Annotated in this window: 50 protein-coding genes (1 of these 50 running past the window's edge); 26 read left to right on the top strand and 24 right to left on the bottom strand. The window is 49.3% G+C overall.

What is annotated here, in order from left to right; all coding sequences use genetic code 11:
- Window positions 1-660: the 5' portion of a hypothetical protein gene (locus EL628_RS08255; RefSeq protein ID WP_126579478.1), read on the bottom strand. Its footprint begins 279 nt before the window's first position; the window shows 660 of its 939 coding nt (coding positions 1-660); the start codon lies at window positions 658-660; the stop codon falls past the left edge of the window.
- Window positions 657-1,289 (bottom strand): RNA polymerase sigma factor, encoded by a 633-nt coding sequence (locus tag EL628_RS08250; protein ID WP_126579477.1) that lies wholly within the window; start codon window positions 1,287-1,289, stop codon window positions 657-659. The genes EL628_RS08255 and EL628_RS08250 overlap by 4 nt, the downstream gene beginning before the upstream one ends.
- Window positions 1,290-1,597: 308 nt before the next feature.
- Between EL628_RS08250 and EL628_RS08245 the strand changes: the two genes are divergently transcribed.
- Window positions 1,598-2,512, top strand: a complete 915-nt coding sequence (locus tag EL628_RS08245; RefSeq protein ID WP_126579476.1) for a hypothetical protein — start codon at window positions 1,598-1,600, stop codon at window positions 2,510-2,512.
- Window positions 2,513-2,768: 256 nt separating this feature from the next.
- Here EL628_RS08245 and EL628_RS08240 read toward each other — a convergent pair whose 3' ends face one another.
- Entirely contained in the window at window positions 2,769-3,599 is an 831-nt protein-coding gene (locus tag EL628_RS08240) for a DedA family protein (RefSeq protein ID WP_245994030.1), read from the bottom strand.
- A gap of 100 nt (window positions 3,600-3,699) precedes the next feature.
- Entirely contained in the window at window positions 3,700-4,791 is a 1,092-nt protein-coding gene (locus EL628_RS08235) for a hypothetical protein (protein WP_161975350.1), read from the bottom strand.
- 103 nt (window positions 4,792-4,894) lie between these two features.
- Between EL628_RS08235 and EL628_RS29745 the strand changes: the two genes are divergently transcribed.
- Window positions 4,895-5,041, top strand: a complete 147-nt coding sequence (locus tag EL628_RS29745) for a hypothetical protein (RefSeq protein ID WP_161975349.1) — start codon at window positions 4,895-4,897, stop codon at window positions 5,039-5,041.
- Between the two features lie 58 nt (window positions 5,042-5,099).
- Here EL628_RS29745 and lexA read toward each other — a convergent pair whose 3' ends face one another.
- Window positions 5,100-5,741, bottom strand: a complete 642-nt coding sequence (gene lexA / locus EL628_RS08230) for a transcriptional repressor LexA (protein ID WP_161975348.1) — start codon at window positions 5,739-5,741, stop codon at window positions 5,100-5,102.
- A gap of 305 nt (window positions 5,742-6,046) precedes the next feature.
- On the opposite strand from lexA, the gene EL628_RS08225 reads away from it, so the two are divergent.
- Window positions 6,047-6,583, top strand: coding sequence for a bifunctional nuclease family protein (locus EL628_RS08225; RefSeq protein ID WP_126579473.1), 537 nt, complete (start codon window positions 6,047-6,049; stop codon window positions 6,581-6,583).
- A gap of 48 nt (window positions 6,584-6,631) precedes the next feature.
- Here the strand turns inward: EL628_RS08225 and EL628_RS08220 are convergent, their stop codons facing one another.
- Window positions 6,632-7,267 carry a hypothetical protein gene (locus EL628_RS08220; protein WP_126579472.1) on the bottom strand — a complete coding sequence of 212 codons (636 nt, stop codon included), beginning with the start codon at window positions 7,265-7,267 and terminating at the stop codon, window positions 6,632-6,634.
- A 224-nt stretch (window positions 7,268-7,491) separates the two neighbouring features.
- On the opposite strand from EL628_RS08220, the gene EL628_RS08215 reads away from it, so the two are divergent.
- From EL628_RS08215 to EL628_RS08180, 8 genes are all read left to right on the top strand, one after another.
- On the top strand, window positions 7,492-8,145 hold the full coding sequence (locus EL628_RS08215; RefSeq protein ID WP_126579471.1) for a DUF6483 family protein: 654 nt from the start codon (window positions 7,492-7,494) through the stop codon (window positions 8,143-8,145).
- Between the two features lie 312 nt (window positions 8,146-8,457).
- Window positions 8,458-9,093 (top strand): CPBP family intramembrane glutamic endopeptidase, encoded by a 636-nt coding sequence (locus EL628_RS08210; protein ID WP_161975347.1) that lies wholly within the window; start codon window positions 8,458-8,460, stop codon window positions 9,091-9,093.
- A 432-nt stretch (window positions 9,094-9,525) separates the two neighbouring features.
- Complete coding sequence (locus EL628_RS08205) at window positions 9,526-10,473, top strand: UDP-glucuronic acid decarboxylase family protein (protein ID WP_126579469.1); 948 nt, start codon at window positions 9,526-9,528, stop codon at window positions 10,471-10,473.
- 56 nt (window positions 10,474-10,529) lie between these two features.
- Window positions 10,530-12,122 (top strand): O-antigen ligase family protein, encoded by a 1,593-nt coding sequence (locus EL628_RS08200; protein ID WP_126579468.1) that lies wholly within the window; start codon window positions 10,530-10,532, stop codon window positions 12,120-12,122.
- A 19-nt stretch (window positions 12,123-12,141) separates the two neighbouring features.
- Window positions 12,142-13,305 (top strand): lysylphosphatidylglycerol synthase transmembrane domain-containing protein, encoded by a 1,164-nt coding sequence (locus EL628_RS08195; RefSeq protein ID WP_126579467.1) that lies wholly within the window; start codon window positions 12,142-12,144, stop codon window positions 13,303-13,305.
- 199 nt (window positions 13,306-13,504) lie between these two features.
- Window positions 13,505-13,687 (top strand): 30S ribosomal protein S21, encoded by a 183-nt coding sequence (gene rpsU, locus EL628_RS08190; RefSeq protein WP_126579466.1) that lies wholly within the window; start codon window positions 13,505-13,507, stop codon window positions 13,685-13,687.
- 135 nt (window positions 13,688-13,822) lie between these two features.
- Window positions 13,823-14,392, top strand: coding sequence for an rRNA maturation RNase YbeY (gene ybeY, locus EL628_RS08185; RefSeq protein ID WP_126579465.1), 570 nt, complete (start codon window positions 13,823-13,825; stop codon window positions 14,390-14,392).
- A 20-nt stretch (window positions 14,393-14,412) separates the two neighbouring features.
- Window positions 14,413-14,823 carry a diacylglycerol kinase family protein gene (locus EL628_RS08180; protein ID WP_126581903.1) on the top strand — a complete coding sequence of 137 codons (411 nt, stop codon included), beginning with the start codon at window positions 14,413-14,415 and terminating at the stop codon, window positions 14,821-14,823.
- 89 nt (window positions 14,824-14,912) lie between these two features.
- On the opposite strand, the gene efp is transcribed toward EL628_RS08180, so the two are convergent.
- The 5 genes from efp to EL628_RS08155 all read right to left on the bottom strand — a co-directional run bounded on the left by efp (window position 14,913) and on the right by EL628_RS08155 (window position 19,782).
- Window positions 14,913-15,479 carry an elongation factor P gene (efp, locus tag EL628_RS08175; protein ID WP_126579464.1) on the bottom strand — a complete coding sequence of 189 codons (567 nt, stop codon included), beginning with the start codon at window positions 15,477-15,479 and terminating at the stop codon, window positions 14,913-14,915.
- Between the two features lie 117 nt (window positions 15,480-15,596).
- A complete protein-coding gene (locus tag EL628_RS08170; protein ID WP_126579463.1) occupies window positions 15,597-16,676 on the bottom strand; it encodes a THUMP domain-containing class I SAM-dependent methyltransferase in 1,080 nt (359 codons plus the stop codon).
- 369 nt (window positions 16,677-17,045) lie between these two features.
- The gene (locus EL628_RS08165) at window positions 17,046-17,843 is read right to left on the bottom strand and encodes a hypothetical protein (RefSeq protein ID WP_126579462.1); all 798 of its coding nucleotides are present in this window, start codon (window positions 17,841-17,843) and stop codon (window positions 17,046-17,048) included.
- 196 nt (window positions 17,844-18,039) lie between these two features.
- Window positions 18,040-18,741 carry a cation efflux transmembrane domain-containing protein gene (locus EL628_RS08160; protein ID WP_126579461.1) on the bottom strand — a complete coding sequence of 234 codons (702 nt, stop codon included), beginning with the start codon at window positions 18,739-18,741 and terminating at the stop codon, window positions 18,040-18,042.
- 195 nt (window positions 18,742-18,936) lie between these two features.
- Complete coding sequence (locus tag EL628_RS08155; protein ID WP_161975346.1) at window positions 18,937-19,782, bottom strand: sugar nucleotide-binding protein; 846 nt, start codon at window positions 19,780-19,782, stop codon at window positions 18,937-18,939.
- A gap of 207 nt (window positions 19,783-19,989) precedes the next feature.
- Here EL628_RS08155 and EL628_RS08150 point away from each other — a divergent pair, with 207 nt between their 5' ends.
- From EL628_RS08150 to EL628_RS08135, 4 genes are all read left to right on the top strand, one after another.
- Complete coding sequence (locus EL628_RS08150; RefSeq protein WP_161975345.1) at window positions 19,990-20,466, top strand: MerR family transcriptional regulator; 477 nt, start codon at window positions 19,990-19,992, stop codon at window positions 20,464-20,466.
- A gap of 94 nt (window positions 20,467-20,560) precedes the next feature.
- The gene (locus EL628_RS08145; RefSeq protein ID WP_245994028.1) at window positions 20,561-21,880 is read left to right on the top strand and encodes an MFS transporter; all 1,320 of its coding nucleotides are present in this window, start codon (window positions 20,561-20,563) and stop codon (window positions 21,878-21,880) included.
- Window positions 21,870-22,640, top strand: a complete 771-nt coding sequence (locus EL628_RS08140; protein WP_126579457.1) for a lipoyl protein ligase domain-containing protein — start codon at window positions 21,870-21,872, stop codon at window positions 22,638-22,640. Before EL628_RS08145 ends, EL628_RS08140 begins: the two co-directional genes overlap by 11 nt.
- A gap of 59 nt (window positions 22,641-22,699) precedes the next feature.
- A complete protein-coding gene (locus EL628_RS08135; protein WP_126579456.1) occupies window positions 22,700-23,542 on the top strand; it encodes a PIG-L deacetylase family protein in 843 nt (280 codons plus the stop codon).
- Window positions 23,543-23,616: 74 nt separating this feature from the next.
- Here EL628_RS08135 and EL628_RS08130 read toward each other — a convergent pair whose 3' ends face one another.
- Entirely contained in the window at window positions 23,617-24,618 is a 1,002-nt protein-coding gene (locus EL628_RS08130) for a C39 family peptidase (RefSeq protein ID WP_126579455.1), read from the bottom strand.
- 368 nt (window positions 24,619-24,986) lie between these two features.
- Between EL628_RS08130 and EL628_RS08125 the strand changes: the two genes are divergently transcribed.
- Window positions 24,987-26,564: an asparagine synthase-related protein gene (locus EL628_RS08125; RefSeq protein WP_126579454.1), complete on the top strand. Its 1,578-nt coding sequence runs from the start codon at window positions 24,987-24,989 to the stop codon at window positions 26,562-26,564.
- Between the two features lie 76 nt (window positions 26,565-26,640).
- Here the strand turns inward: EL628_RS08125 and EL628_RS08120 are convergent, their stop codons facing one another.
- Both EL628_RS08120 and folP read right to left on the bottom strand, forming a co-directional pair.
- On the bottom strand, window positions 26,641-28,062 hold the full coding sequence (locus tag EL628_RS08120) for a bifunctional folylpolyglutamate synthase/dihydrofolate synthase (RefSeq protein ID WP_126579453.1): 1,422 nt from the start codon (window positions 28,060-28,062) through the stop codon (window positions 26,641-26,643).
- A 66-nt stretch (window positions 28,063-28,128) separates the two neighbouring features.
- Entirely contained in the window at window positions 28,129-29,007 is an 879-nt protein-coding gene (folP, locus tag EL628_RS08115; protein WP_126579452.1) for a dihydropteroate synthase, read from the bottom strand.
- A gap of 191 nt (window positions 29,008-29,198) precedes the next feature.
- Between folP and EL628_RS29740 the strand changes: the two genes are divergently transcribed.
- Window positions 29,199-29,693: a hypothetical protein gene (locus tag EL628_RS29740; protein WP_161975344.1), complete on the top strand. Its 495-nt coding sequence runs from the start codon at window positions 29,199-29,201 to the stop codon at window positions 29,691-29,693.
- An 88-nt stretch (window positions 29,694-29,781) separates the two neighbouring features.
- A complete protein-coding gene (locus tag EL628_RS08110) occupies window positions 29,782-30,897 on the top strand; it encodes a polyprenyl synthetase family protein (protein ID WP_161975343.1) in 1,116 nt (371 codons plus the stop codon).
- Window positions 30,898-30,952: 55 nt separating this feature from the next.
- Here EL628_RS08110 and EL628_RS08105 read toward each other — a convergent pair whose 3' ends face one another.
- Window positions 30,953-32,479 carry a WD40 domain-containing protein gene (locus tag EL628_RS08105; RefSeq protein ID WP_126579450.1) on the bottom strand — a complete coding sequence of 509 codons (1,527 nt, stop codon included), beginning with the start codon at window positions 32,477-32,479 and terminating at the stop codon, window positions 30,953-30,955.
- A 206-nt stretch (window positions 32,480-32,685) separates the two neighbouring features.
- On the opposite strand from EL628_RS08105, the gene EL628_RS08100 reads away from it, so the two are divergent.
- The 3 genes from EL628_RS08100 (at window position 32,686) to EL628_RS08090 (ending at window position 37,807) form a co-directional block, all read left to right on the top strand.
- Entirely contained in the window at window positions 32,686-34,521 is a 1,836-nt protein-coding gene (locus tag EL628_RS08100; RefSeq protein WP_161975342.1) for a M28 family peptidase, read from the top strand.
- Window positions 34,522-34,643: 122 nt separating this feature from the next.
- Complete coding sequence (locus EL628_RS08095) at window positions 34,644-36,296, top strand: putative manganese-dependent inorganic diphosphatase (protein WP_161975341.1); 1,653 nt, start codon at window positions 34,644-34,646, stop codon at window positions 36,294-36,296.
- A gap of 494 nt (window positions 36,297-36,790) precedes the next feature.
- Complete coding sequence (locus EL628_RS08090) at window positions 36,791-37,807, top strand: RNA polymerase subunit sigma-70 (protein ID WP_126579447.1); 1,017 nt, start codon at window positions 36,791-36,793, stop codon at window positions 37,805-37,807.
- Window positions 37,808-38,057: 250 nt separating this feature from the next.
- On the opposite strand, the gene EL628_RS08085 is transcribed toward EL628_RS08090, so the two are convergent.
- Entirely contained in the window at window positions 38,058-38,549 is a 492-nt protein-coding gene (locus tag EL628_RS08085) for a PNPOx family protein (protein ID WP_126579446.1), read from the bottom strand.
- A 435-nt stretch (window positions 38,550-38,984) separates the two neighbouring features.
- Between EL628_RS08085 and EL628_RS08080 the strand changes: the two genes are divergently transcribed.
- The 4 genes from EL628_RS08080 to fusA all read left to right on the top strand — a co-directional run bounded on the left by EL628_RS08080 (window position 38,985) and on the right by fusA (window position 45,016).
- Window positions 38,985-40,052, top strand: coding sequence for a phospholipase D-like domain-containing protein (locus EL628_RS08080; protein WP_126579445.1), 1,068 nt, complete (start codon window positions 38,985-38,987; stop codon window positions 40,050-40,052).
- A 153-nt stretch (window positions 40,053-40,205) separates the two neighbouring features.
- A complete protein-coding gene (locus EL628_RS08075; protein WP_126579444.1) occupies window positions 40,206-40,493 on the top strand; it encodes a putative quinol monooxygenase in 288 nt (95 codons plus the stop codon).
- Between the two features lie 62 nt (window positions 40,494-40,555).
- Window positions 40,556-42,634 (top strand): NAD-dependent DNA ligase LigA, encoded by a 2,079-nt coding sequence (gene ligA / locus EL628_RS08070; RefSeq protein ID WP_126579443.1) that lies wholly within the window; start codon window positions 40,556-40,558, stop codon window positions 42,632-42,634.
- Between the two features lie 309 nt (window positions 42,635-42,943).
- Window positions 42,944-45,016 carry an elongation factor G gene (fusA, locus tag EL628_RS08065; RefSeq protein ID WP_126579442.1) on the top strand — a complete coding sequence of 691 codons (2,073 nt, stop codon included), beginning with the start codon at window positions 42,944-42,946 and terminating at the stop codon, window positions 45,014-45,016.
- A gap of 215 nt (window positions 45,017-45,231) precedes the next feature.
- Here the strand turns inward: fusA and EL628_RS08060 are convergent, their stop codons facing one another.
- A complete protein-coding gene (locus EL628_RS08060) occupies window positions 45,232-46,353 on the bottom strand; it encodes an outer membrane protein assembly factor BamB family protein (RefSeq protein WP_126579441.1) in 1,122 nt (373 codons plus the stop codon).
- A gap of 224 nt (window positions 46,354-46,577) precedes the next feature.
- Here EL628_RS08060 and EL628_RS08055 point away from each other — a divergent pair, with 224 nt between their 5' ends.
- A complete protein-coding gene (locus tag EL628_RS08055; RefSeq protein WP_126579440.1) occupies window positions 46,578-48,404 on the top strand; it encodes a S9 family peptidase in 1,827 nt (608 codons plus the stop codon).
- A gap of 65 nt (window positions 48,405-48,469) precedes the next feature.
- On the opposite strand, the gene EL628_RS08050 is transcribed toward EL628_RS08055, so the two are convergent.
- From EL628_RS08050 to EL628_RS08020, 7 genes are all read right to left on the bottom strand, one after another.
- Window positions 48,470-49,684, bottom strand: a complete 1,215-nt coding sequence (locus tag EL628_RS08050) for an MFS transporter (protein WP_218028888.1) — start codon at window positions 49,682-49,684, stop codon at window positions 48,470-48,472.
- Window positions 49,685-49,879: 195 nt separating this feature from the next.
- Window positions 49,880-51,880, bottom strand: a complete 2,001-nt coding sequence (locus EL628_RS08045; RefSeq protein WP_126579439.1) for an aldo/keto reductase — start codon at window positions 51,878-51,880, stop codon at window positions 49,880-49,882.
- 267 nt (window positions 51,881-52,147) lie between these two features.
- Complete coding sequence (locus tag EL628_RS08040; RefSeq protein ID WP_126579438.1) at window positions 52,148-52,525, bottom strand: hypothetical protein; 378 nt, start codon at window positions 52,523-52,525, stop codon at window positions 52,148-52,150.
- A gap of 118 nt (window positions 52,526-52,643) precedes the next feature.
- Entirely contained in the window at window positions 52,644-53,297 is a 654-nt protein-coding gene (locus tag EL628_RS08035) for an LON peptidase substrate-binding domain-containing protein (RefSeq protein WP_126579437.1), read from the bottom strand.
- On the bottom strand, window positions 53,278-56,973 hold the full coding sequence (locus EL628_RS08030; protein ID WP_126579436.1) for a hydantoinase B/oxoprolinase family protein: 3,696 nt from the start codon (window positions 56,971-56,973) through the stop codon (window positions 53,278-53,280). The genes EL628_RS08035 and EL628_RS08030 overlap by 20 nt, the downstream gene beginning before the upstream one ends.
- 160 nt (window positions 56,974-57,133) lie before the next feature.
- Window positions 57,134-57,388, bottom strand: coding sequence for a hypothetical protein (locus tag EL628_RS08025; protein ID WP_126579435.1), 255 nt, complete (start codon window positions 57,386-57,388; stop codon window positions 57,134-57,136).
- A 13-nt stretch (window positions 57,389-57,401) separates the two neighbouring features.
- Entirely contained in the window at window positions 57,402-57,590 is a 189-nt protein-coding gene (locus EL628_RS08020; protein WP_126579434.1) for a hypothetical protein, read from the bottom strand.
- Between the last annotated feature and the right edge of the window lie 81 nt (window positions 57,591-57,671).

The following is a 57,671-nucleotide window of genomic DNA, read 5'->3' as shown; positions in this document are numbered from 1 at the left end:
CAGACTGATCCCATAGGTCACTGACAAAATGAACGACAGGATAAAAGCCAGCAAGATATTGTATCCCACTACCAGTACGGTACGACAACAGACGATCAAGGCTGGAGATGTCGGAGTTGAGAGCACTATTTCCTGCCCCACATCTTGCTCACCCCCGCAGAGATAGGCAATGCCAGACGCAGTAGTCACGGATAACAGCAAGGCCAGTTCTATCTCGGCCCCTGAAATAAGTTGGGATGAAAGCCCCATCAGATACCAGGCAATCGCGCCACTGATCCCGAGCGCAAGGAGACAAACAATCCAGATGCTCTTGTGAATCAGACGCCATTGACTCACCAGTATCAGCCAGCAATGCTGCCAGAATGTACGCATTCGTGACGCTGAGAAGAGAGACTCGTGCTCAGTCGGGGCTACAGTGCTGACCACCTGCTGCTGGACCAGATTCTGAATCTGGACAATCTCATGCAACTGCACAGCCTGCCTATGCTCTTGCAGATATGGCTCATTCGCTTCTAGTAGCAGAGTTTGCAGATCATCATCATATTCAGCCTCTTGCAATATGGCTGCTAGCTCATCAATATCGCCCGCCTCCAGTGCGGCATAGTAGCGCATCAACACCCTGGCACGTTGTCGTCCCTGTAATGTAAGATGATCACTCATTCATTATTCCCCTCTGCTTGCTCATGCCAGGCCAAACGCAGTCGAGAGAGTGCGCGATGCAGTTTCACACGCACAGAACCAGATGTCAATCCTAATTGTTGAGCCAGAGCATCCCGGCTAAATCCATGAATAAAGGCTAATCGTAGAACCTGCCGATCTTCAGCAGAAACCAGCGCAAGCAATTGTTCAACCCTCTCATCCTCTTCAACCTTTGCTTCCGGTCCCGCAACAGAGATTGACTGCACATAAGCCAGTGCTTCACCACTATCGACAGTGTCCTCCTGGTGATACGAGAAATGCTCAATCGAGCACTCACGCTTCCCAGTTCGCATCATCTCATCTTTTTTGCGTCGAATAACATTGACCCCAATACCTAACAGCCAGGCCACAGGTTGTCTGCCAGTGTCAAAACGATCAGCATGTTCAAGGGCCTCAACAACCGTTTCCTGCAACACATCCAATGCGACGGCCTGTACTTCCATGCCCTGAGCCAATCCCATCCGCTGCGTATACATGCGCAAAATTCGAAGCAACGCTTCCGTATTTTGTTGAATACAATCTGCCAGTTCTTTTCTCTTCCGAAACTGCTCCTGCTGACTCGATTCATATCGCTGAATCCTTTTTATCATCAACAGCTCTTTCGCACCCTTCCTTAGAGACCTTACGTATGACTGCTCCTACTATACTTTCAAATCAGCGTTGTAAAATGTTAACAGCTTATCAGGGAATCTTTCTATTTTCTGGTATTCCTTATGTATCTGTCTTGAAATTTCTCTCACAGAAATAGACATTATCAAATAGTTGTGCTAGTATTCCTGTTAAAGCCTGATCAAAGGTGTCTATTTTAGCGAAGATGAAACTGATTTTATCTTCTCTCAGAAGGAAGACCTTCTCCTCCCCCGCTTAAAAGATGAGGGTTTCCAAAGGTCGAGGTTCTATGAATAAGAACATCTTACTTTCAGAACAGACTCCAGACATACAAGAGACACAGATCAACGAGACTGGTTTCGATGAAATCCTCTTTTTCTCGATCTTTATGGCTCTGGGCTCATTGGTTGTGTATGGTCTGCTGGCCCTGATAGAAGCTCTGAGCCTTCTCTGGAGCCCGCTGAGTATTCCAGGCTATCTGCTCCTTCTGGTGCTCTCCGCCTTTATTATGTATGTCTATCTGGCAGAGGGCGATTTTACAAAGCATGAGAACTCGTCGTTCCATCTTTCCATGAGTCTGCTCTGTATTATTGTGACAGTTGTCTCGTTCTCACAACTGAGCCGTCAACTGGCATTGACATTGGGAGGCTTTGCAGCAGCTCAGAATGGCTACTGGCACTGGTTGCGCTTCGGAATCTCTCATCTTCTGGACTCGGCTCTCTTCAATCTCCCCAGTGATTACAATTGGAATCTGTCGGAGATCGAACCCACAAACTTCTGGACACGCACGTATGTTTTTCTCTATGATCTCTCCGTTCAGATCTTTGTCGTCGCTGTGGTTCTACAGAGGCTCCAATTCACACGCCAGCATTGGAGTATGCGCAAAACTGCTCGCTATCGTACGTATTTTCACTATCTGCTGGCGCGAGCCAGGACCTGGATTCTACTCTTTGTCTGGGGTCTCCCCATCCTGTTCTTTCTGGGAGTCACTGCCAATGATGGTATCTCTTTACATGGGGTACTTACAACGCTGAAGGTTGGTACGCCAGTAGTCTTCACTCTCTGGCTGCTCTGGTATAGTCTGCTGGCTCTCTCACTGCGTGGACGCTGGAATCGTCTGCTCGCATTGGGAGTGAGTCTTGCCTGTATTGGCAGCCTCACGTTCACATTCCCTGCGTTCGTCGCCTTCCTGACCTCTCATTAAGCAGGCGTGTAGATCGTTAAAGACAGAAGTATCTCTTCTGAAAATAAAGGATTCATACAGAGTGGTGAAACCCTTTCATGAACGTCTAACTCTACAAAAAGCTCTCGAAAAGGCTTATGGAGGCTTCATTCAATACGCTCTGTTCAATATCCACAAGAAAAGAGACTTCAACAGAGCAGCGCAGATGAGAACCATAGAAAAAAGACAGGTCATGCATAAGACCTGTCTTTTTTCTATGGTTCTCAGTTGAGAAACGTTAGCGCTGAGGAGGCTGCTGTGGATAGGGGGGCTGCTGACCCCACTGCTGGGCCTGAGCCTGGTTCCACTGCTGGGCAGAAGACTGAGGTTGAGCTTGATTCCACGGGGCTTGATTAATACCCTGTGCGATGGCTTGTTGAGCACTGGCAGATTGTTGCAGAGCCTCAGCGGCTGCATGTGCTTCACGTGCCTCACGATCATGGCGCAGGTGACGGCGTACATACCAGACAACCAGGATAACCAGCGCGATGGCAATAAATACATCAGCAACGTGGAAGATCGGGCTCAAAACATCCATATGGTCCCCAAGTACAGTACCAGCATAGGCTAGCAGAAAGCACCAGGGCAAAGATCCCAGAAAAGAATACACACAGAATTTCAAGAAAGGCATCTTTGCAATACCAGCAGGCAGAGAAATATAGGTACGCACCACTGGCAACAGGCGAGAGAAAAATGCTGTTGGTGTTCCCCAGCGAGCAAAGAAAGCATCTGCTTTATCGGCATCGTGCTGAGAGATCAACACATAGCGACCATACTTCAACATCAAAGGTCGTCCGCCTTTGTAGCCAATATAATAGGCCACTATCGAACCAAGCAGACAGCCAAAAGCTCCTGATAGAGCCACAAGAAAGATGGCCAGAAAAGGATTCATACCGGGCAAAAGCTTTCCCTGTGCGATCAAAATACCAGCGATTGGCATCACAACCTCGCTCGGTAAAGGGATACAGCAGCTTTCAATGGCCATCGCTAATATGATGCCAAACAATCCTGTCGCGACATACAGGTTTGTGATTATATCTGTCAATGCTGTCGTTAATTGAGTAAGCAAGAACAAGCCTCCTTCGCAAAACCTACGCTTTTAAGCCCATACTAGCATACTTTCTGCAAAGAGGATAGGACCAGTAGTACAAAAATATAGGGAGATCTGACTATTGATCTTTCCGGTACTTCGCCAGATTGCGAGAAGAACGACGTGTAATCGGCTCATCGACGTGCTGTGACATCTCCTGCCGCAAAGGATCATCATCGTACATATAGGGTGCTTTACGTAGATGCGGCCTGTTCAATTGCTCCAATGAGGCATCTGGATCGAGATCTGTCGTGCGTGGCTCTCCATATTCATACTGTGGATGAGTCATACTTTCGCCTTCTACCAGGGATGGTGGCAACGAGTATCCAAAGGCTGGATCGGTCTGATGCCTCTGTTTACTCTCAGGCCGCTTTAGAGAACCTTCAAGACGTGATCGATCCTGGTAGCCTGAGCGTTCAGCGGCTCGTTTCTGGCGCAGAGCACGCATACGCTCATGTCTGGTGGTCATACTCCGTTTAGCCGGGGGCCTTTGTATGATTGTACGATCTTCGTCCTGCTCAATCTTGCGAACCGCCTCTAAACGAGCAGTTCGCAAGGCCTGTGATTGAAACTGGCTACGCGAAGATTCTACTTGATAGCCAGGAAAAGCTGCACTCTGTAGGCGTCCTGTCGTCTCTCGGCCACGTTGCGAACCAGTACGCGAACGTACCTGTTTTGTCGAACTGCCTTGCTGAGAGATCTGCTTTAATTGGCGCGTGGGCTCTTCGACCTGTCGAGGCGGAGGCAACTGCCGTAGCTGCTCTCTGCGAAGCTCCTGAGGTGGCTGCGAAACATACCAATCATCTTCGTCCTCATACCAGGACGCGCTCTCCGCATCGACATACTCTGGTTCATCATCTTCATAGCTCAACACACGCGGAAAGTCCAGGGACGCATACTGCTCGCCAGATTGAAGATACGTAGGGTAAGCACGATACTGTTGGGCGCGCGCAAGAAACAGCTCCTCTTCCTCGCGAGCTTCAGTACGCAAGCGTTCATCATGACGACGAGAGAGATAGGAGAAAAGCGTCAAAGTGATCGGGATACTGAGGAGAAGGGCAGCCAATCCACCAATTAATCCACCAAGCACCCAGGAGTTTAAGGTATTTGCAAACCAGAGGACGACGGCGGCACCCGCAATCAAAACCAGCGCCACAGCCACAGCCTTCATCAAAGCCGTGATTCCTTTCCGAGCTTTCACAACAGACCTTTTCCGCACAAAAAGGTGAAGATTCTCTATCCCTAGTATACCAAAATTGGGGGAAGAGTACAAGGTGAACAGTAATGCAAAAGCGGCAGATCAGAAAAAAAGCGTAAAAGATAGAAAAAGAGGCCAGGCAGCAGTGCCTCTAGAAATGATCAACGCAGATAATGCAGGAGCGCTTCGCATCCTGCACACCTTCCTATGGCTAACTGCCTGACGAACGTGCATATGTCAATCTATGTCGCCGGCCACGCAGAGAAGAGGGAAAAAGGAGATTACGCAGCCGTCCCACACTGGCGGAAGATGGCCACTACCTTGCCCTGAATCTGCCATTCGCGATCCCATACGCTTTTAGGAATCAAAATGGGATCAAGCTCTGAATTAGCAGGCTGTAAACGGACCCGATCGTGCTCTTTCTCCTGAAAGAAGCGTTTGAGGGTCGCGCTGCCTGTCACGCCTTCCTGCATATGGACGGCGACAACAATATCTCCATTCTGGCATGTCGGCTGTGGCTTAATCACCACATAATCACCATCACAGATATGATCTTCGATCATTGAGCGCCCGCGCACAATCAGCGCATACGTATTCTCGGCCTCAGGAATCTGACAACCAGTATCTACAGACTCAGCTGCATCGGTATAGATGTCCAGTGGCTGACCAGCAGCAATGGCCCCCATAACAGGAATCCCCTGGGTCTGCTTGGTGAGTTTGATACCGCGGCTCTTTTTTGGCTGCCGGGAGATCAGACCCTTTTTCTCTAACATCGTAAGATGATAATCCACATGGCCTGTACTGGCAATATTCATCTCGCGACCAATTTCTCGATTTGTTGGCGGCATTCCTTCTGATCTCATATACGTTACAATGAAATCATACATGCGCCGCTGTATATCGCTGGCTTGTTCCAGTGACATGGTATGCTCTCCTGCCTTTCTAAGCACATCTGCGTGACAGCCCCACAACCCAAAAATAGAACGACTATTCGAGAAAATAATACCACAACCACATAGGCAATACAAGCCTTTTTTGGAACGTATTTTCCGAAAATAGAAGCTCATGAGCAAAATGTCATGAGGGGACACCCTTGCATAGCACTAACAAGATACGATAAGCTATCAAAGGAAACGCTGGCGATTTGCGCCTGACACTTTGATAGGTGTACAATAGGAACAGCATCTATTCGACGGATCTACGCACGAAAGAGAGAGTCAAAAGAACTATGGTAGAGATGACAGTTGAGAGCGTGCGCATCAATCTAGCTACGCAACAGCATGTGGTCATCTTGAAAGCCACAAAACAGGATCGTTACCTCATCATCTGGATCGCACACCCGGAGGCATATGCTATTGCCGTCGAACTTCAAGGCACGACCTCTCCAAGGCCGCTCACTCATGATCTCCTGAAAAATGTGATCAGTGAACTGGGCAGCAAGATGGTGAGTATTGTGATCTCTGATCTCATCGACGATATCTATTATGCTCGCCTGGTGCTCGATATGGGGGGACGACATGTGGAGATCGATTCACGCCCTAGCGATGCTATTGCGCTCGCCGTTCGCTCTAAAACGCCCATCTATGTTGAGGAGAGTGTTCTAGAACGAGCTGGTGTCGCCCTCGAACAGCAGAATGAGGAGTCCCGCCGCTCGCTCTCAAAAAATGACTCAAAGATCGAAGACGCTGAAGGTGCCGATAATCTGGATGCCTACCGCGACTTCATCAATAGTCTGGATGCCCTCGACGAGTTCGGTAAGGATTAATTCAGTCAGGTCCACATAACCACTGCATTCCGCTTGTGGGCTACATCTCTATACTCTCTGGATGCTCAGCACAAACTTCAAAAAACGCACGATCAAACGAGAGACGAAACTATACAGGATGACGGCACAGAGGGTATCTAGTTCAAGATTGGTTGGCAGACCTTTTGCTACCTGAGGCAACAGGTAGAGGAAAATGGTGTGCGCTGGCCAGACGAATACATCACTCACGATATAGAGCGTCTCAATCCAGGATTGCCCTTCAAACAACGCCCCAAGCTTCAAGCTAAAACGCAACAATAATATCATTTCAATACAGACAAAGATCATTCCAATGAGCCAGGGGAAAAAGGCCCAACTCATGAGGTTCAGTGCGCTTTTTCCAATTGGTCTGGGTTGTACCATACTGCGTTTGCCCGGCGCAGGTGTTGGTGGGCGATAAGATGGTCCCGCTGGCAGATAAGGGTATTGAGCTACGACAGGTTGAGGCGTCTGGGCTGCCTGTGCTGAATGCTGAGGAAGTGGCCTCGGCAGAACAAGCCTCTGCTGTACAGGTGGCACAGGCTCCGTTGGCTCTCCATGCAGATCATCATACTGAGAGGCAGGCGGGGACGGCATTGGCACAAAGGGTGCTAAAGGCTCTGTTGGCACTTCATGGTTGTCTTGTGGCTGTACTGGTTTCTTCATCCAACTCTCTCTGACTGCTAGAATATTTTTCAACGACAGACCTGGTATGCTTCAGATGGCACGCAACTTTCTCACAATTCCTCTACATAATACGATAAGAATGGGCATGAGGTTAGATCTATTTCTATAAACGCACTATTGTTCTGCCAATCCAACGTCTGGTATACTTTTTAGGAACCTTGATCACCTACTTTTTTGTCCAGTGCAGACATACAAAGGGCTTTATGATTAATAGAGATTATATTCTCCGCCTGGCCGAGGCGATTGGTCGCGAGCTGTCGTTTATTCTTAAGCTCCGCAGAAGAGATAACGATGAAGAGGTCCTCATCTATATTGATGATGTGCTTCTTCGCACTGTTGGAATGACCTCTCGTTTCCTTAATTCTCTCTCTGATGAGATGCTGGTTAAGGCCCTCTCTCCTATCGATCGTTTGAATGTAGAGGCGGCACTGTGGATTGCCAGTCTCCTCCAGGAGGAGGCTGCGATCTATACTGCTCGCGGCAACAGTTCGGAGGGGTACTATCGTTCGGTGAAGGCTCTGGCTCTCTACCTCGCTGCTTCTCAACAAGAACCGCTTGAAGAGGCTCCTTTTTTTCAGGAGCGGATCTTAAATCTCTTGCAGACTCTGGCTGATTATGAGCTGCCAGATAGTGTAAAGCAGCAGCTTTTCGCTTATTATGAACGCATCGGTCATTATGGGAAAGCTGAGGATATCTTCTTTGAGCTCTTAGAACATGGGAAAACGATAGCGCTTCTTGAGCAAGGTCGGGCTTTTTACCAGCGCTTGCAAGCAAAAAATCCGGCCGATCTGGCAGCAGGCAATCTGAATGAGATGGAGGTTGCAGAGGGGCTCGCTCAAGTAGAGAAGCTTCTTTAAGGTGGTTGTAAGGTGGTTGTATTCGCCGACAAAACGGTAGTACTTCTGGTGATCTGTAACAGGCGCTTTCGAGCAGATAAGCTGTGCTACCCTCGTTGCTTTTACCCTCAATTAAGCAGAAGATCACGCCAAATACAGTGGTAACAGTGGTTCCACCTACGTTTATAGACCAGTAGACATTTTCTCTCTAATTCTATACACTTACGCAACGAGAATTTAACATTCTCTTAACACAAGATCAAGAGAAAGTAAGTGGATAGAATGGCAACAACCCAGGCAAAGAATGTCTTTTTACCAAGGAGAGGCCCACACGTGTCTTCCAGTAGATCAACACATATTGTACGTACGCATATAGCCGATTCCTGGCGCTGGATGTGGCCTGATATTCTGATGCGGATCATTCCAATGGGGCTGGTCCCTTTTCTCTACCTTGGTGTCTTCCACCTGCCTCTCTCGTTTCTAGGACTAACACTCCATGATGTTCCTCTGGCTCTCATGGTAGGCTTTGGCGTAGGGATCGCCTTGACAGCTTTTGCTGCCCTCTACCGCATGTTTATTGTAGGGCCCTGGTTTCGTCGCCCTACGCTACAAGATCAAATCTTTCAAAGCATCTTCTATCTTTTTCTCAATGCTCCAGTTGAAGAGCTTTTCTTTCGCGGCTTTCTTCTCGCTGCCGTTACACAATGGACAGGTTGGTTGGGCTGGGGCTGGTTGGTCAGTACAGCTGTGTATACACTCTACCATCGCTTAGGTAAATGGAGCTGGCGTAGTGTCGCCGGGGTGGGCTTTGCAGGCATCGTCTTTAGTCTGGTCTATCTGCTCTTTCCAGGTCCACATTCACTACTGGCTGTCATTATTGTTCACGGTATGACGACAAGCGGATTTCTCAGTTGGGGCGATGAAGTGCTCTACCAACGCTGGCGCTATCGCCAGACCCGCATACAGTAGGATGCTCTTCCTTATTAGAAAACACGTATAGGAAGCTCTTCCTTATAAAACACGTAACAAAACACAGAATAAAATACATAGAGAGCACTTTACTTTGTGACAAATCCAGCGCCCCAAGCGTCTCTGTGAATAGATCTTACACAGGATCATAAGATCTTCTATCAGCTATGAAGGAGCTCTAGCAGATAGAACAAGCCGCCCTGTACCGTAGAAAAAGTCCAAAAAGTCCTGTTAGCAGCATGCTTGATCATAGAAAAACTGTGCTCATCAGGCAGGTCATGCTATAATCTTAACAAAATACAAATAAGCAAGGATGTTTGTTTGTCTCAAGGGCTGACAGGTTCTCTTCAAGCCCCTCCGCTTGTAGACCCATCAAGGTATAATGAAAAAGGATATCTAGCCCAAAGATTTTACTGCTGGAGGTTTATTTCATTGAAAACAGTTGTTACTGGAGGAGCAGGGTTTATTGGCTCCAATCTCTGTACACGATTACTAGCAGAAGGGCATAGTGTCCTTTGCGTAGATAATTTCATTACTGGCTCGCACGACAATATTGCCCCCCTTCTCAGTCACCCAAATTTCACTTTCTTACAACACGATGTTACTATTCCATTTGAATTTGAGGCTGAAGCAATCTTCCACTTAGCCAGCCCCGCCAGCCCTGTGGGCTACATGGAGCACCCAATCGAGACGATTCTGGTCAACAGTCAGGGCACTTATCAGATGCTTGAACAGGCACGTAAACAGAACGCCTCCTTTCTGATTTCATCAACCTCAGAAATCTACGGCGATCCATTGATCCATCCCCAGCGTGAGGATTATTGGGGGAATGTAAATCCTATTGGACCACGGGCCTGCTACGATGAAAGCAAGCGCCTTGGTGAGACGCTAACAATGGAATATTATCGCCAGTATCAGACTGATGTCCGTATCGTTCGCATTTTCAATACCTACGGCCCAAATAGCCAGATTGAAGATGGACGCATGATTCCCAATTTTATTACACGAGCTCTCAAGAATGAGCCCATCACTATCTATGGTGATGGCAATAAAACACGCAGCATTACCTATGTAAGCGATCTCGTAGATGGGCTCTTACGAGCTATGTTTAAGCCAGGTACGATTGGCGAGGTCTTTAATCTGGGTAGCACCGAGGAACATACTGTTCTGGAATATGCCCACATGATCATTCGACTCTGCAATGCTTCTTCGACGATTGTTTTTGAGCCCAGCCGCGTTGATGATCCCGAACGCCGCCGCCCCAATCCAACCAAGGCTCAACAGATTCTTGGCTGGCAGCGTCAGGTCAGTATGGAAGATGGGCTACGCCAGACCATTGAGTGGTTCGGTAAACGCATTGCTCATCTCTCAACGGTTTAGTTCGTTGAAATAAACGCCTGCTCTCTATTAAGAGCAGGCTAGTAAGAAGTGATCGTATGTTCAATCTACGGATAGAGAATGGCCAATCCACAACCTCGTCGGGTCTTCGTCTGTGGGCTGGACTTCAACGATGGTGTACAGCAGCAAATCTGATCGGGCTTGTTGCAGCGTTCTTCGCTCTCGGTTGTCTGATTGGTCTTCCCAAAGAGGATTACTCGAATCTCCGTCTTCCACTCTATCTCATTGTCGTTGTCTGGGTGCTCATTCAGCCACGCGTTGCTCTCTATCTGTTGCCATTTGCGATTCCCTGGGGCTCACTTGATACTGGTAGTGGACTGACGCTCAAAGGCTATGATGCGGATCTCCTGGTTGGTCTGCTGACGGTAAGCTGGCTCCTCAGCTTTCCACTCCGCCCATTTCTTCCGTCCGGTCAGACCACACGTGGTCCATTGGATCGTGAGCGCTTCAATCTTCCTATACCAATCGCGCTGACGCTTGGCCTTCTGATCTTGCTGATGCTTCTGTCGGCAACGGTGACTTCGAGCCTGGCTACAAGCTTAAAAGAGATTGTGAAATGGTTGGAATGCGCCGTAATTCTGCTGCTTGGAACACAATATATTCGCACACGCCGGCAGATCTGGACGCTGGTGCTGCTCATTACACTTGCAGCTCTCTCGCAGTCTCTTCTCGGCTATACCCAGGCTCTGTTTAATCTGGGGCCAGCCTCGTTTATTCGTGATGCGACGCTGCGCGTATATGGGACATTCGGACAACCCAATCCACTCGCGGGCTATATTAATGTCAGCCTGGTCATGATGATTGCACTGGTGCTACTGGCAAACAATCTTCGGCTTCAGGTGCTGGCTGGTATAGCCATTGTTGTGCTGGGAGGTGTAGAATACTATACGCTCTCTAAGGGCGGATGGCTGGCACTGGTTGTCGCGCTCATTGCGATCTTACTGCTGGGCTATCCACGCTTACGACCCTGGATTTATACCGGGCTGATTTGCATGGTCGCACTGATTAGCGCCTTCCTGATTGGTGCTCTCCCCGAAAAATATCTTGATCCCATACTGCTTAAGGCTGGCATTATTGATATCTCCTTTGTTCAACCAACCCATGCTAGCTATGCCAACTCTGAACGTGTTGCCCACTGGGTGGCTGGCGTCCAGATGTTTCTGGAGCATCCTTTTCTTGGGGTAGGTATAGGCAACTATGGAGTTGTCTATGCGCCAACATATACCGTTGGCATCTTCGTCATTCCACTTGGCCATGCCCATAATTACTATATCAACATGGCTGCTGAGGCAGGCATCTTTGCTCTGCTGGCTCTTCTCGCATTCTTAACGACCTCATTTCGCGCTGGAGCTCGCTCTTTTCGTCGGATCAATCAAGCCTATCATCACAGAAGAACGCAGTTGAAAGGTCTCCAACATGGCCTTGCCTGTTCGATTCCAACGCTCTCGGTTCCTGCCCTGAAAAGAATTACACCGGATCGTGCTCTAGCAATCGGATTGCTAGCTGCTCTCATTTCCGTGTGCGTTCATAATCTTGTGGATAATTTATATGTGCATGGGATGACTATTCTCTTTGCGCTCCTGCTCGTGCTGCTGATTCGCCTGGGAGGAATAACGCTACCAACAGATTAGTCGTTCAGAGGAGGATGTTGTGCTGCACAACAATGATGAGGTCCAGTTTGAAAAGCCGATAACCATCGAGGGGCGAAGCAAGCGGCAAAAAAAACGAAGCCTGCCTCCCGCCTCTCCCTCTGACGATGCACGCGGTGCTGCTGCATCAATGCCAGAGATCTCGCCCGAACAACTCTCCTTGCGTAAAAAACTCCTGAACTGGCGGACGTTACTTCCATTAGTTATTGTGGTCATTGCTCTTGTCTTCCTGGCTCGTAAAACAGATATCAATCCTCAAAAAACACTGGCGGCTCTCAGTAGTGCCAATATTGCATTTTTCTGTGCCGCCTTTGTCATCTATTACCTCTCCTTCGGTCTTCGAGCCATTCGCTGGCGGCTGCTCCTGGAAAATGTTGGCTTTACACCTGCCAATGGCATCAACTTGCCTCGCGTACCAAAGCTTGTTGAGATGATCTATATCTCTTTCTTTGCGAATACTGTGGTTCCTGCAAAATTAGGCGATCTTTATCGAGCTTACTTACTTCGGCAGGAGATTAAAGTCTCAACAACACGTAGCTTTGGGACAGTGCTAGCTGAACGCCTACTTGATCTGATTGTTCTCCTTTTACTGTTCATCCCTGCGCTTCTTGTGAGTCTGCGCCAGAATCTCCCTTCTCAGCTTCGAATTGGATTGGAGATTCTACTTGGGGCCGTTGTGGCCGGGATTGGAGGGCTCTTTCTTCTTCGGCTAGGTCGCGAATATATCGCACAATTCCTTCCCCAGCGTTTTCGCGAGCAATACTATCATTTTCAAGAGGGAACGCTAGGTTCTTTCCGTCGCATTCCACTTTTGAGCCTCCTCACGTTAGGGGTCTGGGGCTGTGAAGCGCTTCGTTTCTTCTTTATTGCCTTAGCACTCCATCTGCTTCCTGGCGATCTGCTCCATATTCTGTCGGCCTCAATCTTTATTGGCCTTGGTGAAGCATTACTCACCGCTATTCCGGCAACTGGTGGGGGCCTGGGCCTGGTTGAGGGTGGAATGGTGGCGATGCTGGCTCTGTTTACGCAGGGATCGGATGCGGTCAATCGTGCCGCCGCCGCCATCCTTCTGGATCGTGTGATTACATTCTTTAGTATTCTCGTCTTTGGCTTTATCGTCTTTCTGTTGGCTTTTGGCAAAAAGGCCCGTCGGCGGGCCAGTTGAACGTCCCCTGGCTTCTTTTTACAACCGTTTATTCCTACTGATAAGGAGATTTGGGAAACGCTTCAGAGCAGAGAAAGATCTTGACACGATGGGAGAGCTACACTATAATTTTTGCGCAGGTCCACGAAGTATGTATGATGTTACATGACGAAGCATTTTACCTACCTCGAAAACTTGGCCATGAGAGGGGGGGATTCTAGTGTCGGAAGTCAAGATCAACGACAATGAATCATTTGAGACAGCTTTAAAACGCTTCAATCGTAAGATTCAACAGGATGGTGTCCTTGCAGAGGCCCGCCGTCGTGAACATTACGAAAAGCCCAGCATGAAACGCAAAAGAAAAGAAGCGGCAAAACGGCGTAAAACCGCGCGGAGAGTCTAATCCTCTTTAACCGGTTCTTCGCGCAAACGTAGGGAGTACTTTAAGCCATACATGGCAGAAGTGCTCTCTCATATTTTGTGGGCCCCCCATCCAGGGTATGCTTGAAAATTTCTAGCAGTGCAGGAGAGTAGCATTATGCAAGAGCATCCGCTTATTGAGCTCTATATTACGATTGAAGATGAGCAGCAGAGCGCGCTCATTGAACAACAGTTGTCTGCCGTCGATCTAGATGCAATTGTTCTGCGTAGCCTGGAAAGCGCTGGCATTACAAAAGAAGTTATGCTCACGCTCATGATTACTGATGATGCAGGAATTCGTGAGATGAACAAACAATATCGAGAACAAGATAAAGCCACAGATGTCCTTTCTTTCCCACTTCTAGAGTCCCCTCTCGCTGAGGCTCCTGCGGATCAGCTCTGGCAACCGCAAGAGAATGTGGAAGGTGAGGCAGAAATAGAAATTGATAATCCAGCTTTTGTGAATCCACCAGGAATGGTGACGAACCTTGGCGATATTGTGATCTCCTGGCCCCGTATTGTGCAGCAGGCAGGTGAGAATGGACATGATGCTTTAACCGAGTTGCTCTATCTGCTCTCTCATGGTGTCCTTCATCTTGTCGGCTACGATGATCAGACTGAGGTGGGCTATGAAACAATGGTCCAGAAACAAAACGCTGTTCTTCAAGCATGTGGGTATAAGGCATAAAACGTATGAGCAACACGCCAATGCTTCCCCCATCCTCGTTCGAGCCCCTACCACAGCACGAACAAAAAAGCGAATGGCGGAAATTTATTGCTGGATTTAGTTATGCTTTTAGTGGCTTCTGGTACACCGTACGAACACAGCGGAATATGCGCGTCCATGTGCTGGCAGCCATCGTGGCAGTTGGTGCAGGCATCTATCTTCATATCTCGGCCATCGAATTTGCACTGATCTTTATCGCTATTACAGGCGTTTTTATTACTGAGATGATTAATACCGTCCTGGAGGTCTGCGTCGATCTCGCATCCCCAACCTATCATCCTCTAGCTAAAATTGCGAAGGATGTGGCTGCTGGAGCTGTTCTGGTCAATGCTATTCTTTCTGTTATTATCGGCCTCTTTATCTTTCTTCCACACTTGCTTGCCCTTTTTTAGTAAAAGAGTGAAAAACCGACTCCAACTGCCCCTACCTTTCCAGGGGAGCAGTTGGAGTCGGTTTTTCCAGATCCAATACAAGGTTAAAGCTATTTTACGCGCTCAACGTACTGGCCTGTACGTGTATCGATGCGGACGCGGTCGCCCGGGTTGACGAACAATGGAACGTTAATGACTGCACCAGTCTCTAGAGTTGCTGGCTTGGTAACGTTGTTGGCTGTATCGCCACGAACGCCTGGTTCTGCACTCTCAACTTTCAATTCCAGGAAATTGGGCAGTTCAACGGCAATAATGTTCTCATTATCGACCAGCATGACGACTTCATCCTGCTCTTTTAAAAACTTGATTGTGTCGCCTAGCATCTCTTTAGCGATTGGCTGCTGATCATAGGTCTCTGTATTCATAAACACATAATCGTCACCATCGACATACAGAAATTGCCAGGTCTGATGCTCTACGCGAACCTCATCGACATCTTCACCGGCGCGGAAGCGCTGCTCGATCACACGACCATTCTTCAGATTCTTCAGGCGTGTACGCACAAATGCGCGCCAGTTACCAGGACTGACGTGGTGGAACTCAGTAATCGTCCACAGATCGTTGTTATAACGAATGACCATGCCGTTACGAAAATCGGCGGTTGTTGCATTAGCCAAGGGAGTAACTCCTCTCATACATACAGTTGCATTGCTACAAATATCATTGCTCTTCACTCTCCTCTTGTCTATTTATAGAACAAAAGGAGTCAGCACACTCCTTCGAGCGCCTGGAGGTTATCTGGATGCAGTTTCTACGACCTGGTCAGCTCGCTCTGCAACAAAAATGCTCGCAGGTTGACCAAGCACAACTAAGACTACTTTTTTAAGAAGACGCCAACCATGCTTCTGTAAGAGCGTGCTCCAGAGCCGATCTTCGCTGGTTAGCGCCACAAGCAGCCCATCCGGGGTCAAGACACGCTCGAATTCTTTGATCAATGCGCTATAGAGATCAATATTGCTCTGATGGGAACCAAGCTGCTTTCCAAATGGGAGATTGGTGATAATGCGGGTCACGCTGGCCGGCTCTAGCGGGAGCTCTTGTGCATCCCACACACGCCAGCTCACTCCCACATCAGCCGAGCGGGCGTTCCGACGCGCCATAGCCACAGCTTCATCCCGAATATCGCCCCCTATCAAGCGATCAAAGGGAGCCATCAGGCCGCGTTCAACAAGAATGGTTCCAGCTCCACACAACGGATCAAGCACAACATCCTGGGCTGTCGGGCGCGCCAACCAGTTCATAGCGGCTGCAACAGTTGGACGCAATGATGCTGGTAGATGTTCTCTCTTATATGAACGATGACGCATAGTTGCATCGCTAAGCCGAACTCCAATGAGCACATCATTATTGCCAAGCCAGAGCCAGATCTCCATATCCGCATCATCGTCCACCTGGCGCATGCCTCGTGGTAGAACACGCTTCAGAGCATTGGCTAATGAAAGTCCTGCATCATTACGACGAAAATCATAGGAGCCAACCATCTGGCTTACCACACGCCACGTTCGTGGCTGCCGTCCATGATGAGCTCGCCTCCAACTGGTAATAGCCGGGGTAAGATCGGTATGCATGGTGGCGCTATGAAGTACCCGCAGGCCGTCTGGGTCCCGTCGCATATGCGGTATATGCACCGCACTGGCAAAGACATCCTCGACAGTGCGCAATTCAAGCAGGGCAGCCGGAGAATGCGCGGTTTTAAATACTGCTATACCACGCGCAAATTTAACCTGTTCGGCATCCGGCAGATGCTCTCGAATCTCACTAAATGCCAGCGTCTCCAGACCTGGCATCGTCATACAATAGAATAGCTGCGACATTCAAATTTCTATTTCAAATTTCTACTTCATCTGGTGAACAGGAGTAAGCCCTCACAACCTCATTTACTCAGGGAGGAGAGAACTCAAAGAGGAAGCTACAGATGACACAAACTGACTCACAGATTAAGGTCTTCCATCCATGACTACAAGATAGCCAGCAGATGGCAAGCAAAATCAGCCTTAGTGTATCACGTTCAACTCCCTTTGGCGAGGTCTGCTGCTCATCTTCAGTCTTCCAATTCGTGCCTTTAACAGCGCATGCAATAGTACCATAAGATAGATGTATCCGCAAGGGACCTTAGATGCAAATTCAGGGCATCCTCATTCACACGAATGAAGATGCCCTGTACAAGACAAAGGAATCATTCTTCAAGCAAGCAGTTTAAAAATATCTTCAGTATTCTCAATAAATTTTGCAAGTCGCTTCTTTTTTAAGTTCTCCCGCAAAATCCAGACAATATCTGGATCATTCCAGGTTGCCCACTGGCGCATCAGGGTGAACCCCTCATCTGGAGCAGCGGCGGTCACAACACTGATGGTATAGCCTAATCCACGACGCAAGACCCGAAAATCTTCGTTCTTCCTGTCTTCTGAGGGAACTTGATGTACCTTTTCAAGCACAATGCGATGAAGTTCTAACGCAAGCTTCAGACTATCTGCATCAAACAGGAGGCGCGGCTCGGATAAAGTCGCAACCGCAGCACGTTGCTGGAGATACTTCTCACTTTCTGCAAGCTTCGTGAGCTCTACACCAGTCCCCTGTAGATCTGCTTGTACCAGATGTTGATAAGCTGTTGCCACACACTCACGAACGCGCCAGTAAGGGCTACAGGAATAATGAGAGAGCAATTGAAATGTCTCAACGCGCCACTCCGGCTGGACGGCGGCACAGGCTCCGTAAGCCACTACACCACACAACATGACAAACTCACCAGGTGTATTGCTCACCACAACCTTCCGCTCACCATTCGCAAAATAATTGATTAAAGAGCGCACCCCATCGGGATATTTAGGGATGGCAGCAGCCAGAAGATGGCTTACATCATTCATCAGCTCTAGATTAGCACGTGGTCCTGGCAAACGGCTATGTTCACGAAGATAAAATTCCAACGGACGATAGTTATCAATCAAAGCGCGTTCAACTAAAGCGGATAGTGTATCATGCATAGCAATAGATCCTTGCCTAAAAGAACATTTGTGTATGCTCAAAAGGGTCTAGACAATATTTTTGAGAATACTTCCCTCATCTTACCACATTCTTCGGCGAAATACGTCTGGTAAAAGTTCTTCCGCTGTGGTACCATCAACAACCAGGCGGCGAATAAACTGGTATAAGGGCACATGAGACATCTCTCATGCCTGCTCAGTCGTTATGGCACTCTTCATGACCACAATGACAGGTCTCACCAGTTTGTGCCTCATGCAATGCTTCACGACCTTCCTGGATCAGAAAGTAGACCAATCCAAGAGCCGCCAGCGGATCAGCCCACCACCAGCCAAAGAAACGATTGAGCAAGAGGCCCGCAAGTAAGGTCAGAGACATATAAGCACAGGTCACACTACAGGCTGCATCCGCTTTCAGAGCTGCACTCCCTATTCGTCTGGCAATCCGAAGCTTGCCTTGCCATAACAGTGGCATGATGAGAGCAGCCGCGATAGCAAGACCTACTCCCCACCAGGATGCTTCTGGTCTCGTATGCGTAAAGAAGCTCCAGGCACTGTCACCAACAATATAGACAGCAAGGGCAAAGAGGCTAAAAGCCGTCACCCAGGAGGCTCGCTTTTCTGCCTGCTCAATTCGTTCGACCGAGCCACCTTGCTGTTCAATAAGCAATCGCCAGAGCAAGATGCCCCCTGCAATCAGTTCGACGATACTATCAATGCCAAAGCCTTGCAGCGACACACTCCGTGTGGCAAAGCCAACGCTGATAGCAACACTTGCCTCGATCACCATCCACACAATGGTGACTGACTCGATCCAGATTCCCTGTCGAACATCCCTTTTTCGTGTTGTTGCGGGCTGCGCTATCAGCGCAGAGCCCAGGACCGGAAGATCTCGTGTCATACGATGTTATCCTTGCCAGAACACGTCTGGCTGCTAGTCAACCATGTTCTTGCCACCAGAGAGCTCTATTGAACAGACGACATCTGTTTGTCCGAGCACAATTGTAAGTATGAGAGGATTATAGCAAATTTTCAAGGAAAAATGGATGCATTTTTGAGCCACCACGCTTTGAAACGCCTGGAGGTCGCATATCTATCATCTGCCCTCCCTCTGGAGAGCTAAGCGGACAGGAAGCGGCTCGATCTTTGTCAATTGTTTCATGAGGCTGATGTCTAACGACGTGTCTTTGGGGTGCGCAAAATCTGTAGGCATCTGTACTGCGCTAAGGTGTTCTGAAGCAATCCCCAAACTGCTCATAGCTTCTCGGTGGAAGTCGTACACACTCATGGCTTCACCTGCAACGTGAACAAGCCCAATGTACTCCGAGTATGTGAGGCTGGTGATGGCTGCGGCAACTTGATTGACTTCCATCGGGCTTTTGATCATGTCCGTAAAGAAGGAAAGCCGCTCCCCTGCAAGCAGTCGCTCTTGTACGAGAGAGAGACGAGCGTCAAGCTGCGAGAGTGAATATCCATAGAGATAACTGGGCCGGATGATGCAGTAATTTGAGCAAAGACTCTGAACTCTTTCCTCAAGATATTGAAGATTCTGACCATAGAGGGTTATTGGGGTAGGAATATCGCTTTCTTTGTAGAGGCCCCTCTTTCCGTCGAATATTCCATCACTAGAAATGTAGATGACCCGACACTGCTGGCAGCCACGAACGAGTCGCTCTCCTTGTTGCTCGAAAAGAGTACGTTCACTGGACGGATGAGTGGCTTCATAGGCCATACTGGCTGCTATGATGACTGTATCAATCTGCTGATGCTTCACGAGAGAGGAAATATCATCTGTCCAAAAGTTGTAGTGGTACGAGCCAGCAAAACGAGCCTGGCTTCGATGGGTAGGAACCACATCTCCTCGTGATTGCAGATACGCCGTGAGTGTTCTCCCAAGGTATCCCGCCGAACCAAGAAGGAGAACGCGCTGCTTCGGTTTCATCTCTTTTGGCCCTCTCATTCGCTTGAGTATGAGGGGAGCGTATCACATTTTTGGGAACATGAGCAACTTTTTAGGGAAAATACCACAGATCCATTAGCAACTAGGTTGCAAACTCGCATCGTTAACATTGACGTTAACGTCAATGTGTTGTATAGTATAGCTGTTCCCACAGACTCTCTTACCTGGCCAATGAGGAGGCACACAACAATGCCCACAACCGATCAGGATCCGCCGACAACACCTGAACCAGTTCTGTACTATACTATCGAGCAAGTTGCCAATCGAACGGGCCTTACGAAGCGAACACTGCGCTACTATGAGGAGATGGAGCTACTCCTGCCTACCGATCGGACTGAAGGCAACTATCGTCGCTATACAGAGGCTGAGATTATACGTATCGAACGCATCAAAGCCCTGCGCGATCTCCTTGGCTTTACGTTGACTGAGATTCGCGAGATCCTGGAGGCCGATGATGAACGCAATCAGATTAAAGCCGCCTTTCAGCAAGAGACGAATGCTCAGGCAAAAATTGCTCAACTCGATCGAGCCGATGAGCTGATTCAAAAGCAGATTGCTCTGATCGAGCAGAAGATCTCTGGCCTGACACAGATGCAAACAGAGTTACAGGCACGCCTGGAAAAACATCAGAGACGTAAAGAAGAGTTAAACAATACTCCTCTGTAATACACAAATATTCAACATATCTTCTATCTCTTCATTATCACTTCAATGGATAGCATATCTCGCTTCCAGCCATAATCACTAGATGGGATCACCAATGGATACAATGAAACATCCTTCAACTGTAGGAGAGGCTGAACAAACAGTTGTGCAGGCCACTCGAGGCTTAAGTAGCACCTTTTCGGCCCTCCATCATCGTAATTTTCGCCTCTTCTGGAGTGGACAGCTCATCTCTTTAATTGGCACATGGATGCAGACGACTGGGCAGTCCTGGCTGGTGCTGCAATTGACACATAGCGCATGGTGGCTCGGAATCGTTGGAGCACTTCAATTTCTCCCTATTCTAATTTTTAGCCTCTTTGGCGGCGTACTGGCAGATCGTCTACCGAAACGAAAGGTATTACTCGCAACACAGGCTGTGGCCGCTCTGATCGCCACGGTGCTCTGGCTACTGGTCTTTACACAGACCATTCAGCTCTGGGAGGTGCTCGTACTGGCACTTCTATTGGGCACAACAAACTCATTGGATATGCCAACGCGCCAGTCTTTTGTGGTGGAGATGGTAGGGCGAGAGGATCTTTCCAATGCAGTGGCGCTGAATTCGTCTATCTTTAATCTGGCTCGTATTGTAGGACCTGGCCTCGCTGGTCTGATTATCGCCTGGGTTGGTGAGGCACCTCTCTTTCTCTTCAATGCCTTGAGCTTTATTCCTGTCATTATTGGTCTGGCAATGATTGATCTGACTAAACTGCATGCTCCAACGAGGCGCGTCCAGGAGAATGACAAATCAGGCGGGACCTTTAAGAGTCTGACTGAAGGCTTAAGCTATACACGCCAGACCCCTTCGATCTTTCTGATCATTATGACGGTGGGGCTGGTCTCGCTGTTTGGCATCAACTTTAATGTCGTTCTGCCCCTGTTTGCCGATACGGTCCTGAACGTTGGGCCCCAGGGCTTTGGCTTTATCTCCTCAGCCTTTGGCATCGGCTCGCTGCTCTCGGCTCTCTGGATGGCCTGGAATCATACACAACCGAGTATTCGACAGATTATACTGGGTGGGCTCTTTTTCAGCGTCTTCGAACTGCTCTTTGCTTTCTCGCATCTCTATGTCTTCTCGCTCTTGCTGATTGCTGCCGTTGGCTTTACACAGATTCTGTTTAGTGCAATGGCAAATACAACTCTACAAACAGTGACGCCACATCATCTTCGTGGTAGAATCATGGGCATCTACCTGCTCGTCTTTGCAGGCACCAATCCGATTGGCAATCTTCTCACTGGTCTCGCCGCCTCTACATGGGGTGCATCCGTTGCGCTAGGAATTGGTGCAGTGCTCAGCCTGCTGGCCGCAATAACTGCCTGGCTCTACAAGAAGCCAGCAGAAAAGAGTTTTAAAGAGTTTACCCATCGTGATAACTAATTGGTGCATCTATCCTTTGACCGTGGCTGATCAGCAACAGCATATTGCTCGTAGCGAAGCGTTCTTACAACAGGTTACAGCGGGTGATCCGCCGATTCTCTACTGGTCTATGGCCGACCGTGCTGGTCTGGTCCTGGGCTTCTCGCAGAAGTCCAGTATCGTGAATCCCGAGAGTGCCTCCCACTTTCCTATCTACCATCGCCGCGCAGGTGGGACGGCGGTTCTGGTCGGTCCAACGCTCTTAAGTCTGGATGTTGTACTACCTGCCGACCATCCCTTTGTGCTGGCAGATATTGTCGAGTCCTATCGCTGGTTTGGCGAGACCTGGGTAGCCGCTCTTCGCCTGCTTGGAGTGGAGACACGTACCGTAACGCCAGCGGAGGCTCATGCCCAACGGGCACGCCGAAAAGATCCTGCCACAAGCGCTTACGAGCTTTTAATGCAACGAGCTTGCTATGGCTCCATCTCACCCTATGAGGTGGTAGCTGGGCAGCAAAAAGTGGTAGGCTTAGATATGATTCGCCGGAAGGCTGGCACGCTTCTACAAGCGGGCGTACTCCTTCGCTGGGAGACAGATCAGCTTGCTCAAATCCTTGGACACGATCAGCAAGAACAACACCTGCTACAGAGTGGACTATTGGAGCGAGCGGTGGGATTAGAATCCCTGGTTGGTCGTGTTATACACATTGACAAACTTATCATCGCTTTTGAACAGGCACTGACTGAACGTCTGATTGCGACCGATCATCGTCATTGCTAAAAGCACGATCAGACTACGATACATCTTAAAAAACATGCGAAAGGTTTTGGTTCTATATAATGGGAGATCGAACGTTACCAGGTGCCGTAGAGATGCTTACGACACACGATTATGAGGCTATGGTCATTGGTGCTCATCCTGATGACAATGACTTTGGTACAGGCGCTACTACAGCTCTGTGGGCCCGACAGGGGAAGAAGATTGTCTGGGTGGTCATGACCGATGGAACTGAGGGGGGCGAGGTCCCAACTCAGGATGACAAAGAGCTGATGCTGCTACGCGAACGCGAGCAGACGAATGCAAGCAAAGTGCTTGGCGTTGAGAAAGTGGAGTTTCTTCGCTTCCCCGATGGTCATTTAACCAATACGGAAGAGACGCGCAAAGCCGTTGTACGCTTGATCCGCCAGTATCGTCCGCGCGTTGTCTTTACTCATGATCCCACTCAGCATATCATGGCTCCTGATCCAGATGAGAATCCTACAGGGACTGGCTATCTCAACCATCCCGATCACCGGGCAACTGGCAATATTGTGCTGGATGCTATTTTCCCTTTTGCTGGCAATCCACGCTCGTTCCGCGATCTTCTCCTCGAAGAGGGTCTCCAGCCCTATCGCGTGAATGAGGTGTATCTCTATGGAACTGGTCAGGCGAATACGTATATTGACGTCACTGAGACCATCGAGATCAAAGGGAAAGGGCTGCAAGAGCATCTGTCACAATTTAATCCCGATGATAATCAGAAAATGATTGAGCGCCTGAAAGAGCGGGCTGCATGGGTCGCGAAAGAGGGCAACAAGGCCAAAGGACTGGATCTCCAGTACGCTGAGGCTTTCCGCCGCATCAAGCTGCATGTTCCCCCCGATCCAACCATCGCTGATCCTACCGTAGAAGAAGAGGCCTAGTGGCCCAATTAAGAAGGCGCTGTTTCCCACGCGGAAAACAGCGCCTTCTTATTGCTGATTTTTGAGAATGTTGGTTACATATCTTTTGGAACTGGCACGACGGCAAAACCACCCCAATAACTCAAAAACTTATCACGAGCCATCACGGTCATGTTTAATTTTGACGAATCGGCCAGATAGACGCTGCTATCGTTTCCACCTCGCACAACCAGCAGGTGGCCACCCGACCAGAGCTGCGGTGGGAAGCTTACAATCACCGGATGCCCTTGATTGGCAATGTCAATGATTCCATTGAGATCATGCTGTGGCGGGGTCAAGGTTTTAAAACCAAACTGAGCTACTGTATGGTCAATGCCTGTGGGACGGAGAAGCCCAAGCTCAGGAGTGATCTCTCCAATCTGAGACTCGACTTTCAGAATATCTGTGACACGATAATCATGACCATATGCGTTGATGACCTCGGTCATTGAAGCTGCAGAACAGGCAGACATCCCCCAGGTATCAAATTCATCGTTGGAATTGTACTGGGCCGGGTCCATTTGTGGCAAACGAATAAGCGCCTTAGAAGCTCCAGAAGTGTGAGCAGCTAGCTCTTGTCCAACGGTCAAGGTTGGCACAGCCGTTGGCACAACAGTTGGAACATCAGGCGGTGGATTCCAGGCCGCAGAGACCAGCAGACCACTATTGGGCAAAAAGGCCCGCATCGAGATCAGGCCAATACAAAACAATGCCACCAGGACGACAAGGATTCCACCCCAGGGCGTTGGCTGGCCAGCACGTGGCTCCCAGATGCTTCTTACATTAAAAAGGCTCACAAATGAGCTATTGAGCTGCCATCTCTGCTTTGGACGAACAAATGGTCCAGATCGACGCGGCTGAAGGGCATTATATTTTACGTAGCTTTGCTGAGTATACGCAGATGTACGCGATGTGCGCCGGGCATAATCCTTACGTATGGGAGAGGAATAAGAGATCGTCTCTGGTTCCTCGAGTTGATTCTGCTTGGGGGAAAGAAAAAAACCTGCAACCGTAATTATTACGGCGATCACGAAGAGCACAAGCAGAAGAATGAACATTCAATACTCCTAATTAAATCTCTATCTCATAGATGGATAGAAATTTAGATTCAATGATGCTAATTTCCCCTGGTTTAACTTCCACCCGCCTCGCCACCTTATCTACCGAGGAGCAATATTTTTTGGATAAAACGTATCTGTATGAAAATATACCATGTTATTCCTATAACTTCAATGTTTTTTCCCCAAAAAGAGGACCTTTTTGGCAAAAAATACGAAAATTTGTCCTAATTTCCGTATTTTTATGGATGCATATCCTCATTTTAACTGATCTTTTCTTTGAAAACCCATATTTTTTGCTATACTATGAAGGATGGTAATAGTATCTGTATGGTAAGCGCCTCTGGCTCTGTGAATAGGATAAGATTATGCCAATACTTGCTGGCTGGCTAACAGGTGAACAGGTTCCAAACGAGATTATTGAGCAGACAATACAGGCCATGGGGACGGTGCTGGCTCGCCACGGTGGAGAGGCGACGCGCCTTATTCAACCAGGAATGGGGCTTATTACGTTCTCGGATTCCGCCTATGCTCTCTCTGAGGCACATGAACCTCCTGCGCTCGATTGGGTTCCGGAGCGTCGCACGCTGGTCTATCGGCGGCCTCTCTCTGGCAGCCACGCTCTCTACTTTATCGAAGATTGGCCTGCTACCGGCAATCTCCTGTTTGCCAGCGAGATTCAGGCGCTCTTAAACATTGGAGTTCCGCGCCGTCTTCATGTAAAGGCGCTTGAAGCTCTCCAGCGATATGGCTTTATCCCTGCTCCCTGGACTGCCTTTCAGGATATTCAGATTGTTCCTGCTGGCTCGATCCTACGCTGGCAACGAGCCAAAACAGTGCTCAATCAGGCGCTCGATTATCCTTCTGAGGAGCTTCACCAGCCACAGGATCAGCTCCAGTTGGCCTTACAGAAGGCCTGGCGCTCATATCTATCGCCCTCGACCAGAAGTGCTGCCCTGGTAAGTGGCGGTGAGGCCAGTAGTCTTGCGGCTCTCTGGGCTCTCCAACAGGGACAGGATGCTTTGACTATCGCCACCTTAGGCGAACCTTCGTCATCTGATCGACAGTGGCTACGCGCTGAACAGGTTGCTCAACGAGGTGCTGAAGAGTTTCTTGCGATTACGCCAGACCACGATCTCTCCTTCTGGCTTGCCACTATCGCTGCTCTGGAGTCCCCCGCGCTATCGACCCATTCATTAGCTCTGCATCAGCTCCTTCACACGGTTGCTGTGGAGGCAGGGGCTCGCATTGCAATCAGTGGCCTGGGCGCTCGCACGCTCTTTGGACAACCATTTCAACACCTCAGTGGACCGATGGATCGAGAACCTGTGCATCTCTGGCAAAACTATCAACATTTTGTCAATGATCAGTCTTCTATGCCACAGATCTGGTCGCCAGAGGCGCTCGCACATCTTCGGACAGCACAACCATGGGAAGAGACGCTTCACGCCCGCAAGCTAGAGCGGCGAGCCGTCCAATTCACTGATCGCCAGCAGGGCTTTACCTATCTCGATCTGCATCTACGCCTGCCCGATGGACTCGTTCACCCAGCACAAAAGCTAGCGACTGAAGAGCAGATGGTTCTCCGTTCCCCTTTTCTAACTCAGCAGGTGCTTCCATTATTGGCCTGTTTGCCCGATACATCAGGTGATGGAGCTCACAAGTCCGATCTATTAAAAGGATTTCTTCGCTCATTCGCTTTCGAGCAAGATACTCTGGTGGAGGATTTTACTCTGGCTGTCCCCAGTATTGTCTCCAATCTTGCGACACCAGACCTTCTTCATGAGATGCTCTCCGAGACGTCATTGCAGAAGACGGGGCTATTTGATACAAAGAGCGTACAGCAACTGCTACAAGGATCGATAGGCATGGAGTTCTCTTCCCCTCTCTACTTTATCTTCACTACTCAGCTCTTAGCTCATCTCTTTGGTGCACAGGGCCTCTAGATCTGAACTGTAATGCTATTATGAGATAACCAATCTCTGTATCAGAAAATAGTCCTGGAAACGATTACCCCTCTCATTACTGGTTTGCTCTCTCAATCTCTGAAGCCGCTCGCACACTCCCATGATCGGCAGCCCAGCGCAGGGCCTCGCCAGCCAGATAGAGCGAACCAGTGGCGCAGATCAGGTCGTTATCAGCATGAGCAAGCTGACGTGCCAGATCCAGTGCCTGATGGCTTAATTCGGCCTGATAGAGGGGGATAGATGGAATATGCTCCAGACAGAAGGCTCTTAGCTCCTCCACACTCATCGATCGCGCATTGTTCATCCGTGTCAGCACTATAGCATCGACTGAGGCCAGGGCCCGAATATTCCCTGACACATCTTTGTCTTTATTCATCCCTATCACCATTATCAGCCTGCGACCGGGGAAGATCTGCCGTAACGAGCTCACAAGCTTTGTCAACGAGTCTGCATTGTGTGCGCCGTCCACAACAATTGGAGGATTCTGGGCCACAATCTCCAGGCGAGCGGGCCATTGCACCTCTCGAAAACCCTGCCGGAGGTCTGGCTCGTTCCATTGGATTCCTTGCATGCGCAATTGCTCTAATGTGGCGAGAGCTGCGGTTGCATTCTCTAACTGATGTTCGCCGAGCAGAGAAAGCTCCAGGTTCTCATATATTCTATCAGGAGTCCAGATAGTAAAATGCTGCCGCTGCTGATCCTGCGTATGAGCAGCATAGCGGTAGCTCAAGGGGTGAAGTAGTCCCTGATCAACCTCTGACTGTGCAGGATCACCATGAGCTGATCCCACGCGCACTACTCTGGCATGACGTTCGTGCGCAACTGCCTCAATCGCCAGCAGAGCCTCTGGCGCTTGCGCAGAAGTGACAACGAGGCCATTGGGTCTGATAATTCCCGCTTTCTCGGTTGCTATCTGACGCAAAGTATTGCCCAGAATGCTCATATGATCATAACTAATCGAGGTAATAACCGAGACCAGCGGATGAACAATGTTCGTGGCATCGAGCCGTCCACCTAGCCCTACCTCCAACACGGCATGCTGAATTCGCTGGCGTGAAAAATACAGAAAGGCCAGCGCTGTGCCAATATGATAGGTGATGAAGGGGCCAAAATCACCGCTAGCTTGAATTGACTCAACGGCCTGTTGAATCTCAGGGACCAGATCTGCCACCTCTTGCTCGCGAATAAGCCGACCTGACACCTGAGAACGTTCCCGAAACGTATGCAGATCAGGCTGGGTATACAGACCGGTTCTTATACCTGCGTGACGTAGGACACTTTCAATTAATGCAGCTGTAGAGCCCTTTCCTTTGGTTCCTGCAATTAAGGTGCTGCTATAATCGTTCTGAGGATCTCCTAGCTGCTTCATCAGCATCTTCTCTAGCTGAAGATCTTCGCCCAATCGCTGGACGAACTTCCCACCACGCTCATAATCGGTAAAACTATAAATATATGCCAGGGCTTCTTGATACTTCAAATCAGGCTTCCCCTTTGTAACAGATTCCAGATCCTATATTTCAGATCCTACATTCCAGATTCCAGATCACGGATTGACAGACAGCTCAAACGTGCCTCGAACAATCGCATCACTCATTTTTACCACGCGCATCATCGCTTTGACATCATGAACACGCACGATATCAGCCCCCTGCGCAATCCCCAGCGCCACGGTGGCCGCCGTTCCTTCCAGGCGCTCCGAGGCTGGCAATCCGCCCAGGATGCGACCAATATGAGATTTGCGAGAGGTCCCCAGTAGCACAGGACGTCCCAGGGCGCGTAGCTCACCCAATCGGCGCTGGATAATGAGATCCTCTTCGGGCGTTGTCCCAAACCCAATGCCAGGATCAACGATAAGATGGTCCCAGGGAATGCCTGCCGCCAGAGCCTGCTCGATACTCTGCGAGAGAAAACGCAATAGATCGCTGACAATATCACGTCTGGCAAAACCACGCATATTGGCCATCAATACAACGGGAACAGCATGGTGGCGGGCCACCTCGACCATCTGCGGGTCATAGCGTAGCGACCAGATATCGTTGATCAGGCTCGCTCCAGCCACCAGAGCCTGGTCGGCTACCTCAGCTTTATAGGTATCAATTGAAAGAATAATCTCGGGTGGCAATTGCTGCTGCAAGGCCTGTATGACAGGTAGCACACGGTCTAACTCCTGTTGGACCGAGACAGCCGGGGCATGAGGACGTGTGGACTCTCCTCCCACATCAATAAAGGTCGCTCCCTCAGCGACAAAAGCTTTCGCTTGCCGAACAGCACGTTGTACAAGTTCGACCTCTGTCAGATCTGGGATTGAGATGCCATCGCCAGAGAATGAATCAGGCGTCACATTGACAATTCCCATTACATAAGTACGCTCTCCCCATACAAGATGATGAGTACCCCAACTGGTCGATGTAGATAGAGACATGGCAATTATCCTCTTCTGAGTGATCCTTTCCACGGGGGAAAGTACTCCCTCATCATATCTTTTTACCTTATGCGATATCAAATCGGAAGACTATTTGATATACTACCTAAAGGTACGATGTTGAGCATCATTAAAGTGCTGAGGTCTGCCAACTAGCTGACCTCTAGAAAACGACAAGGGATTGAGAACTTATGCAAGATACTCCTGAAAAGAAGAGCTACACACGGAATGTGAACTCGACGCGCCGCTGCCATGAATGCAGCGAAGAGGCACTTGGGCGTTGCCCCGATTGCCATCAAGTGCTCTGTCAAGAACACTTTCCCAAAAATCAACATTCACCCTGCGCTGAGAAACAGATGAAGATTGCTCAGACTCAGGTGTGTTATGTCTGTGGCACCCAGGCGTATCCCGATCAGTGGTCGATTTCAAAAACTTCTCATTACGTTGACCAGGCAAAGTGTAAGGGCTGCGGGCGCTATGTCTGCGATGATCTCCATACACAGCGCAAGGTCGAGGATGTCGTTATCGAACGTGAAGGACTCCGTGGTCACCGCTATCAGTACATTCACCGCTACTGTGATCTCTGCTCGCCTCTCTATCGGGTGGGAGGCATCAAAGGACTCACACGTATTATTGTGGGCATTGGCACTGTTGCTGCGGGGGCGTTCTTTTACTTTCACCACTAATCTATACATTCAATATACATTCAAGGAGAGAAAGGGGGGCGAGGAGAATAGCGGACCACGCGCTATACTATCTCACATCGCTGAATTCATGGTTTCATCATCAACAATCCAAACGACCCTGGTGCGCCATCAACAGACGATTGATACGGCTTTACGCACACTATTCCAGGAGACAGTCTCTTCTGCACAGTTGCCTGCTCTGGCGGCTTATTATGGGCAGATGCAGTATCATCTCGGCTGGCTCGATGCTGATCTCAAACCAACACAGAGCAATCCAGGAAAATTACTCCGCCCAACGCTTGTGCTTCTCGCTTATGAAGCCGCTGGTGCATGGGGGTCGGCTAATGAGCTCTCGCCTGACTCAACCTATCTACACCGAGCCCTCCCCGCTGCCGTCGCAGTTGAACTCACCCATAACTTCACATTGATTCATGATGATATAGAGGATGGAGATATTGAGCGCCGCCATCGTCCAACGTTGTGGACGATCTGGGGGGTTCCTCAGTCCATTAATAGTGGCGATGGAATGTATGCTCTCTCTCGCCTGGCACTCTGGAAGGTGCTAGAACATAGGGTCTCTGGCGATATTGCCGCCCGCCTGGCTACTATTCTGGATCGTACAGTCCTGGTGGTTGCTGAGGGTCAGTATCTAGATATTAGCTTTGAGGAACGTCAGGATATCTCAGTCTCAATGTATATCGATATGATCAGCCGCAAGACTGCCGCTCTGATGGGGTGCGCGGTCGAGATGGGGGCTCTTCTGGGGACTCAAGATGAGGAGACCATACGCCTCCTACGCACCTTTGGAGATGCCATTGGTGTGGCCTTCCAGGTTCGTGATGATATCCTGGGTATCTGGGCAACTGAAGCTGAACTCGGTAAGACATCCGCCGGTGATGTGTACAGGCGCAAGAAAAGTCTTCCTATTCTCCATGCGCTTGAACATGCCTCCCCTGAGGATCAACGTCGCCTACAGGCAATATATGGGCAGAAGAGTGCTCTGACGCCAGAACAAGTTGCCGAGGTGATGACAATTTTTGAGCACACGGGAACACAGGCCTACTGCCACCAGTTTCTACGCCACCACTGTCAGCTCGCTCATGAGGCGCTTTCACGTGTACCTCATCATACCAGCCCTCTCTCTCGTCGTGCTCTCAATGATATGGAGATTCTGATCCAATTTACAGAGGATATTGCCAGCTAACGCTTACTCCCATAGAGATCCGTACCCGGACGCTCGTTGTGCTTGTGTACGGATCTTATTGAAGCTGCCAGAGCATGACTGTTTTGCCCACTGCTGTCGCAAACTGTTTTCCCATGGGCGACCACGCAATACTTACTACTGGTGCTGGCAGCTTCAATGTAAAGAGAGCCATCTGACCCTGACCTATCTGCCAGAGTGCAAACTGACCGTCATTTGAGCCTATCGCTAAAAATCGCCCATCCGGTGACCAGGCCAGGGAACGAATGGTGTTTTGAGCCACACGCAGATGCTGCGGCATATCCATACACCGTGGACCTCCATTGCCACAGGTCAATGCGTTCCAGATTCTCACAACGCCATCATCTCCACCTACCGCAAGAATCGCTCCCACCGGAGCAAATGCCACCGCTTGCAATGGCTGTTGCCCATCTTGATAATAGCCATGAAGATCCTGTAAGTTCTGGGCGTTCCAGATCCGCACAAAACCTCCCTGTGACGCTGTCGCTACTGTCTGACCATCCGCTGACCAGCTAGCTCCATCAATTGCCGCAGTGTGTTGCGTATATGTTGCCTGTGGTCGGTATGTCCGACTATTCCAGATCACAGCTCGCTTATCACGTCCAGCCGATACGACCTGCATCTGATTCTGTCCCGTCCAACTCAGTGAGGTAATCGTCTGCTGATGAGCTGTTACTGGACGAGCCAGCGGCGTTCCCTTCTGCGTATCAAAAAAGGTTACCTGCGTATTGGCTGCGGTGACAAAGCTCTGTCCATTCGGCGACCAGGCCAGGCTGGTGATTGCAGCAGGATGTTTGACTGACTGCTGCACCTTTCCTTGCAGATCCCAGATCAAAGCTTGCCGATCATCTCCTCCACTCAGGAGAGAGGCCCCTCCAGGTGACCAGGCCACCTTCTGGACCGTCTGCTGATGCTGAGCAAAAGTTAAGAGCACGCTGGCGCTCGTTGGCAATTTGACTTGAGCCTGAGGTGGGGTGACCCCAGGTTTATTCGCTACGGCACCAACCTGAAATGGCATACGTACAGGATTTCCACCATTCTGTGCCAGAAGGCGAGCGGCTGCATAACTGGCCCCTGCACCACTAAGACCAAGGATTGCGACTGCTCCAAATAGAACAGCCCTCCGGCCCACCTTGCCCCTGCCAGTCTGGGGCTGACTCTCAGCTACCCCAGAAGAGAGCACTTGCCAACCCTCGCTATCGGCAATTGTCACTGAAGAATGCAGATCAACATCCGCTGAGAGAAAACGTGAACGAACTGGACGTTCTGACTCGACAATGGCCCCTACCAGCTCAGGAACAGGCTCATGAATAACCTCTAGCACAACCCTATCACCTCGTCGAACAGCACATTCCAGCAACGTTAGCTCTTCTGCTAAAATTTCTCTGTTCTCAGCCCTTTGCAGAACATAGAAAAGCCCTTTCCCAAAAAGATCTGTAGCAGGCAAACTCAACATCTTCACAAAAGCTGGAATCAGGGCCTTAATCGGCACATCTGCGGCAACCTCGACGGGAAACTCCATCCCCTCATGAACACCTTGTATATAAATTTCGAGCTTTTGCATGCATTTACCCCTTTCAGACCATTTATTAAGCAGAGTGTATCATAATAAATGAGATAGTATCATAAAAATAGACAATATTGGCTATGTCGTTCCCATAAATGTGAGGTTTTCTTTCCTGATGGGGTAATTGAAACAGATCTATACAAATGAATAACCTATGATATGATAGTTAGATAATTATGGCATTGAGAGCAAGGAGCTTTACCATGCGATCCAGGCTAACTCAACTATGTGTTATCCTTTTATTGGCTATTAGCATCAACCTTACTGCCCTAAATCTTCCTCATAGTAGTGCCAGTAGTGCCAGACCTTTACACAATGCATTACCGATACGTTCTTCCCAACATATGCAAACACAACTTGAGGATTTTCCTGCCGTTGACCCGCAGTATATCTATGATCAGTTATCTTATATGGCGACTCATTTCCTCAAGCGTGAGGCGGGCTATGATACTAATCTGCCTCCCGAACAGAACGGTCATGATGAGTTTGCAGCCTACTGGGCTCAAGAGATGATGACTCAACTGAAAGATTTTGGAGCGCAGACGAGGAAAGAGGCATTTCCAATTCAAGGCTGGATAAATCGTTCTCCTGCCACACAGGCATTTAATGAAGAGGTGACCATTCCTGGTGCCAGCCACCCCGAGCAGGTCGTCGTCATTGGCTGCCATTATGATGGCATGGCGTTCTCTACCCAATCAGCCAATGATGATGCCAGTGGGTGCGCAATTGAGCTAGGTGTAGCGAAAGCCTTGAATAGCTATTGGCAGACTCATCACGTCTATCCTGCACGCACTTTACGCTTTGTCATTTTTGACTGCGAAGAGCAGGGACTCTACGGCTCATATAATTATGTCAATACGACCGTCAATGGTGATCTCAGCAATATTGTAGCTATGTTTAATGAGGAGCAGAGTGGAATCGCTTATCCTCTCCGCTATCTCGGGCAACTAAAAAATGATCAGTTACCACTGTATCTTGATATCTCACCCACGACAAATACAGATATCTATCCCCAACAGAGTGCACTAACCGCTCAGCAAAAAACAAATATGACTCATTTCCATGATCTGATGAAGCAGGCTATTCTCCCAGTCTTCCAACAATTCCGCGCTCTTGGTTATGCTCAATTAACCTATCACGACACAACGCAGCATAAAGACGTCAAGCAACAGATTTTCACGCCAGAACAGGCCAACAAACTGATTGTCGAGGACGACACACTCGGCTCTAGCGATCAGGTCCCGTTCACTCAGGCAGGAATTCCCAGTGCGACGTTTGCAGGCAATAGCACTTACTATGATAAGAATGCCCCGACCGCCTCTTATCCCTATGACCAGCCTGGCGACACAATCGAACTCATGAACACCTTCGCTGATGGCAGCAGCAAAAAATCGAATGCGCTTCTCCTTGCGCTTGGCCTCCCAGGAATGCTGACTACCTGGATGCTTCATCAACCAGATATTCTAGGGCAGGTACAAAGTGCAACTATTCCACAGGGGACGCCATTAATCAGTATGAGCGATATTGGGCAGACTCAGGTCAATCAAGCGCTTAATCTGAATGCTCATGCAGCCTTTGTTCCTGGTAACACTGCGGCAACGCCTTCTTTTAGTTGGGACTTTGGCGATGGCACAAAAGCGACCGGTGCAGAGGTCACCCATACTTATACACAGACTGGAACATATACTATTACAGTACAGGCAACAACGCCCGAAGGAGCGGCCCATACAAGTAAAACAATCTCCATCACGACACAAAGCCAAACATATGATAATATGTATGCAAACTATCGATCGAGTGGCAAGCCACGGGCAAATCCTATTGTCACGCTTCCATCCCCCGATGATACGTTAACCGATGCCGTCTTCGCGGAGCCAGATTCACAGCAGACTGTAACACATTCACACTTGCCAGCAGCCCAAAAAGACTCTATGATACCAACGCTACCTCTGCTGGTCGCGCTAACTGCGGTGATTGTGTTAGGGCTAATCGGAGTAGGGGCACTCGCCTGGCGCAAGAGGCGAGTAAAGGCAAAATAGTCGGGCCTTCCTGGATGTGCCCACTTGATACCATAGAGATAGAAAACAAACAGAACGAAGGCAAAAGCCAGAGAGAAATATCTCTGGCTTACCTTCAGTACCTGGAACCGGAGATCGCAATTATGGCACGACCTATTTATGTACTGGGACACAAGAATTCCGATATGGATTCTGTCGCGTCCGCCTACGCCTATGCACGACTGTTGCAACTACAAGGCGAAGAGAGCGCCATTCCAGCCCGCCATGGCGAATTAAAGCCAGAAGTGCAGTTTGTCCTGGAGCGCTACAGCGTTGAAGCCCCTGAAGCCCTCGAAGATGTCTATCTACAAGTTCGAGATGTTATGCGCCGGGGAGTTATTTCTGCCTATCTAGATCAACCATTATTAGAGGCCGGTCAACTCTTACAAGAGCATGATCGTGGATCTATGCCTGTCATCGATATCGATAATCGCGTTCACGGCATGATTGCCCACGATGACTTTGCCAAACTTTTCTTTATGGATCTCGATCCTCAATCTGTCAATCGTATTCCTCTGCATCGCGACAATATCGTACGTGTCCTGAAGGGGCGGGTCCTCGTTGAAGGTCGCCGGGCCCTGGGCGAGCGCGTACTCGTTGCTGCTATGCAATCTGAGACAATGGCCGATTATGTCGAACCTGGCTGTCTCGTCATCATCGGTGATCGCGAAGAGGCTCAGCTTACAGCTATCGAACGTGGTGCGGCTGCACTGATCGTTACTGGCGATCTCCTCATCTCGGAACGCACATTAACAGCGGCCCGCAAAAATGGTGTGATGGTGATCAGCACCGGGCATCATACGTTTACAGCTATCCGCCTGATTAATCTCAGCATGCAGACACAGGAGATTATGAACCGCGAGTTCTCCTTCTGCCATCCTGAAGATCATATGAGCGAGGTCCAGGCCGCTCTGGCCCGTCTTCATTCTATGCCAGTGGTAGATAATGATGGCAAATTAATGGGCTCTATCTCGCGTACCGATCTGATTAAAGCTCGTCCCAAACGTGTTATCCTCGTTGACCATAATGAGCAATCTCAGGCTGTCGATGGCATCGAGGAGGCTGAGCTACTCGCGATTCTCGATCATCATCGCATTGCCGATGTTCACACGACCAAGCCCATTACGTTCCGCGCTGAGCCAGTAGGCTGTACAGGCACGATCATTGTAGGGCTCTATCATGAGGCCGATATTGAGATTCCTAAAGATGTCGCTGGCCTCCTGCTGGCAGGATTGCTTTACGATACACTCATCCTTCGCTCTCCCACCTGCACACCACGCGATGAGCGCGTTGCCGCTGAACTGGCAAAAATTACTGGCGAAGATATTGAGGTCTATGGACAAGAGATCTTTAATGCCGCTGCCGCTGATCTGGCCGAAAAACCTGCTGAAGCACTGATCACGTCCGATTTCAAGGAGTTTACAGCTGGTAGCTTGAAATTTGCAGTTGGAACCGTTGAGACTGCCAGCCCTGGCATGATAGAGAAACGCAGTAAAGAATTGCGCTCGATGATGCAGAGCATTACCCACGAGCGCGGCTATGCTTCCTTCCTGTTTATGATCGTGGATATTATCAATATGCGCTGCCATCTCCTTATCTACGGTGGCGAAGATGCAGTTGCAGAAGCATTTGGGGCTCGCCTGGAGCCTGATGGACATGCTATCGTTGTAGAAGGCCTGGTCTCCCGTAAAAAGCAGGTTGTCCCCCTTCTGCCACGTATTCAGTCTATCCTGGCAGAAACCGCCAAATCCCGCTAGCCCTTTTGCCAATAATGCACTCCAACATGAGTGGAACGTCATAACGAAACGTTGCTCTCTTTAGAACATTCAAACGTTACAGGCGGAGGCAGCCAAACAGCTTCCGCCCTGTCATCCACTTTCTCTTATGGTCAGGGCATTCCTCCTTTTATGGTCAGGGCATTCCTCCTTTTATGGTCAGGGCATTCCTCCTTTTATGGTCAGGGCATTCCTCCTTTTATGGTCAGGGCATTCCTCCTTTTATGGTCAGGGCATTCCTCCTTTTATGGTCAGGGCATTCCTCCTTCTGGTTGGTCCTCTCATGACCGGTGGGTTTCCAACAGGAAAAAGGCAATTCCTGCATCAGGTCGCTCTTCCGAACTTATAGCCTCTTCTGCAAAAACGAAAAAGCCCTGTCTTATGGTAACAATACTGTAAATTCCAACATGAAACTGATATAATCTGTGCAATTCTGGTAATATGATATGCATGAGATATAGAGGAACAGCTATTTTATGACTATTCCACCCCAAGGAGTGCTTCTACTTGCTGTTCAGGCAGGAGATCAACATGCTTTTGAATGCCTTGTAGAACCCTATCAGCGTGAATTGCTCACCCATTGCTATCGCATGCTTGGCTCCTACCACGATGCTGAAGATCTGGTACAAGAGACTCTGCTACGAGCATGGGAGAAACGTGCCAGTTTCACCGATCAGGGATCATATCGAGCCTGGTTATATCGCATTGCGACTAACCTCTGCCTCAATATGCTTACCAGAAGTCCCAGGCGTTCTTTACCTCCAAATAGCTCTCATAAGAGCGATCCTACACGCCCATTGCCCAGGCGGGCGTCTGAACCAATCTGGCTGGAACCTTTTCCAGATGAACTGGAAGCTTCTTATGAGAGTGACCCTGAAGAAAAGGCCATGCAGAGCGAATACATAAGATTAGCTTTCCTGACAGCAATCCAACAGTTAACACCTACGCAACGCGCTATACTGCTCTTACGTGGTGTGCTCGATTGGGAGGCCCGTGAGGTAGCTGAGTGGCTCAATCTCTCCGTTGTAGCAGTCAATTCAGGCTTGCAGCGGGCTCGACACACTTTGCGGCAGCATCAGGTCCTTCCAGAAGCAAGAGCGACCCTTCCACCCTCTCAACTCCAACCACTGCTTCAGCGCTATGTAACACTCTGGGAGCAAGGAGATATTTCTGGATTAGTGGGGCTGATGCGAGAAGATGCATGGTTTACCATGCCACCGATTCCTGCCTGGTTCCAGGGAAGGAAGGCGATTGAGACGCTGTTTCGGACAAGCATCTTCTCTATGGCCCAACAATGGCGTCTGCTTCCCACTCATGCTAATGCCAGCCCTGCCTTTGGACTCTATAAGCACAATACCGAAACAGCTACCTATCAGCTCTTTGGCCTGCTAGTTCTCGACTTCGATGGCGAACTGATTGCCAACACGGTCACTTTTCTGGAACTGCACAGTCTATTGCCCTTCGCACTCCCTGACACGTTCCCTGCTTTCTAACACATGGCCCATCCTTCCCCAACTCATAGGGAGGATGGGCCATGGAGAAGAATATGTGCTAGTTGAGATTACTTTCGCTTACGATTCTTGAGTCCTCTTAAGCAGCTCTCTTGACCTGAGAAATGCACCATACTCCATGGCTTCTCTAGAAAGAGAGAGACAGTTTTCTTTGGAGAGAGGGAATTTGAGATGCTTTTCTAGCTTTTTGTACTCTTTACCTTACAAAGGGATGAGAAGCACTACTAACTCCTTATCTGGTAGTCTCTTCAATGGATGAAACTGGTGTCGCTTCGACGATGCGGAAGATAGGATGACGATCCGCAATAGCAGTGTAAGCTTCCAGTGGCTCATCTGGCCCAACCGTGAAGGCAAAGTGCCCACTGGGGCCAGATGAGTCACCACCTAAATGCTCCATCTGCCGAATAAAGGTTTGCAGGATCGGCCCACGCTCTGGTACGGCAACCTCGACTATCGTCACCCGAAGCAAATGCTGGCCCTTGGTCAAGATGCCCCAACCCGATAGGCGAAGATTCTTTACCCAATCCGCCTCAGCAAAAGCTGCTACCAGATAGCGCTGACCATCGCTATCTAACGGTGCGACGGGCGTTGCACGCATTTGACCACTATTTCGTCCTGGCACGCTGAATAGATGAAGAGGTCCCATGTGTTCTGTCAAGTGGGGCTGGCGTTTGAGCGTCTCATTCAACTGAAGTACTTCTTCTGGCAATTTTGGTCTGATCATAGCTCTCTCTACCTTTCATCAAATGGTGATAAGATAATATGTCTTCGCAGGTGTTTGCGAGAGGTGGCAATCACCTTTCATTGATAGAACACAAGAGGCAACCCAAACTCATCGCAAACTCCCTGTCAAATTGCCACAGCGCACCAGATCTTTGTCATCCCTCTTTACTATCGCATAACTGCTCGCTAAATAAGTCTTGAAATTGTCCGTTTCAGGATCGACCTTTGTGGTGTAGAAATCGGATCGCGTGTCTCCCAATACTCATAAATAAGAGTAATTTTGTGTAATTAGAAAGAAGATCACTCAAAGAGAGGTACTTCTTCGTTATGTTTAATGGATACTGATGCAGGTATGCATCTTATTAAGCAGTACAATGCGTACTGGATACAGAGAGTTTTAAAAAACTCTTCGATCTAAAGATACAAAGGATAACACATGCAATTACCTTTGACGCGATTGCGGTATCAGTTGCTGCTGGGGATTCTCTGCCTCTGCCTGTCCAGTTGTTCAGGACCCACACAGTCTGGAACACCTACCTCAGGCCAGAGCAATGGACCAGTGACGCCAGTATCTGGCCCTGGCACTGGTGTTCAGAACGTACAGGTATTTGTAGAGCCTGACGCAGGCGATGCCCCGATAGTTGACGCGATTCAACACGCAAAAAAATCAATCTGGCTGGAGATATATCTGTTAACGGAGCGCAATATCATAAATGCACTTGAGGATGCCGCCCACGCTGGCATTGATGTGCGCGTGATGCTGGAAGCCCATCCCTATGGAAGTGGGAGTATTTCACCGAAAGAAACGCTCGATAAGCTCAAAGCAACGGGTGTCAAGGCTCAGTCTGCCAGCACACTCTTCTCCCTCACTCACGAGAAGGGTATGATTATTGATGGGCAGGCTGCCTATATCATGACTTGCAATTTTACTCTTTCAGCCCTGGGTGGCTCCAGTTCTACCACAAACCGTGAATATGGTATTATTGATACCAATCAACCAGATATACAGGCTATGAGTTCGATCTTTACGGCTGACTGGAACCGCACTAATGCTCAGTTTAATGATGCAAATCTGGTGGTCAGTCCTGAAAACTCACGCACTGATTTTGTGGCACTCATCAATAGTGCCCACCAATCGTTGGCGGTAGAGGCAGAAGAGATGCAGGATACTGAGGTCGAACAGGCTCTGATCAATGCGGCCAGACGTGGTATCCAGGTTCAGGTCATTCTCCCAGGCGCTGATTCATCTGGCAATGACAGCAATAGTACGGGTATCGCAACCCTTAAGCAGGGGAATGTCCAGGTCAAAGAAGATCCTCACCTCTATATGCATGCCAAGCTCATCGTGGTAGATGGGAAAGAGGCCTTTGTGGGCTCTGAGAACATCTCAACGGCCTCGCTTAATCGCAATCGTGAAGTCGGTCTGCTCGTTGCCGATGCGACCGTACTTACAACGTTACAACAGACTTTTGGGCAGGATTGGTCTGACTCCCAGACAGTTTAGGTATGCATACTTACCGATCAATCTGCCCTCCAGAATACGTCCAGTGTTTTTCACTGTTGTCTCTATAGTAGCTTGCTTGCATATCATGGTAGGATACACCTGGAGTTACTAGAGGTGACAAGTCATTCTACACATAGAGGAGTTAAGATTTTTATGGTTACAGAGATTGCCATTTTCACAGCGCTTCCAGAGAAAGAGGAAGAACTCGGGGCAGGGATTATTCAGGGGCTGGAAGTGATTCGCCAACATCCCCAATGCGTCTCGGCTCATGCCACACGCTGTGTCGAGCGTCCTGGCCGCTATATGCTGACCGTTGGCTGGACGTCCCTTGAAGCCCATATCGAAGATTTCCGCAATGGACCACTTTTTGCACAATGGCGCAGCAATATCAATGGGTTATATGAAAGCAATCCTGAAGTCTTCCACTATCAAGCATTCTAAGAAGAATGGAAAAGTAGCCAGGAATTTTTTTTCTTTTCGAAGTGGAAACAGGAGTAGCTACCATGTCCGATGTGCAAGGTGAGGTTCAATCATCGCCCTCAACCGAGAGTGTACACACCCATGTCGAAAAACCCGAGAGCAGCGAGGAAGAACTCGCTGCTCACGTTGCGCAACTTCGTCATCAGATCGAAGAGGCCAACTATCAATATCATGTGCAGGACAATCCAACCTTAACCGATATTGAGTATGACCTATTGCTAAGCGAGCTTCAACAGATTGAGCGTGAGCATCCCGAACTTCAGACGCCTGACTCGCCGACTCAACGGGTAGGAGCCAGCCCCATCCAGGATGTTCCTCAACATCGCCATCCACGCCCGATGCTCAGTCTCGCCAACGCACGAAGCGAACAGGATCTGCTCGATTGGCATCGACGAGCACAAAATATTTTACCAGATACGACCTTCAGCTATGTCTGTGAGTTGAAAATCGATGGCCTGGCTATCGCTCTCACTTATGATGAAGGCCGCTTGAGCATTGGAGCCACGCGGGGTGATGGCATGATCGGCGAGGATTGGACCCCCAATCTTCGTACGGTGCGGACTGTCCCGCAACGCCTTAGAGGTGAGAAGATCCCTCCTCGGACAGAGGTCCGAGGCGAGATCTATATGCCCATCAAGAACTTTGAACAGTTAAATGAGGAGATGAGCGACTCACGACTATTTGCAAATCCACGTAATGCGGCGGCTGGCTCGCTGCGTCAGAAAGATGCTCGCGTTACCTCCAATCGTCATCTCCATTTCTTTGCCTATCAGCTTGGGTATGTTGATGGCATGGATGTCAGAAGCCACTGGGAGGCGCTGGAGCTTCTTCGTGAGTGGGGCTTCCCCATTAATCCTCATATCCAACAGGCAAAAGATCTCGATGAGGTGATGGCCTATTGCAATAAATGGGAAAAAGAGCGCTTCAATCTCCCTTATGAGATCGATGGCGTTGTGATTAAAATTAACGATTTTCATCAGCAAGAGGAGCTGGGCTCAGTGGCACGAGATCCTCGCTGGGCGATTGCTTTTAAGTATCCACCAACGCAGGTTGCCACACAACTACACGATATTCGCGTGAATATTGGACGGACTGGCTCGGTAAACCCCTGGGCGGTTCTGGAACCTATTACTATTCGTGGTGTTACGGTCTCACGGGCCTCTCTCCATAATGAGGGTGATATTCAACGCAAAGATCTGCGTATTGGCGATTGGGTCCTGGTCCAACGCGCTGGTGAGGTCATTCCTCAGGTGGTCAAACCTGTGGTGGAGCGACGCACTGGTCAGGAAGAGGTCTATTCCCTGCCGGCTCATTGCCCACTGTGCGGGACCGAGATTATGCGCATTCCCGATCAGGCGATGGCTTACTGTCCCAATACGAACTGTCCCGCACGCAATCTGGAGAGCATTATCCACTTTGTCTCAAAAGGGGCGATGGATATCAATACGATTGGCGAAAAGATGTGTGAACAGTTAGCAGATGCTGGCTATGTGAAAAATGTCGCCGACTTCTACGATCTCACTCACGATCAACTCTTAGCTCTGGAAGGGGTAAAAGAGAAGAGCGCCGATAATATGCTGAAAGCCATTCAAGAGAGCAAAAAACAGCCGCTCTCCCGCCTCCTCTTCGGGCTAAATATACGCTATCTGGGCGAGAAAGCGGCTCAGCTTATCGCGCAGGCATTTGGAAATATTGATCGCCTGTTAGAGGCTCAGGAGGCCGATATTATCAGCGTAGGAGGGATCGGTCCCAAGATTGGTCAAAGCCTCTATGCCTGGCTGCAAGATGCCAACAATATCGCACTTCTCGATCGATTACGTGCGGCTGGCATTACTATGACTGAGGAACAGAAGTCCATCAGTGGCCCCCTGAATGGTCAAACATTCCTCCTGACGGGGCGACTGGAGACGATGAGCCGCTCAAATGCAGAAGAGGCAATCAAAAAGCTTGGTGGTACGATTGCTTCAGGGGTCAGCAAATCGCTCTCTCACCTGATTGTTGGTGAAGACGCTGGTTCGAAATTGGCCAAAGCGCAGAAAGCTGGCGTGCCCATTCATGATGAGCAATGGCTCAGCGATCTCCTGCAACACTATACGGCATGATCTATGACCGTCGTTATCGTGGTTGAGGCATGAAGCAACCATGATAACGATGGCTGGTACACCAAAAAAAGCTTTAACAAATCACAATCTCATCACTCTCCTGAAATATTTTTGAAACTCCGTTGTACAAATTGCTCCTGACTGCTATACTACACCTACGAAACTGGAAAGGTGAAGAGCATCGCCAGTTTTTCTCTGGACCGAACAAACCAACCATTCGTATGGCAATTCGCAAAGGAGGTCTACGGCAGACCACCAGGATGTATAGCCAGACAGCCTCTGCGTAGTGTATCAGGAGGAATTGGGTTTATGAAGGTTTATAGGGCGGAACAGATTCGCAATGTGGCATTGATCTCTCATGTTGGTGCAGGCAAAACATCTCTTATCGATGCAGCCCTCTATAACAGCGGAGCTGTAACCCGCCAGGGCAAAGTTGATGAGGGAACCTCGGTCGTTGATTATGATCCCGATGAGATCAGACGACGCATGTCCCTCAATGTAAAAGTCCTGCCAGTGGAATGGAAAGACCACAAGATTAACTTTATCGATACTCCCGGCTATGCCGATTTTAGTGGTGAGGTTATCGCGGGCCTACGGGTGGCCGATGCTGCGCTGGTGGTTGTCACTGCTGAAAAAGGCGTTGAAGTTGGGACAGAATTAACCTGGAAATATGCAGACGAACGCAATCTTCCCCGCATCGTGCTCGTCAATAAACTTGATCGAGAAAATACTGAATTCGTGCAAGCCCTGGAATCCCTCCGCGCTCACTTTGGCCTCAAAGTTGTCCCTCTCCAGCTTCCTATCGGTGAACAATCCGGCTTTAAAGGCGTTATTGATCTGATCAAACAAAAAGGTTATACCTTCGAGAATGGTACGAAAATACAAGAGGTGGCGATCCCACCAGAACTTCAAGAGAGCCTTACCAGCTATCGTGAACAATTAATTGAATCTGCGGTTGAGGCCGATGATGCAATAATGGAAAAGTTTCTCGATGGGCAGGAGCTCAGCGAGGAAGAGCTCCTCATGGTGGTCAAAAAAGGGACACGGAGTGGCGAGCTGATTCCCGTCCTCTGTGGTTCAACGAGCAAGAATATTGGCATCCAGACGCTGCTTGATGCCTTGATAGACTACCTGCCCAGCGCAGCTGAGAGCACTCCTACAGAGGTGAAGGCCTTTGGGAACGCCGCTTCGGCCTTTGTCTTCAAAACTGCTGCTGCACAGGTCGGTACGATCTCGTCCTTCCGGGTCTATAGTGGCAGTCTGAAGCCCGATAGCCATCTGACAAATCTCCAGACAAAAGCCGATGAGCGCATAGGCCAGTTAATCACTCAGCATGGCAAAACGCAAGAGAATGCGATTGAGATCCCCGCTGGCGACTTTGGGGCCGTCGCTAAATTGACTAATACGCATACGGGGGAGACGCTTACTACGAGCAAGGATGTGGCGCAACCTCTGCCCTCTATTACGTTCCCCGCTCCCTGCTATACTGTTGCGGTCGTTCCCAAAAGCCAGACCGATCTGGACAAGATGGGGAATGCACTCGCGCGAATTGTTGAAGAGGATCATACACTTCGCGTAGGCCGCGATCCCGCAACTGCTGAGACGCTGCTCTCTGGTATGGGTGAGGCCCACCTTCAGATTGCTCTGGAGACAATTAAACGCAAATACGGGGTGGAGCTCGAGTCGCACGATCCACATATCTCCTATCGCGAGACGATTCGCAAGAAGGCTCGTGCCAATGGTCGCCATAAACGACAGAGTGGAGGGCATGGTCAGTTTGGCGATGTCTGGCTTGAGATCGAACCCCTGCCACGCGATAGCGAACAGACGTTTGTCTTTGAGGATAAAATTGTGGGCGGCGTGGTGCCGAATCAGTTTATTCCAGGCGTTGAGAAAGGGGTACGTGAATCTTTAAAGCGCGGCTTCATCTCGGGCAATCCGATGCTCTACGTCAAAGTCTCTCTGGTAGATGGCAAATATCATCCTGTCGACTCCTCCGCCCAATCCTTTGAGGTTGCGGCTTCACTGGGCATGCAAGAGGCCGTTCCACAGGCCAATCCGGTGCTGCTGGAGCCTCTGATGAATGTGGTCGTCACAATCCCTGAATATAATATGGGTGAGGTGATGAGCGATATCAATACCAAACGCGGACATGTGCTCGGTATGGAATCGCTCGAGAATGGTATGCAGCAGATCAGCGCTCTGGTTCCTCAGGCTGAGATGTTACACTATGCCACCGATCTGCGCTCGATCACCCAGGGACGAGGCTTCTTCACGTCCGAGTTCGCCAGATATGAAGAGGTACCAGCAGCGATCCAACAAGAGATTACTGCCCACCATACAGCCCTCCACAAAGAGAAGGCTGCACAACACGGCAATTAAAGTATCATTCGTCTGACTATGTGAAGAAGAACGTACATTGGAGCACACAGAAGATGCTCTCCAGTCATTGGCCCGACAAGGTCTGCACTTTATCAACAGATCCTGTCGGGCCAGTGCTTATGCTGTATCAATCTGACTGCTCATCCTCTTGCGTTAAAGATGCATCAAGCTACTACTGCCACTACTAGCAGACTGGCTATACTAGAGGCTTACCTTCAGAAATTTTCCTGGATGTTTTTTACCGAAATATCTGCACTGGTTGTAAGTGATAGTGGGATAGCAGCCTCCCAAAGTAGCTCTTTATCTGAAGCGCGAAGAGCATATACGGACCCACTGTCATCTCCAATATACACAACTTCATGCATGCCAACGGGCGATGATTGGAAATGTCCTTTTGTTTGATAGTACCAGAGAGGGCTGCCATCATCAGGCTGGTAAGCAGAAAATAGCCCTTGATTCGTACTCACATAAAGAATCTCATTTATTATACACAGCTCTGTTGGGCGGCTTTCTGACGGAGCATCTTCTAGAGACTGTTGCCAAAGCAAAGCTCCATCACTTACATGAAGTGCACACAGAAAAGCCTGCCACCAATATGTTACTTCTCCCGATGATGCCATTCTTAATTCAGCACCAGCCAGATAGACTCTATTATTATGAATAATAGGAGCGGAGCACACTTGACCTGTTTCTTCAGGCTCCCATCTCCAGAGAACCGCCCCATTTTCCAGCCGTACAGCTGAGCAACTGTGAGCATTACTAAAATAAAGGATACCATTGTGAATAGTGAATGAAAAAGCGCTTGTATCTGGGAGAGGTATCTTCTGTAAAAGCCTCCCATCTTTTGATCCAAAAGCATAGAGAAAGGGCTCTAATGGATGATTGACCCCTGGAGCTAAATATACTATCTTATCAATGACAAGAGGAGCAGTAGTCACTATTGGTCCTAGATATGTAGGAATATCTGGGCCAGGATCTATGCTAGAATACCATAGTAGAACTCCATTGTTTGCTTGAAGCGCGTAAATACTCCCTTCTACAATACTTACATACACTACATTATCAATAATAACTGGACATTGAGAAAGACGGCCCTTTGCATGATAACTCCACAAAAGAGTACCATCATGACTATCAATAGCCTGGACAAGTGAAGTATGAATATCCGTCGTGTTTACATACATGATGCCATGGAGAAGAGAGAAATGGCTTGTTCCAGATCGGTGATGCTGATATTGCAAGCTACCATTTTTACTATCGAGCACATAAATGTCCTTCTGCATGATATAAATTGCAGAATCATCAACTCTTAGACTGGGGGGAAGGCCAGTTCCCATGGTATTGCTCCTTGCGAATAGTACATAACTGCTTCTTATATGCTCATAGTATACTATCTCCAGCGATCTTTTAGCTATTGAAGATGGTGTACTATAAGTTTCTAAGAGTATTCTAAAGAGTTACTCATAAGATGGAAAATTTGCAGAAGAATTGTTTGACAACAGAGCAGCACTAGTAGGCTCCCAAAGAAAAAAGTGATTATTCACTATTGAAGGAGAAATATATGGGGTATTACCCATACGAAGCTCATCATCCGCAGTTTTCTTATTCTGGCACCTCTCTTCTCTATCACTTGAAGGATGAGATATGGGTCGTGTCTCTTGATGGAGAGGACATTCAAAAGCACATTGGTACAGGAGATAGTGCTTGCTGGCTTCCTGGAAGCCCTGAAGTATCTTTTCTCTGTTCAGCCGAAGATGGATCTCGCTCACTCTGGCTAAGATCGGTCGATCCTATGAGTGATGCTATTCAGATTTCACCACAGGGGATTTTTATTTCACAGTATGCCTGGTCGCCAGATGCTCAAATGGTGGCAATCATGAGTATGGAAAAGTTTTGGGAGCCCGGTCGTTTACTATTGATTGAAGCATCTAGTAGGACTGTATGCAATCAATGGGAATTACCAGCATACGAGTATCCTCTTTCACTTTCCTGGTCGCACGATGGCCAGATAATTGCCTGGGATGTAACTCTCTATCCAGATGATAGAAGTAATAATGCTAATGAGGTTCGCATCCTGGATGTGCAGCAGAATCATATCAAGCACGTTGTTCCAGTTGGAAGTTGTCAGACAAAAAGGCCCGTATGGCATCCTCATCGACAAGAGCTCGCTCTATTAGCAACTCCTCATCCTTATGGGATGCAGGCGCTCTTTCAAATGGCCATCTGGAACGTACAGGGAGGCATAGCACGTTATCAAACGAAGGATCCGATGCTTGTCGAAGATATGGTCTGGGCACCAGATGGCCAGACCATGTACTTTTCAGCTCATAATGGACACATTCCAACTCATCTCTTTGCTCTCTCTCTCATTGATGGCTCTTTGCGGCAATTGACCGATGATCTGGCTGACTATTTTCATCTGGTTCTATCTTCTGATGGAAAATGGTTGGCAGCTGTCAGAGGGGCTCCCGATCGCGTATCGGAAATTTATCTTCTCCGTACAGATCTCTCTCAACATCGTGTTCTTTCGAAACCACATGCTGATTGTAAGAGCGAGCGTCCTCTGAAGAAAGGAATTGTCAGACGTTTTCAGTGGCAATCAGTCGATGGTTTGCAACTGGATGGCATTCTGCTATTTCCGCCTGATGTTGATCCTGATCAAAAACCTTTTGCGCCATTACCAACTATTATAGATATTCATGGAGGGCCGCTGCATGTGCCCTTACTAAGGATGGAAGATCACCCGCTCCGCCTCGGTGGCCTCCACGAACTTGCAGCGCAAGGATATCTCTGCTTTGTTGCCGATTATCGAAGAAGCGGCACCTATGGCTGGCATCATATCCAAAAGGCTATTGATCAAGGCGATCCGATTGGATTTGATGCTGTCGATATCTTATCTGGCATTGATACGCTTATCAGTCGAGGATTTGCCGACCCTGCACGTCTCGGTCTGAGAGGACATAGTCATGGGGCCTTTATCACAAACTGGTTACTGACACAGACAGGGCGTTTTCGAGCAGTCGTAAGTAATGAAGGTCGAACTGATTATACCCAAAGCATCGATGTGGATACCATACGTGATATCTGGTTTGGCGGAACTCCGCAGGAAATACCGGAGAGATACAGCCAATTTTCGCCGAGTACATATACAGCTCAAGTGAAGACGCCAACGCTCTTAATCTATGGTGAGCAAGGATTTTTCGCTCAAGAAAAGCAGGGTGAAATTTTTAAAACAGCCCTCCAACATGCCGGAGTAGAAGTAGAGCTCCTTCTCCTTCCTGGAGAAGGACATTGGATGGTGCAACCAGACAATATAAAGTTATACAACCAGAAAACTCTAGCCTGGTTTGATAAATATCTCAAAGGCCTCGACTTGCTTCCTTCATAAAGCGTGTTGGACATTATCTGCAACAAATTGCAGATAATGTCCAACCCTCTTTAGCGAATTTTTAGCTATCTACTCATTCGCTTGCTGTTAAAGATGTACAGAGCCAACGCTAACAACAGCATCATACAGGCCACACCACAGACCCCATTCCAGCCAGCAAGGCTCCAGCCCCATGTTCCCAACAATGAGCCAAGCGAGCCGCCAACAAAATAGAGGGTCATATAAACGGTATTTAAGCGATTACGAGCTTCTGGAATAAGACTATAAACGCGAGACTGCGACGCAACCTGATTGGCCTGAGTGCCCAGATCCAGCAAGAGCACACCTACGATCAAGCCCGCCAACCATTGACCAGTCAGCCACATCAACACAAAGGAGAAAAGGGTAATACTAATCGCAATCCCATTCGCATGCCGAGCCTCGCCTCTATCCGCAAAACGTCCTACCACCGAGGCAGCCAGAGCCCCTGCAACACCCACTAGTCCAAACAGGCCAGCAACCTCACTCCCAAAATGATAGGGTGGAGTCTCAAGGACAAACGATAAGATAACCCAGAAGGCACTAAAAGAGCCAAAGACTAACGCGCCAAAGACCCCCGTCTCGCGCAAAACAGGTTGGCTCCTCCAGAGTCCCCATAAAGACTGCAAGAGCCGTGGATAACTCGTACTCCCTTTCGGAGCTCGATCATCTGGCAGCAAGAAACGGAGGACGACCGCAAGAAGAATCATCATAATGGCCGCAATCCAATACATTGAGCGCCAGCCTAGATAGGTTCCTACGAAGCCACTCACCGTTCGAGCCAGTAAGATTCCAATCAATAGCCCGCTCATGACAGTCCCAACCACACGGCCACGCATCGGCGCTGGAGCCAGACTGGCTGCATAGGGGATAATCAATTGAGGAACCACAGTCGTTAAACCAAGAGCGTAACAGGCAAAGGCTAGAAAAATCACACCCGGCGCGAACGATACTGCGGCAAGAGCAACAGTCACCGCCACCAACATTCCCACAATCAATTTACGCTGATTATAATTATCTCCCAGAGGAACTATCAATAAGAGGCCCGAAGCATACCCTAATTGGCTCAACGTGGCAATAAACCCGATCTGGCCCACTGAGACGGAAAAACTACGACCAATATCGGCCAGTAAAGGCTGAATATAATATAAATTAGCGACCGCCAGACCACAAGCAATTGCCATCGTCAAGATCAGACGATTACTCATCGCCCGCGGCGCATCGACTTCCATAGATACTGGAGCTATTTGTGTTTGACTCATGCTACCTCTTCCCAGATCATATGATAAATTTTAAAAAAGCAGACCTATAGGCATGTAACAACCAGACAGTCAAATTTATTCTCCTACAAGGACCCGGGCTTTTCTTTGTAGAGGTCTGGATAGCGAAACGCCCCCTGGAGGACGATAGCACATCCTCCAGGGGGCGTTTCGTAAGACGCACAGGCTTCTCAATCTTTACAGAGTATCAAGCTCCAGATTAAGCCAGCGGACCTCATCTGGCGTGAGCTCAATATCCAGACCGGGTAATGAGGTACGTGTCTCCGATAACTGGCGAGGCCCAATCAACGGAAAGGTGGGGAAGGGTTGGTTGAGCACATAGGCTAGAGCAATAGAGATTGGCAAGACGCCGCGCTCACGTGCCAGCTGGTTCACGCGCTCAAGACGTTGGAAATTATCATCGCTATACCAGCAGCGAACCAGTTCAGGATCAGAATGATCATCGGGCCGGGCACGACCAGTAAAGAAGCCTCGAGCCTGACTTGACCAGGGCATAATTGGCATCTGAGTCTCCTTCAGCCAGGCTCGCGATTGTGGATCGGAAGCGGCAATGCAGCCACTCCAGACGGGATCAACCATGCGTGCCAGGCTAAAATTATTGCTCATCGCACCAAAGCCAGTCAGTCCACGCTCAGCCGCCCAGGCATTTGCCTCCTGCACCCGCTCAATCGACCAGTTAGAAGCCCCAAAGGCACGAATCCGGCCCGCATTCTTATGCTCATTTAAGACCGTAATAAACTCGCCCACGGGAATCTCGACATTGTCGCGATGAAGCATATAGATATCGATATAATCCATCTGCAAACGGTCAAGGCTGATCAATAGCTGCCGATTAATCGAATCTGGATCACAGTGAGGCGTATGTGCGCCTTTATCCAGGATCACTACCTGCTCGCGAATGCCACGATTCTTCACCCAATACCCAATGTTTTTCTCACATATCCCATCCCCATAGATGTAGGCAGAATCGATACAGTTTCCACCTTGCTCAAAAAAGTCATCAAACATGACTGAAGCATGTGGCCAGGTCACCTGATTGTCAGCTCCCATGACAAGACGAGAGACTGGTTTTTCAACTCCAGCAATCTGACCATACTTCATATGATGACCAGAACGTGCCGCCAATGGTCGCTTGTGAAGAGGGAGCTTGCTGGTTGGACCATGTGGATCTTCAGCAACATAGCTCACACCAATCGCCGAGCGCCACTGATCCAGTGTACGCAGATTGCCCAGGGTATCTTCCCAGCTCATAGTTGGGGATTGTTTCTCAGCCAGATAACGGGCAACAGTGTCAGCCTCCAGTCCATAGAGATCTCCGGCATCAGGAATGATAATCTCTTCTGCCTGCGCTACTCCCTTATGACGCACAATTATCTTTGTCTCACCCGATGGTACCCAGGGATTTGGTAGGAAGATTGAGCCCTCTGAACCATAAATACAAACTGTGTTATCCGCATTGACGCTGACGCCTGTCAACAATTGAGCCACAATATTGCCCGGGAAGGACAAAGATGCCGTTGTGTATTCATCGACATTGCTTTTTCCAACATAACCCGTCGCTCGGACTTTTGTTGGTTCGGCAAAAGGCTTGCCCGTGGCTGCACCTGCAACAAGCCGGGCCAGCGAGGTGCAGTAACAACCAACGTCAAGGATGCCACCACCACCCAGTTCATTGGAGAAGAGCCGGCTCTCAGGATTAAAGCCCGCCTGAAAAGCAAAGCTGGCTTCGATCACACGCACTTCGCCAATCGCTCCTGCCTGCACAAGTTCAACCAACCTGGCTATCTGCGGATGACAGCGATACATGAAGGCTTCCATCAAAAAGACATTGTTGCGCTGCGCAGCCTCGACAATTGCCATTCCATAATAGGCATTGAGAGAGAGGGGCTTTTCACATAAAATATGTTTCCCGGCTTCCGCGGCTTTGATTGCCCATTCCGCATGTTCGGGGTGAGGAGTAGAGATATAGACAGCCTGTACCTCATTATCTGCCAATAACTGTTCGTAGCTCCCATAGCGACGAGGCACCTGCCAGGATTCGCCAAAACTCTCTGCTGACTCCTGACTACGACTTCCTATGGCAATCAACTGGCCCGTCTTTGAGTTTGCCAGACCTTTCGCAAACGCTCTGGCAATGCCACCAGTTCCAATAATGCCCCAGGAGAGTTTCTGACTCATTGTGTTCCTCCAGATCAGTCTTCCTACAGATAAAAAAAGCGAGCAAGTATTTTCTCAATAGCTATACTGAAAAACCTACTCGTAGCGAGCAAAGAAGCGAGAAATTTCAATTCCTCTACTCATCAACTGGCTATATATTGACTCAATTTATAATGCTGAAATACGTATAAAAAAAAGCCATTGATGTTTTATACCACCAATGGCAATGTTGAGTCAATGCATAAAAATGGCCTGGAGGTCTCATGTATTGAGGACAGAGATCTGGAGTTACGGCTGTCTGTTGCGAGCTCCTGGCCCTTTATTTCCGGCCTGCATGGGCTTACCAGCGCCAGATCGCTGTCTACTATCCTGTCTACCCGCCTGCTTACCAGAACGACCTTTCTGGGGTTGTGCGTTCTTCTTTTTGCGCTGAAAACCTTCTGCTTCAGCCTCATGCCCGTTCGCCATGAGCCAGCGGTGAGCCTGGGGAGCCAGATCCTCCAGAGCAGGGCTGGTCAAAATCATTAGCCACATGGCAAACGCTGGATCAGCAGGTGTCCCCTCATCCCATTGACCTTCAGCGATCATAAATTCACTTACTTGCTTGACATCACAGGTACGCAAAACTGCATCCAGACGCTGGCGAAACGATGCATAATCTGGCATAACAACTCTTCTCTTTTCATAAATCAATACTGAGTACTGCAATTCTTGCGGTACGTCCGTAGATAATTGTATGCTCTGTTCTGCCTGCGGTCAATGAACGCCCTGAACATTCAACTCATCAATTGAGTCGCGAACGGTCGACAGGCAACTGCTTATAAAGGATCTGACGCATAAAGGGGATCTCGCGGCGCAGAACGTCGATCTCTTCACGCATACGCTGGCTGGTAGAGGTCAGTTCGAGATAATGCTGCTTGACGACATCTTCTACCTCAAGAAAGTACGCAATAAAGTGTGAGAGCTCCTCGGCATCGGTAGGCAGACTGGCTTCCACCTCTTGCTCTTCAGAGGCCTCTAATAACATATTCAGATAGGTCTCAAACAGGCTCCGAAGCTGATGAATGGGTGCAATAAGATCATCTGGCGCCTCATCGATGTCGTTATACAGTTCGACCAGACCAGAGAGGTAGGGCCGCTCATGGTGTTGACTGATGATATGAAAGCGCTGTGTGCCTACGGCAATTAAACCGTAGCAGCCATCTTCTAGCTCATTGAGATTATGAATGGTGGCCATAGTCCCAATGGAGTAGGGTTCTTCTTTCAGTGGCTCGCTCTCCTCACGGGCCAGAACGATGCCAAATGGCTTCCCTTCCTCCTGACAATCTTTAATCATCTGGCGATAACGGGGCTCAAAGATGTACAGAGGGAGTACAGTCCCTGGAAAAAGCACGACATTTAATGGGAAGAGCGGAAGCTCAATTGCCGCTGTTGACATCGCTAGAATCCTCCTCGGGTAAAAACCCGCCACCGCCAGGAGTACAGATGGTTAAGGTTGCACCAGGCTGCACATCCATGGTCAGTTTACCAGGCAGTTGTGTGACAATGCCTTTCTCTTCAAGTGTATTCTGACCCCTTGCCCCGGGCTGACCACCATGCAAGCCATAAGGGGCATATTGACGACGATCCGTTAATAACGTTACGCTCGCTGGTGCGAGAAAGGTAATGGCTCGACAGAGCCCATCTCCTCCACGATAGCGGCCTCTCCCTCCCGATCCTTCACGTATACTGTAGCTCTTTATTCTGACAGGTAGCTCCATCTCTAAAGCTTCAACCGGTGTGTTGCGCGTATTGCTCATATGCACATGGACGCCTGAAAGGCCATCCTGACCCGGGCGCGCTCCCATCCCTCCCCCCATCGTCTCATAATAGGCAAAAAGCTTCGCTGTCTCTAACTGCTGACCACCCATGGTAAGATTATTCATGGTACCTTGAGACGCCGCAGGGATCCTTTCTGGAGCAAGTTGCGCCAGGGCTCCAAACAGGACGTCTACTGTGCGCTGTGACGTCTCGACATTCCCCGCCGCTACTGCTGCCGGTGGATGCGGATGCAGAATCGATCCCATCGGAATCTTTATCGTTACTGCCTCTAAACAGCCCTGATTGGCTGGGATATGCTCACCGGCCAGACAGCGCAAGACATAGAGTACGCTAGAATGGGTCACTGCCTGGACAGCATTCAAACAGCCCTGGCTTTGCGAAGCACTCCCCGAAAAATCCACTGTCATCGTACCATGTTGTACCACAATACGTATAGTGAGCGGTATGGATTCATTTCCCCAGCCATCGTCGTCCAGATAATCAGTATAGGTGACCTCGCGCTCAGGCAGTTGAGAAAGCATTTGTCGCATCAGGTGCGCAGAATAGGAGAGAAGCGCTTCTGCGTTCTGCTGCACAACAGACGAGCCATAACGAGCAATGATCTGTTGCAATCGCTGCTCACCGACCCTTGAGGCTGCCATCTGCGCGTCAATATCACCTCTTCGCTCATCTGGTGTACGTACATTGCGATAAAATAGTTGTAACAACTCAATGTTCAAGATGCCTCTCCGCATTAACTTTAAAGGGGGAATAATTATTCCTTCTTGATAAAGTTCTCGCGACATGGGCATTGAGCCAGGGGATATCCCTCCAATATCGGCATGATGAGCCCGGCTAGCCACAAACCCAAATAGTTCACCTGTTCTGCCATCGGGATCATCCTCAATAAACACTGGCGAGACCATGGTGATATCTGGCAGATGGGTACCACCACGATAGGGATCGTTCAGAATAATGAGATCTCCTGGCTCAAAGCTTGTAAACTCTGCCAGAACGGTCCTCACTGAAGCAGGCATGGCTCCTAAATGGACTGGTATATGGGCAGCCTGGGCAATTAATCTCCCCTGAGCATCAAAACAGGCACAGGAATAATCTTTGCGCTCTTTAATATTAGGAGAATAGCCGCTCCGGCCCAGGGTAACCCCCATCTCTTCAGCAGCTGAGGCAAAGAGATGCTTGAAGATCTCTAAGGTCACGGCATCAAATTCTCCGCTCTTTTGACCGGCCTTCTCATCTGATCTGACCGCAAGCGTTGCGGAACGATGGGCAACGATATTCCCCCAGGCATCAACCTCTGCCTGCCAATCAGGTGGCAGCACAAAGGTGCTATCCTCCTGGACGATAAGAGCTGGCCCCATCAGACTATGACCATGCTGCAATCGCTCTCGCTGATAGACTGGCGCTTGATAGGCTCCCCGGGCAAAAACAAGGGTACAGGTGCCACTAAGAGCCCGCTCACGCGGATCTGTGCTTAACGGCTCGCGTGCCAGCTCGGGCTGCGCAGGTTGCATGCTCGCTTTAATGCGAATGGCGACGAGCTGTACTGGCTGCTCAGGATGGCTATGTCCAAAGCGCTGCTGATGCAATGAATGAAATGATGTAAGCGTTGCAGCCAGATCGCCAGCATCAGGTGTCGTAATCTCATAGGATTGGCCTGGATAGCGTAGATCCCAGAAGCGCTCTAAAGTCACGGGGGTCGCGCTTGAGAATATCTGTTGCTCCTGCTCCATATCCGCGCAGGCTCGCTCCTCGAGGGGCGCGAAGAGATCTTCGATCTGCTCTGGCTCCAGGTTAGCGATCGTAAGCATGACGGTCTGTACATAGTCTTTGACGATAGGTGCCAGAATCATTCCAAGTGCAGAGAGGACGCCTGGATAACGGGGGACAAACACGGCTGGGATCTGTAGCTCTTCGGCCAGCTCGCAGGCATGCAGAGGCCCTGCGCCTCCAAATGGCAGGAGTGTAAACAGGCGTGGATCATACCCCTGCTCAAGCGAGACCGCTCGTAATGTCCGCTCCATGCTGGCATTCGCCACACGAACAATCCCCAGGGCTGCCTCCTCTCGGCTGACTCCCAGGCGTCTGGCGAGAAGATCCATCTTCTCCTCGGCCCGCTCTGGATAGAGCGTAAAGCGGCCACCTAAAAAGTGCTCTGGCGAGATACGCCCAAGGATGAGGTTGGCATCGGTCACTGTGAGCTCCTCACCTCGTCCATAGCAGACTGGTCCTGGATCAGCGCCGGCTGACTCTGGTCCAACTGTCAGTGAGTTACCGGCATCCAGGCGGACCAGTGACCCTCCGCCAGCTCCTACCGTCTGAATCGCGATGGTCTGAATACCCACCGGACACCCTCCAACAACGGCCTCAGTAGAGAGTGGAATCCTCCCTGGACAGAGGGCAACATCAGTCGAGGTTCCGCCCATATCTAATGTCAGCAGTTGGTCGTAGCCAGCATGATGTGCGACATGAAAAGCTCCAATGACTCCGCCTGCCGGGCCACTAAGAACGGTCCTGACGGGCTCTTTAGCAGCCGTTGCCGCTGAAATGCTCCCTCCAGAAGACTGCATAATGCGGAGAGGTGGAAGGAGGCTCTCTTGCAGTCTCTGTAAATAGCTGCTCATCACTGGCTGTACATAGGCGTTTACAGCAACCGTACTTGTCCGCTCATATTCGCGAAATTGCGGGAGGATCTCACTGGAAAGCGAGAGGGGCAGGCCAGGAAAACATTCTTTTAGCAATACTGCCAGTGTCTGTTCATGCTCTGGATTCCGAAAACTATAGAGCAGGCAGATGGCAAGACTTTCAGGCTTACAGGCTGCAATCTGTACCAGTAACTGCTCAAAATCCGCCGCATCCGGAGCTTTCAGGACGTTACCATGATAATCCAGTCGTTCTGCCAGTTCAAGGCGCAGTCCACGTGGTATCAATGTGGGAGGGCGCTGCTGCTGAATATCATAGAGGGCCGGTCGATCCTGGCGAGCGATCTCAAGCACATCGGCAAAACCCTCCGTCGTTACCAGGACTGCTCGTGCCCCTTTTCGCTCCAATAACACATTGGTCGCAACCGTCGAGCCGTGGATAAGCGCACTACTCTCTTCTGCCCCCAGAGCCTGAAGGCCGTTCAATAGACCTTGAGCTGGATTCTGAGGCGTGCCCGGGACTTTATAGATCCGCAACTGGGCCAGCTGCTCACCAACAGGAGGAAGATAGTGAACCAGATCAGTAAACGTCCCCCCAATATCAACTCCAACAATCCCCTGTTTCATCCGTAATAATTCAAAACCATCCTGCATAAAGCCTCCGTCAAATAGCCAGTTAACTGCATACTACTAGAGTAATGGAAATACTTTACGCTGACAAGTGAGGGTTTTGCTGGAAATGATGTTGGCAAAAAGCGATTACAATATGGCCATGTTTATTTTCTTCTACAAAAAAGCTTGCGTACATTAATAACTAGCCATTCACCTCCTGTCCAGTGCTATCAGTCATGCCGACTACAGAATCCAGACCATCGAAGAGGTAGTCATACTTCTTGCCGTCTGGCGTTCGCTCATTGTTGAGCAGGCCGCAGCTACAACGGACATATTCGGTTGTGCCTGTGGCGGTCTTCGCCGTGGTGAGACCTAACCCACCATAGACGAAGGTATCTCTATTGACCGCTCTGGGTGGTTCCGCTATAGGTGTAGGTGTACTCTCTCTTCGATTCATTGGAGATCTTTTCTTATCCTGTTTTACGCTTACGGATAAACCAGGCAATTCCAAACATGAAAACGCTTGCCCCATCTAAAACATAGGAAAAACGAGGAATAGGGCCAGTAGAATCTAAAGGACCGTAACCAGCATACAGAAATCCAGCTATCCCTAAAATGATAGCGATACATACGCAGATCACAAAAGGCGAAATTTTCATTATTGCTCCTTCAACTTACAAGATATGAAGAGTGAAAATAGGAGTGAACCAGGTTTTGTAGTCAAAACCTGGTCATTTATG

The organism is Tengunoibacter tsumagoiensis (assembly GCF_003967535.1).
Lineage (GTDB): Bacteria > Chloroflexota > Ktedonobacteria > Ktedonobacterales > Ktedonobacteraceae > Tengunoibacter > Tengunoibacter tsumagoiensis.
Note: the sequence above shows the minus strand (reverse complement) of the source record. Positions and strands in the feature narration are given on the sequence as shown.

Excerpts from the sequence above, each read along its gene's own strand:
- ligA (WP_126579443.1), top strand. The coding sequence starts at position 40,556 with ATGTCCGATGTGCAAGGTGAGGTTCAATCATCGCCCTCAACCGAGAGT.
- EL628_RS08130 (WP_126579455.1), bottom strand. The coding sequence starts at position 24,618 with ATGTTCATTCTTCTGCTTGTGCTCTTCGTGATCGCCGTAATAATTACG.
- EL628_RS08250 (WP_126579477.1), bottom strand. The coding sequence starts at position 1,289 with ATGATAAAAAGGATTCAGCGATATGAATCGAGTCAGCAGGAGCAGTTT.
- EL628_RS08095 (WP_161975341.1), top strand. The coding sequence starts at position 34,644 with ATGGCACGACCTATTTATGTACTGGGACACAAGAATTCCGATATGGAT.
- EL628_RS08075 (WP_126579444.1), top strand. The coding sequence starts at position 40,206 with ATGGTTACAGAGATTGCCATTTTCACAGCGCTTCCAGAGAAAGAGGAA.
- EL628_RS08245 (WP_126579476.1), top strand. The coding sequence starts at position 1,598 with ATGAATAAGAACATCTTACTTTCAGAACAGACTCCAGACATACAAGAG.
- EL628_RS08105 (WP_126579450.1), bottom strand. The coding sequence starts at position 32,479 with ATGCAAAAGCTCGAAATTTATATACAAGGTGTTCATGAGGGGATGGAG.
- EL628_RS08055 (WP_126579440.1), top strand. The coding sequence starts at position 46,578 with ATGGGGTATTACCCATACGAAGCTCATCATCCGCAGTTTTCTTATTCT.
- EL628_RS08235 (WP_161975350.1), bottom strand. The coding sequence starts at position 4,791 with ATGAAGGCTGTGGCTGTGGCGCTGGTTTTGATTGCGGGTGCCGCCGTC.
- EL628_RS08090 (WP_126579447.1), top strand. The coding sequence starts at position 36,791 with ATGACTATTCCACCCCAAGGAGTGCTTCTACTTGCTGTTCAGGCAGGA.
- folP (WP_126579452.1), bottom strand. The coding sequence starts at position 29,007 with ATGTCTCTATCTACATCGACCAGTTGGGGTACTCATCATCTTGTATGG.
- EL628_RS08215 (WP_126579471.1), top strand. The coding sequence starts at position 7,492 with ATGATTAATAGAGATTATATTCTCCGCCTGGCCGAGGCGATTGGTCGC.
- EL628_RS08160 (WP_126579461.1), bottom strand. The coding sequence starts at position 18,741 with ATGACACGAGATCTTCCGGTCCTGGGCTCTGCGCTGATAGCGCAGCCC.
- EL628_RS08220 (WP_126579472.1), bottom strand. The coding sequence starts at position 7,267 with ATGAAGAAACCAGTACAGCCACAAGACAACCATGAAGTGCCAACAGAG.
- EL628_RS08125 (WP_126579454.1), top strand. The coding sequence starts at position 24,987 with ATGCCAATACTTGCTGGCTGGCTAACAGGTGAACAGGTTCCAAACGAG.
- EL628_RS08165 (WP_126579462.1), bottom strand. The coding sequence starts at position 17,843 with ATGCATGATACACTATCCGCTTTAGTTGAACGCGCTTTGATTGATAAC.
- EL628_RS08060 (WP_126579441.1), bottom strand. The coding sequence starts at position 46,353 with ATGGGAACTGGCCTTCCCCCCAGTCTAAGAGTTGATGATTCTGCAATT.
- EL628_RS08080 (WP_126579445.1), top strand. The coding sequence starts at position 38,985 with ATGCAATTACCTTTGACGCGATTGCGGTATCAGTTGCTGCTGGGGATT.
- EL628_RS08135 (WP_126579456.1), top strand. The coding sequence starts at position 22,700 with ATGGGAGATCGAACGTTACCAGGTGCCGTAGAGATGCTTACGACACAC.
- EL628_RS08035 (WP_126579437.1), bottom strand. The coding sequence starts at position 53,297 with ATGTCAACAGCGGCAATTGAGCTTCCGCTCTTCCCATTAAATGTCGTG.
- EL628_RS08155 (WP_161975346.1), bottom strand. The coding sequence starts at position 19,782 with ATGAAACCGAAGCAGCGCGTTCTCCTTCTTGGTTCGGCGGGATACCTT.
- EL628_RS08030 (WP_126579436.1), bottom strand. The coding sequence starts at position 56,973 with ATGCAGGATGGTTTTGAATTATTACGGATGAAACAGGGGATTGTTGGA.
- EL628_RS08050 (WP_218028888.1), bottom strand. The coding sequence starts at position 49,684 with ATGAGTCAAACACAAATAGCTCCAGTATCTATGGAAGTCGATGCGCCG.
- EL628_RS08085 (WP_126579446.1), bottom strand. The coding sequence starts at position 38,549 with ATGATCAGACCAAAATTGCCAGAAGAAGTACTTCAGTTGAATGAGACG.
- EL628_RS29740 (WP_161975344.1), top strand. The coding sequence starts at position 29,199 with ATGCAAGATACTCCTGAAAAGAAGAGCTACACACGGAATGTGAACTCG.
- fusA (WP_126579442.1), top strand. The coding sequence starts at position 42,944 with ATGAAGGTTTATAGGGCGGAACAGATTCGCAATGTGGCATTGATCTCT.
- EL628_RS08150 (WP_161975345.1), top strand. The coding sequence starts at position 19,990 with ATGCCCACAACCGATCAGGATCCGCCGACAACACCTGAACCAGTTCTG.
- EL628_RS08020 (WP_126579434.1), bottom strand. The coding sequence starts at position 57,590 with ATGAAAATTTCGCCTTTTGTGATCTGCGTATGTATCGCTATCATTTTA.
- EL628_RS08040 (WP_126579438.1), bottom strand. The coding sequence starts at position 52,525 with ATGCCAGATTATGCATCGTTTCGCCAGCGTCTGGATGCAGTTTTGCGT.
- EL628_RS08170 (WP_126579463.1), bottom strand. The coding sequence starts at position 16,676 with ATGTCGCAGCTATTCTATTGTATGACGATGCCAGGTCTGGAGACGCTG.
- ybeY (WP_126579465.1), top strand. The coding sequence starts at position 13,823 with ATGCAAGAGCATCCGCTTATTGAGCTCTATATTACGATTGAAGATGAG.
- EL628_RS08045 (WP_126579439.1), bottom strand. The coding sequence starts at position 51,880 with ATGAGTCAGAAACTCTCCTGGGGCATTATTGGAACTGGTGGCATTGCC.
- EL628_RS08025 (WP_126579435.1), bottom strand. The coding sequence starts at position 57,388 with ATGAATCGAAGAGAGAGTACACCTACACCTATAGCGGAACCACCCAGA.
- EL628_RS08100 (WP_161975342.1), top strand. The coding sequence starts at position 32,686 with ATGCGATCCAGGCTAACTCAACTATGTGTTATCCTTTTATTGGCTATT.
- EL628_RS08200 (WP_126579468.1), top strand. The coding sequence starts at position 10,530 with ATGTTCAATCTACGGATAGAGAATGGCCAATCCACAACCTCGTCGGGT.
- EL628_RS08145 (WP_245994028.1), top strand. The coding sequence starts at position 20,561 with ATGGATACAATGAAACATCCTTCAACTGTAGGAGAGGCTGAACAAACA.
- EL628_RS08110 (WP_161975343.1), top strand. The coding sequence starts at position 29,782 with ATGGTTTCATCATCAACAATCCAAACGACCCTGGTGCGCCATCAACAG.
- EL628_RS08225 (WP_126579473.1), top strand. The coding sequence starts at position 6,047 with ATGGTAGAGATGACAGTTGAGAGCGTGCGCATCAATCTAGCTACGCAA.
- lexA (WP_161975348.1), bottom strand. The coding sequence starts at position 5,741 with ATGTCACTGGAACAAGCCAGCGATATACAGCGGCGCATGTATGATTTC.
- EL628_RS08180 (WP_126581903.1), top strand. The coding sequence starts at position 14,413 with ATGCTTCCCCCATCCTCGTTCGAGCCCCTACCACAGCACGAACAAAAA.